Below are 53906 nucleotides of genomic sequence, written 5' to 3'. Positions count from 1 at the left end.
GGGGTGCCTGTGGGAGCTGGCTTGCCAGCGAAGGGAGCACTACGGTCTCAGCGGGTGCTGGCGGCCAGAATCAGTTGCTTCATCTCGCTCACCGCACCTTTGAAGCCCACGAACAACGCATGCGCCACCAGCGCATGGCCGATGTTCAGCTCGTTGATACCCTTGATCGCCGCCACCGCTTCGACGTTGTGGTAATGCAGGCCATGCCCGGCATTCACGATCAGCCCCTGGGCCAGGCCAAACGCCACGCCATCGGCTACACGCTTGAGCTCTTCGGCCACCTCGGCCGGGGTCTGCGCATCGGCATAGCGCCCGGTGTGCAGCTCGATTGCCGGCGCGCCAACCCGGCGCGAGGCCTCGATCTGGCGCTCGTCGGCATCGATGAACAGCGACACTTCAGACCCCAATCGCGACAGGCGCTCCACCGCCGCCTTGATCCGCGCCTCCTGCCCCGCCACGTCCAGACCACCTTCGGTGGTCAGCTCCTGACGTGTCTCGGGCACCAGGCAGATGTGCGCCGGACGAATGCGCTCGGCAAACAGCATCATCTCTTCGGTCACGCCCATCTCGAAGTTCATGCGCGTCTGCAGCACGTCCTTGAGCACCAGCACGTCGCGTTCCTGAATATGCCGGCGGTCTTCGCGCAGGTGCACGGTAATGCCGTCGGCACCCGCCTCTTCGGCGTCCAGCGCGGCCTTGACCGGGTCGGGGTAGCGCGTGCCGCGGGCCTGGCGCAAGGTCGCCACGTGGTCGATGTTCACGCCGAGGAGGATGCGGTTGCTGGTGGTCACGAAAAGACTCTCCTGAAAATTGAGCCTCACAGCATACGTCGTGATCAAGGCTTGCGAAACAGTTCCCGACTGACCAGCGGGCGACCGCCCAGGTGTACCGCCAATGCCTGGCGCATCAGCGCTTGGCGGCCCCCAGTGCACCCGGCACCGACCACTCGGCGTCGGCCATGGCCAGCAGTTGTGCGCCGCTGAACAGCCCCGGCTGCACCAGGTACACCCGCTCCAGGCCGGCATCGACCTGCAGCCGGTACAAGGCGTGCGCCTGCAGTGGCTCGCCATTGATGTCGTGGTCCAGCGCAAAGCCGTAACCCAGTTCGTCCAGCAGGCGCCATTCGAACGCTCGCAGCAAGGGTTCCAGGGGCCGCCCGGCGCCCAGCGCCTGCAAGGTCGCGGCGTACTGTTCGAACATGACCGGGTGCGGGTCTTCAGCCTGCAACAGGCGGATCAGCAACTCATTGAGGTAGAGCCCGCTGAACAGCGCATCGCCATTGAGCCACACCGCCACCCCGGCACTGTCCATGCGCCCGACGTTCTTGAGCTCGCCGCGCCCGTGGAACTGCACGTCCAGCGGCACAAACGGGCGGGCCAGGCTGCCGGCCTTGCCACGCGCACGGCGCAGTACGGCGCGCAGGCGACCTTGCGGGGTAAGGAAGTCGACCAGCGCACTGGTTTCACGGTAGGCCCGGCTGTGCAGCACGAAGGCCGGTTGGCCGTCTGGCAAGTCCATGATCAGTGCTTCGCAGAAGAAGAAGGCCCGCCACCGGACGGTGGCAGGCAGGGGCAATCAGAGGTCGCCGTAGCCCAGCGAACGCAGGGCGCGCTCGTCGTCGGACCAGCCACCCTTGACCTTGACCCACAGGTTGAGCATGACCTTGGCGTCGAACAGCAGCTCCATGTCCTTGCGCGCCTCGGTGCCGATACGCTTGATGCGCTCGCCCTTGTCGCCAATGATGATCTTCTTCTGGCCATCACGTTCGACCAGGATCAGCGCATGGATATGCAGGACCTTGCCCTGCTGCTTGAACTCTTCGATCTCTACGGTGATCTGGTACGGCAGCTCGGCACCCAGCTGACGCATGATCTTTTCGCGTACCAGTTCGGCGGCCAGGAAGCGGCTGCTGCGGTCGGTGATCTGGTCTTCCGGGAAGAAGTGCTCGTTCTCCGGCAGGTGCTTGGCGATCAGCGCTTCGAGAGCATCGAGGTTGTGCCCATGCTGGGCCGAGACCGGCACGATCTCGGCGTTTGGCAGCTGTTGCTGCAACCATTGCAGGTGCGGCATCAGCTCGGCCTTGTCCTCGATGCGGTCGGTCTTGTTGATGGCCAGGATCACCGGGCCCTGCACGTACTGCACACGCTCCAGCACCAATTGGTCTTCGTCGGTCCACTTGGTGCGGTCGACCACGAAGATCACCACGTCGACGTCTTTCAACGCCGCCGAGGCGGTACGGTTCATGTAGCGGTTGAGCGCCTTCTCGTTGCCCTTGTGCATGCCGGGGGTGTCGACATAGACCGCCTGCACGTCACCTTCGGTCTTGATCCCGAGCATGTTGTGACGGGTGGTCTGCGGCTTGCGCGAGGTGATCGCGAGCTTCTGCCCCAGGATGTGGTTGAGCAGCGTCGACTTGCCCACGTTGGGGCGGCCGACGATGGCGACGTAGCCGCAACGGGTAGTGTTCTGTTCAGTCATTGCCATTCTCCACGCCCAGGGCGATCAGTGCTGCGGCGGCCGCGACCTGCTCGGCGATACGCCGGCTCACGCCCTGCCCTCGGCTTTTTTCAGTCAAAAGGGTCACTTCGCATTCGACGAAAAACGTCCGGCAATGGGGTTCACCTTGAATATCCACCACTTCGTAGCGGGGCAGTTCGCACGCACGCGACTGCAAGAACTCCTGCAGGCGGGTTTTCGGGTCCTTGTTGGTATCGACCAGGGTCAGGCTCTCGAACTCGCCGGCCAACCACGCCAGCACCCGGTCACGCGCGGTGTGCATGTCCGAGTCCAGGTAGATCGCACCAATCAGGGCCTCAAGGGCGTCGGCCAGGATCGATTCACGTCGGAACCCGCCGCTCTTGAGCTCGCCCGAGCCCAGGCGCAGGTACTCGCCCAGGTCGAAACCACGGGCCAGCACGGCCAGCGTCTCGCCCTTGACCAGGCGCGCACGCAAACGCGACAGCTGGCCTTCGCGGGCCTGCGGGAAACGCTCGAACAGCGCCTCACCGGCGACGAAGTTGAGGATCGCATCGCCCAGGAACTCCAGCCGTTCGTTGTTGCGCCCGGCAAAGCTGCGGTGCGTGAGGGCCAGCAGCATCAGCTCCTGGTTCTGGAAGGTGTAGCCGAGCTGGCGCTCGAGGCGGCTCAAGGAAACGCTCACAGTGTACCCACGCGCTGTTCGTGGTCGATTTTCAGCAGCGACGCCGTAGCGCCGGGCTCACACAGTTCAATCGGGCTCAGGGCCTTCGGGGTTAACGCGTTGTTCAAATGCAAATCCTGAAAGACGGTTTGGTTCATGCCTGACGTGCGGCCGGGCGCGTCTTGTGGACGCCCTTGTACAGCCTATGCCAGAAAAGCATTCGGCGCTGTCCCAAGGACAGCGCCGCTGTGGTGTTACTTGATCAGACCTACCCGCGAAAGGCTCGGGAAATGGCTGAGCTTAGGCTCCGGCCAGCTCATCCAGATGGCGAAGGCCTTGCCGACGATGTTCTTGTCCGGGACCATGCCCAGCAGCTCCTTGGGAATGCTTGGGTCATCCCAGTAGCGGCTGTCGTTGGAGTTGTCACGGTTGTCGCCCATCATGAAGTAATGCCCGGCAGGCACTACCCACTGCTGATCCGGCGGCATGCGGTAGCGGCTCATCTCCTTGCGGATAAGGTGCTCGGCCTCGCCCAGTTTTTCCTTGTACAGCTCGGCGCTGCCCAGGGTACCCGGCTCGCTGCCGACCAGTTGCTCGGCAATCGGCTGACCGTTGACGAACAAGCGCTTGTCGCTGGTGTAGCGTACCTGGTCGCCCGGCAGGCCGACCACGCGCTTGATGTAGTTGACGTTCGGGTCGCTCGGGTAGCGGAACACCATCACATCGCCACGCTGCGGGTCACCCACCTCGATGACCTTCTGGTCGATCACCGGCAGGCGAATACCATAGGAGAACTTGTTCACCAGGATGAAATCGCCCACTTCCAGCGTCGGCTTCATCGAACCCGAAGGGATCTGGAACGGCTCGACCAGAAACGAGCGCAGCACCAGCACGATGAACAGCACCGGAAAGAACGACTTGCCGTACTCGACCAGCAACGGCTCCTTGTTCAACTGCTCCAGCACCCGCATCTCGGGCTGCTCGACGCTGTCCTGATAGGACGCGATCGCAGTGCGCCGACGCGGTGCCAGAAACACCAGATCGACCAGAGCCAGCAGCCCACAGATGGCAACGGCGATGACTAGCAACAGCGGGAAATTTAGTGACATAGGACCTAACTATCCAACCTGAGCACGGCGAGGAAGGCTTCTTGTGGAATTTCCACGTTGCCGACCTGTTTCATGCGTTTTTTACCGGCCTTCTGCTTTTCCAACAGCTTGCGCTTACGGCTTACGTCACCACCGTAGCATTTGGCCAGTACGTTCTTTCTGAGCGCCTTGACAGTGGTACGCGCCACAATCTGCCCGCCAATGGCGGCCTGGATTGCCACGTCGAACATCTGCCGCGGGATCAGTTCCTTCATCTTCTCGGTCAACGCGCGGCCTTTGTAGTGCGCGTTGTCACGGTGCACGATCAACGCCAGGGCGTCGACCTTGTCGCCGTTGATCAGTACATCGAGCTTGACCAGGTTGGCCGACTGATACCGATCGAAATGGTAGTCCAGCGACGCGTAGCCGCGGCTGGTGGATTTGAGGCGGTCGAAGAAGTCCAGCACCACTTCGTTCATCGGCAGGTCGTAGCGCACCTGCACCTGGGAACCGAGGAACTGCATGTCGCGCTGTACGCCGCGCTTCTCGATGCACAGGGTGATGACGTTGCCCAGGTGCTCTTGCGGCACGAGGATGGTGGCGGCGACGATCGGCTCGCGGAAATCCTCGACCGACGACACATCCGGCAGGCGCGACGGGTTGTCAACGTAGATGGTTTCGCCGGTCTTGAGCTTGACCTCGAAGATCACGCTTGGCGCGGTGGTGATCAGGTCCAGGTCGTATTCGCGCTCCAGGCGCTCCTGGATGATCTCCATGTGCAGCATGCCGAGGAAGCCGCAACGGAAGCCGAAGCCCAGCGCGTCGGAGCTCTCTGGCAGGTACTGCAGCGACGAGTCGTTCAGCGTCAGTTTTTGCAGGGCGTCACGAAAATCCTCGAAATCTTCGGAGCTGACCGGGAACAGGCCGGCATATACCTGCGGCTGGATGCGTTTGAAGCCCGGCAGCACTTCGACGTCCGGGGTGCTGCTCAAGGTCAGGGTGTCACCTACCGGTGCACCGTGGATGTCCTTGATGCTGGCGATGATGAAGCCCACTTCGCCGGCCTTGAGGTCGGCGGTGGCGGTGTGCTTGGGGTTGAACACACCCACGCTGTCGACCAGGTGAATCTTGCCAGTGGACTTGACCAGGATCTTGTCGCCTTTCTTGACCCGCCCATGGCGTACGCGTACCAGGGACACGACGCCCAGGTAGTTGTCGAACCAGGAGTCGATGATCAGCGCCTGCAGCGGCGCCTCGATGTCACCGGTTGGCGCCGGGATGGTCTGCACCAGGCGCTCGAGTACCTCGTCCACGCCCATGCCGCTCTTGGCACTGCAGGCCACGGCGTCGGTGGCGTCGATGCCGATGATCTTCTCGATCTCGTCCTTGACGCGGTCCGGATCGGCCTGTGGCAGGTCCATCTTGTTCAGTACCGGCATGACCTCAAGGCCCTGCTCGATGGCGGTATAGCAGTTGGCGACCGACTGCGCCTCTACGCCCTGGCCGGCATCGACCACCAGCAGCGCGCCTTCGCAGGCGGCCAGCGAGCGGCTGACTTCATAGGTGAAGTCGACGTGGCCCGGGGTATCGATGAAGTTCAGCTGGTAGGTGACGCCATCGTTCGCCTTGTAATAAAGGGTAACGCTGTGGGCCTTGATGGTGATCCCGCGCTCGCGCTCGAGGTCCATGGAATCGAGTACCTGCGCTTCCATCTCGCGCGCAGTGAGGCCACCGCACATCTGAATGAAACGGTCGGCCAGGGTCGACTTGCCATGGTCAATGTGGGCGATGATGGAGAAATTGCGGATATGACTCAAATCACTCACGGGTCAACACTCAAAAAGGCTGCGGGGCGAACGCCCGCCGAAAAATAGCCGGGAATTGTACCTTATGCACGGGCCAGCCGCCACGCCCGCCCGCCGCAGTTTCATCCAGCCTGATATTTATGCCAGTAGCCCGCAGGGCGAGCGGGCCGTAACGTCAAGGGCCGTCATGGAGGAAACATCATGAAAAAACATCAGCAGGATGGCCCCGGAAGCCTCGACCCGACGTTTGGCGAGGATGGCCTGATAGCGCTGCCGGTCTTTGCCGACCAGGACCGTTTCGTCACCGGCCTGCAAGCCTACGAAGACCACATGCTGGTCAGCGCCATGACCACCGAAAACCTGGAAGCTCGCTATGCAATGGCCCGTTTCCTGGAGAACAGCCAGCTTGACCCGAGCTTCGGCGCCGCAGGGTTGGTCTTCGGCACCTTTCGCCCGCAGGCGGTTTCCGGTACCGAGACCATCGCCATCGCGCCCGACGGCAGCCTGTGGGTGGTGGGCTGGATGCAAAGCGCGGACAAACCGTTCACCCCACTGCTGGCGCACTTCCTGGAGGATGGCAGCCCGGACAATCACTACAACGCGCCCTACTGCTACCAGTCCCTCGACATGCCCGCCGGGCACAATCTGCTACTGCATGCCAGCACGCTGCACGCCGGCACCGATCATGTGCTGATCAGTGTCAACACCCAGGCACCGTGCGGGCGAAACCATGCCCGCCTCTATCGCCTGGGCCTGCAGGGCGAACCGGGCTTCGCCAGCGCTGCCTGGATCGATATCGCGCATGGTGCGGACGAAGTTTTCGTCACCTCGGTCATCCAGCAGGACCGCACCTTCCTGGTCGCCGGCACGCTGAAAACCGACGAGCAACGCTCTCAAGGCTTCATTGCGCGCTTCCATGATGACGGCACCCCCGACCTGAGCTTTGGTGAGCAGGATGCGTTCCAGGTCTACAGCGCACCGGGGCTGGACCGCGATATTGCCTTCAATCAGTTGCTGCAGCGGCCCGATGGCCGATTGACGGTCGTCGGGCATCTGCCCCATGCCCAGCCAGAGCACGCCAATGCGATGGTCTGGCAGTTCATCGGCGACGGTACGATTGACGCTACGTTCAACGCCGGCAATCCGGCCGTGGTGACCTTCAGTGTCGACTCGAGGGATGAATGGCAGGCAGCCACTTTGCACGCCGATGGCAAGCTGGTCGTTGCCGGCCACGCCTCACGCTACGCTGTACACCTTGCACGCTACACCACCGACGGGCGCCTGGACCAGGCATTTGGCGAGGATGGGCTTACCCACCTCGACATCGCAAACGACCGCAGCATGGCCATCAGCGCGTTATCACCCTCTGCCACGCTGCTGGCGTTCAACGGCAGGGGGCCAGGAGGTTTCGTCGGGCTGCTGGCAAAATTTCGCAACTGAGCCATCGCCCATGAAAAAGCCCGACGCACTGGCGTCGGGCTTTTTCATCGCTGCTTACTCAGCCAGCTTGAAGGTAATGAAGCTGGCACGTCCCTGACGCAGCACGCGCATCGACACCGAACGGTTCTTCGGCAGCTCCTTGGCGATTTCGGTAAAGCTCTTGGCCGACAGGATGGCCTGGTTGTTCAGGTGGCTGATGACGTCGCCCGGACGCAGCCCGATCAGCGCCGCAGGACCGTCCTGCACTTCCTTGATGACCACGCCGCCCTTGAGTTCCAGGGCCTTTTTCTGCTCGGCGGTCAGGTCGGCGACCGATACGCCCAGGCGGTTGCTGCTGCGCTCGACACCGCCGTTGGCACCGGTGGTCACTTCCTGATCTTCATCAGGCAGTGCGCCGATGGTCACGTCCAGGTTCTGGCGCTTGCCGTTGCGGATGATGTCCAGCTTGGCCTTGGCGCCATCTTTCAGGCCACCGACCAGGTGCGGCAGGTCGGCCGACATGACGATCGGTTGACCATTCATGCTCAGGATCACGTCACCCACCTGCAGGCCACCCTTGGCTGCCGGGCCGTCTTCAAGCACCTGGGCCACCAGCGCACCGGCCGGCTTGTCGAGGCCGAACGATTCGGCCAGGTCCTTGTTGACCTCCTGGATCACCACGCCCAGCCAGCCGCGGCTGACCTTGCCGTCTTTCTTCAACTGGTTGGAAACATCCAGTGCCACATCGATCGGGATGGCGAACGACAGGCCCATGAAGCCACCGGAGCGGGTGAAGATCTGCGAGTTGATGCCGACCACTTCGCCATTCATGTTGAACAGCGGGCCACCGGAGTTGCCGGGGTTGATCGCCACGTCGGTCTGGATGAACGGAACGTAGGTATCGTTGGGCAGCGTACGGCCCTTGGCACTGACAATACCTTTGGTCACCGAGTGGTCGAATCCAAATGGCGAACCGATGGCCAGCACCCACTCACCCACCTTGAGTTTCGCCGAGTCGCCCAACTTGACGATCGGCAGGTCCTTGCCTTCGACCTTCAGCAGCGCCACATCGGTACGCGGGTCGGTGCCAACCAGCTTGGCCTGCAGCTCGCTGCGATCGGACAGGCGCACGATGATTTCGTCGGCATCGGCCACCACGTGGTTGTTGGTGAGGATATAGCCGTCGGCAGAAATGATGAAACCCGAACCCAGCGACTGTGCCTCACGTTGGCGGTCGCCACGCGGCGAGCGCGGGGTTTGCGGCATGTTGCGCTCGAAGAACTCGCGGAACATCGGCGGCAAGCCTTCCAGGTCAGGCATCTGGCCCGCGGCGTACTTGCGATCCGGCAGTTTCTGCTTGGTACTGATATTCACCACCGCCGGCGAGGCCTGCTCGACCAACGTGGTGAAATCAGGCAAGGCTTCGGCCTGGGCGTCAAGCACCTGACCGAGCATGAGCACGGCGGCGAACACCGACAGATAGGATTTCAAGCGAGGTATTGACATACGGCTCCCGTCACAACGAGCGTGGTTAAGCAGTAGGGACCTGCCAACGCACAAAGCCCGGAGACACCCGGTGAAGGATGAGACCAGGCTCGGTGGATCGGCATTCTTGATGCTGCAACAGCAGTAAAGGCCAGCCCCCGAAAGGACTGACCTATAGATAATTCTGAGTGATTTTGCAAACTCGAAGGCTTACGAATCATGTCTATGCCTTGACGGCCGATTCCTCATCCACGCCTCAGCGATGGTTCATCATTGACTGGCCTGGGCATCTTGGGCACGCATCGACAGGGCGACCCGTTCGGCTGTACCAATCGGTATTTCACCGACCACCGTGACCACTACATCGCCCTTGGGCGTGGTCAACCGGCGCGAAACTGCCACCGTGGGGCCCAGTTGGGTGCGGGTGTCGGTAACATCGCTGCCGGCCAGCGGCTCCAGGAACACCGAGAAGCGCGCCAGACCATCGTCATACATCAGGCTGCTGACCGTGCTCTTGTTCTGCGGGTCTTTGCGCACCGAGCTGTTGACCAGTTCGAACCCTGGCGGCAACCAGTCCGAACGCCACCCTGCCGCCGCTTCGGTTACCCGCTCAGCCGCCTGGACAACCGGCTTGCAATTGCCGCTGGCCTGCAGTTGGGCATCGTCAGGGGCGTCGGCGGTGTCCAGCCGGGTGAACTGGAAGCGCTCGAGCAGTTGCTCCTTGTCGTTGAGCAACAACGACTTGAGCGGCAAGCCGGTCTCGCGATCCAGGTGCAATTCGAAGGCGTAGCGGTGCTGGTCACGCGGCCGGAGGGTGATGATCACCACTTCGCGGCCGGCAACACGGGAGCGCCCCGCCACACTCAGGTCGTACCAGTTCATCAGTTTCAAAGGATCGAGCACACGCGCCGATGATTGCGCCGCGTTGCCTACCCCTGGCGCCAGGTCCCGCTTACGCACTGGGTATGCCCATCGACCCGCACGACTTCCTGGGCCGGGCCGTCGAGCTGCAACAACCGCTCGCGGACTTTGCCAGCCTGCACCCGATGCCAGATATCGTGGGTAGAGAAGCTACCGTTACGCTCGTAAACGAAAGTACCCTGATAACTCTGCTGCTGCTCGGCCTTGGCCAGACGGTTCAACCAGTCTGCAGCGTCGGTCGAGGAGTTGGCGGCCAGCACTGGCACCGACAAGCATCCACCGAGCAAAAGCGGTAGTAGAGGTAGCGCTCGCATGATCCTCCTTACTTAGCGATTTTCCAGGCTGGCCGCACGGGCATAAGGCAGAGCGCTTTCAGTCCCTTTCACTGCCGCTTCCTGGGCATGTTGACGCAGGTAGCCTGGCAGACGCTGGTCTTGCCAGCCGCTCTGGCCTTGCAGCACGCCGTTGGCCATCGGGCCAGTGGCTTGCTCGGTACTGTCTTCACTATAGCCTGCCAATACGGCCGGGCCCTGCACCTGTGGTGTCAGGCCGTGCTGCGCAGGCTGCTGCGCGGCCAGTTGGGCGCCGCTGATCTCATCCTGGTTGTACAGGCGTACACCGGCCAGTACGGCCACGGTGACAGAGGCAGCGACGGCCAGACGACCCAGGCTGCGCCATGGACCGCGGGCAACCTTGACCGGGGTAGCTTCGTCGGCCAGTGCGGCGCTGACGGCTGCAGCGATGTCCAGCTGCGGCAGCAGCAGTTCCTTGTGCATTGCTGCGCGAGCAACCTGGTAACGCGACCAGGTAGCACGTGTTTCATTGTCGTCGACGGCACTCAGTACCCGACGCAACTCCAGTTCGTCCGCTTCGTTATCCATCACCGCGGACAGCGATTCCTGCAAAGCTTCACGACTCATGGCGGTTCCTCTCTTGGCTGTCGCCGCTGTCTCAGGTTTCCTGCAACAACGGCTGCAGGGCTTTATCAATGGCCTCCCGAGCGCGGAAGATTCGAGAGCGCACGGTACCCACCGGACACTGCATGACGCTCGCAATGTCTTCGTAACTCAGACCATCGAATTCACGTAAAGTTAACGCCGTACGCAAATCTTCTGGCAGCTGCTGGATGGTTCGGTGGACGGTGCCCTCGATTTCATCCCGTAACAGCGCGCGCTCTGGAGACTCGAGATCCTTGAGCCCATGATCGCCATCATAGAATTCCGCATCCTCGGAACTCACATCGCTGTCTGGCGGCCGACGACCGCGTGACACCAGATAGTTCTTCGCCGTGTTGATCGCAATGCGGTACAGCCAGGTATAAAACGCACTGTCACCACGAAAATTGCCAAGCGCACGGTAAGCCTTGATGAACGCTTCCTGTGCCACGTCCTGGGCTTCATGGGTGTCGTGCACAAAACGCACGATCAACCCGAGAATCTTGTGCTGATACTTCAGCACCAACAGATCGAACGCTCGCCTGTCGCCACGCTGTACGCGCTCGACAAGCTGCTGATCCTCTTCCTGGGTTAGCATGAACACTCCTCGGTAAGCCTGGAGGAGCGCTGCATTGGCCATCGTTCAGGCTTGCAACCATAGACTCGGGCTTTTCGCAAAAGTTCTCCCCTCCAAGCAAGTTTCCTGCGGCCCTTGGTCGGCCCGCACGAAAAACGCAGCGCGGACACGGCCGGCTGCGTCAATAGTCTGATCATCGTGTCAGTGGGCAGTGCCGATAACGGCCCCTCGCCTACCGTGGCCACGCCGCCCCTGGCGTGCAGACAACCTTCTATGGATACGTGGCGTTCCAGGAAAGTTCCCACACCTGAACAAACAGGGCATCACGTACGCCATGGATATCAGGGCCTTGAGGCTGCTATAAAGGCAACCCACCCAGATTCACGATAGTTTCACAATGCCATAAACGCCTGACTATTGTGCCGATACCCCCGTCCTTATACTAGTGGTCGCCTCGCTCGGATATCCCTGACATGAGCCAACAATTCCAACATGATGTTCTGGTGATCGGTAGCGGTGCCGCCGGCCTCAGCCTGGCCCTGAACCTGCCCGCGCACCTGCGCATTGCCGTACTGAGCAAGGGCGACCTGGCCAACGGCTCGACGTTCTGGGCCCAGGGTGGCGTCGCCGCCGTACTCGACGACACCGACACCGTGCAGTCCCACGTCGAAGACACCCTCAATGCCGGTGGCGGGCTGTGCCATGAAGACGCAGTGCGCTACACCGTGGAGCACAGCCGCGAAGCCATCCAGTGGCTGATTGACCAGGGCGTACCGTTCACCCGTGACGAGCACGCAGGCGTGGACGAGCGCAGTTTCGAGTTTCACCTGACCCGCGAAGGCGGTCACAGCCACCGACGCATCATCCATGCTGCCGATGCAACAGGCGCAGCGATCTTCACCACGCTGCTGGAACAAGCCCGCCAACGCCCCAATATCGAACTGCTGGAGCAGCGCGTAGCCGTCGACCTGATCACCCAACGACGCCTGGGCCAGGCGGGCGAGCGCTGCCTGGGCGCCTACGTGCTCAACCGCGCCAGCGGCGAGGTCGACACCTTTGGCGCACGCTTTACCGTGCTGGCCACCGGCGGCGCAGCCAAGGTGTACCTCTATACCAGCAATCCCGACGGTGCCTGCGGAGACGGCATTGCCATGGCCTGGCGTGCAGGCTGCCGGGTGGCCAACCTGGAGTTCAACCAGTTCCATCCCACCTGTCTGTACCACCCGCAGGCCAAGAGTTTCCTGATCACCGAGGCCCTGCGCGGCGAGGGCGCCCTGCTCAAGCTGCCCAACGGCGAGCGCTTCATGCCGCGTTTCGATCCGCGCGCCGAACTGGCCCCGCGCGACATCGTGGCCCGCGCCATCGACCACGAAATGAAGCGCCTGGGCGCCGACTGCGTGTACCTGGACATCAGCCACAAGCCCGCCGAGTTCATCAAAGGCCATTTCCCCACCGTCTATGAACGCTGCCTGACCTTCGGCATCGACATCACCACCCAACCGATCCCGGTGGTGCCGGCGGCGCACTACACCTGCGGCGGGGTGATGGTCGATGACCACGGGCTGACCGACGTGCCAGGCCTCTATGCGATCGGCGAAACCAGCTTCACCGGCCTGCACGGCGCCAACCGCATGGCCAGCAATTCGTTGCTCGAATGCTTCGTGTATGGCCGCTCGGCCGCCACCGACATCCTCGCCAAGCTGTCCAGCGTGGACATGCCCGAAGCGCTGCCATGCTGGGACGCAAGCCAGGTCACCGATTCGGACGAAGACGTGATCATCGCGCACAACTGGGATGAGTTGCGCCGCTTCATGTGGGACTACGTGGGTATTGTGCGCACCAGCAAGCGCCTGCAACGGGCCGAGCACCGGGTGCGCCTGCTGCTGGACGAGATCGACGAGTTCTACAGCAATTACAAGGTCAGCCGCGACCTGATCGAACTGCGCAACCTGGCCCAGGTAGCCGAACTGATGATTCGCTCGGCGATGCAGCGCAAGGAATCTCGGGGTCTGCACTACACCCTGGACTACCCGGACATGCTGCCCGTGGCGCACGACACTATCCTGCAGCCACCCACCTACGCCGACTGAACTTGAGCCGCACACGCAGACGCCGGTGCTGCACTGGCTCCAGCGCATCAGCGCCGATGCACAGGCTGCGACTGAACCACTGCCCTGGCTGGCGATAGCGCACGATCACCAGCCCCGGCAGGGCCAGGCTGTCACGGCACAGCTGCACTGCCTGCCAGCCTCCCGCCACGCTGAACAGCTGCCAGCCGAACGGGTCGCGACGCAGGCCGGTGACGGCGCGCGGGTGATTCAACAGGATATGCCGCGGCAACACCCAGCAACCATGTGCTGCGCACGCGCTCAGCCCAAGCAGGGCCAACGACAGGGGGATCGCCAGCAGGCTCAATGCAACCAGCGCCAGCACCTGGCACACGAGGTAGGCCACCAGCAAGGCCCGAGAGCCCCGCCAGTGGCACGCGAACTGCTCACTTGGGCTGGACACGGTCCAGGATCATGCGAACCATGCGCTGCAGCTCCGGGTCGTCGGACTCGCTGCGCTCCATGAACCAGCCGAACATGTCCTGGTCTTCACAGCTCAGCAACCGCACATAAAGCTCGCGGTCGGTTTCACTCAGGGTGGCGTACACCTCCTGGGTAAACGGCACCAGCAATACGTCCAGCTCCAGCATGCCGCGGCGGCTATGCCAGAAGAGCCGGTTGAGTTCAGTTTGTTCGACCATGGAGCCCTCCTCAAATTGGCCGCCAGTATACAGGCCGCGCGCGGCCACCGTACAAGGCGTTGGTCTAGCCCAGCTACCTATTTTGCCGACAGCACTCTATGATGGCCCTCAGTCTTGATTACCTGCGATGACCCATGGCCGACTCCGCATTTTTCTGCCCCCTGTCTTACGAGGGCGTCCTCGCCGTCCGCGGCTCTGACGCCGGCAAGTTTCTGCAAGGTCAACTGACCTGCAATATCAACTACCTCAACGAGCACACCGCCAGCCTCGGCGCCCGTTGCATGGTCAAGGGCCGCATGCAGTCGAGCTTTCGCATCGTGCAGCACGCCGACGGCTACCTGCTGGCCATGGCCAGCGGGCTGCTCGAGGCGCAACTGGCAGACCTGAAGAAGTACGCGGTGTTCTCCAAGGCCAAGCTCACCGACGACAGCGCCGAGTGGGTACGCTTTGGCCTGTACCAGGGCGACCCGGCGTTGCGCACACTCGGCCTGGAGCCACCGGCACAGACCGACGCAGTGGCCCGCCACGCCGACCTGCTGGCCATCGCGGTATCGCCTGCACGGGTCGAGCTGTGGGTACCGGCCGCACAGGCCGAGGCCGTACAGGCGCACCTGCAGGCACAGCTGCCCACCGCGGAGCTCGACGACTGGCTGCTGGGGCAGATACGTGCCGGCATCGGCCAGGTGATGGCGCCGACCCGCGAACTATTCATTCCGCAGATGATCAATTTGCAGGCAGTAGGTGGCGTGAGCTTCAAGAAAGGCTGCTATACCGGCCAGGAAATCGTCGCGCGCATGCAGTACCTGGGCAAGCTCAAGCGTCGCCTGTATCGCCTGGCACTGGCCGACACGCCAGCACCGGCGCCCGGCAGCGAAATCTTCTCGCCCACCCACGCCTCGTCGGTAGGCGAGGTGGTACTGGCAGCCCGTGCACCGTCAGGCAGCGAGCTGCTGGCGGTGCTGAGCGCCGACGCCGTGGCAGATGACAACCTGCACCTGGGCAGTCCCGATGGCCCGCGCCTGGCACTGCTGACACTGCCTTACGAACTGGACCGCGATCGCGAAATCCAGCGCTGAGCCAACCTGCCCCGCCGCGCCATTGCGGTGGAGCCCACCCTGAATGCGCTAGAGAATCAACGATGAACACGCTGGCCCAGAGGGTTGAAGCACAATTGCTCACCGCCATCGACAACGATGATCTGGTGCTGCCAACCTTGCCGGAAGTCGCCCTGAGCATCCGCGAGGCGGCCGAAGACAGCGAGATCAGCGTCAGCACCCTGAGCAAGGTGATCGGGCGCGATGCCGCGCTGTCGGCGCGCCTGATCAAGGTGGTCAACAGCCCGCTGCTGCGCGCCGCCACAGAGGTCACCGACCTGCAGACGGCCATCACGCGCATGGGCATCAACTACAGCTGCAACCTTGCCATCGGCCTGGTGATCGAGCAGATCTTCCACGCACGCTCTGAAGTGGTTGAGCAGAAAATGCGCGAAATCTGGGCAAAAAGCCTTGAAGTCGCAGGCATCAGCTATGAATTATGCTTGCGCTTCACCCAGCTCAAACCCGATCAGGGCGCGCTTGCCGGGCTTGTCCACCAGATCGGTGCGCTGCCGGTGCTGACCTATGCCGAAGAACACAACGAGTTGCTCTCCGACCCGGTCTGCCTCAACCATGTGATCGACCTGATACACCCCGTACTGGGCGACAAGATTCTCAGTGTGTGGGAGTTTCCCGAGCAACTGGCGGCCCTGCCGAGCAAGGCCCAGGACCTGGAGCGCTGCACCGACAAGGTCGATTACGTCGACATCGTGCAGATCGCCCGCGCACTCAGCGATGGCAACGAGCACGCGCTGAGCCGCCTGCCGGCGCTGCGCCACCTGAACCTGCCGGCCAACACCCAGCTGCAGTTGAGCGAGCTGATGGGCGCCAAGCACATGTTCCGCGGCTGATCAGGCCACCGGGCTGAAGCTGACGCGCACCTTCAGCCCACCACCTTCGCCGTCATGCAGGCTGATCAGTGCCAGGTGCGCGCGGCAGATCTCGCCGACGATCGCCAGGCCCAGGCCAGTGCCCTGCGCACTGCGCCGATAGAACCGCTCGAACACCCGCTCACGCTCATCGACGGGAATCCCTGGCCCATCGTCTTCGACCTCCAGCACCCCAGGCGCGCTGACGCGCAAGATCACGTTGCCGTTGATCGGCGTGTGCGCCAGGGCATTGTCCACCAGGTTGCTCAACAACTCGTTGAGCAGGGTTGGCTCACCACGCACCCACACGGGCGCTTCGGCCTCCAATGCCAGCGCCACGCCCCGCGCATGAGCCAGCGGAGCCATGGCCATGCCCAGCTCACGCGCCAGTTGGCTGAGGTCGAGCAACTGTGCGCCGCCTTCGGCGATTGCACGCGCGCCGTTTTCGACCCGCGCCAGCGACAACAGCTGATTGGCCAGGTGGGTAAGCTTGTCGGTGCCCAGTGCCGCCGACTCCAGGGTCTGGCGCCATACCTGCGGCTCCTTGGCACGCAAGCCCAGCTCGACGCGTGCCTTGAGCGCCGCCAGTGGCGTGCGCAGCTCATGGGCCGCATCGGCGATAAACTGCGCCTGGCGTTCGAACTGGCCACGCAGGCGTTCGGTAAAGTGGTTCAACGCATGCACCAGCGGCCCCAGCTCGCGCTGCACCTGCACCACCGGCAGCGGCCGCAGGTCGTCGGGCTGGCGCTCTTCCACGGCCCCGCGCAGCCGCTCCAGCGGACGCAACGCCGCGCTGACCGCAAACCACACCAGCAACAGCGCACCCAGCGCCAGCATGCCCAGGCGCAGCAGCGTATCGGCCATCAGGCTGCGCGCCATGCGCACCCGCGCCTCTTCGGTTTCGGCCACGCGGATTTCCGCCATGCCGTTCATGTTCGGCTCGCTCACCGCCTTCAACAGGCTGACCACGCGCACGTCCTGGCCCAGGTAGCGCGCATCGTAAAAGCGTGCCAACGCGGGATAATCGTCGGTGCGTGGGGTATTGGGCGGCGGTGGCGGCAGGTTCTCGTAGCCGGAGATCAGGCGCTGATGGATATCGTTGACCTGGTAGTAGATGCGCCCCGCACTGTCGTAGGCGAAGGTGTCCAGCGCCACATACGGCACATCCGCACTGAGCGTGCCGTCACGTTGCGACAGGCCCGCGGCGATGGTGCGCGCCGACGCCAGCAGGGTTCGGTCGTAGGCTGTGTCGGCGGCCTCGCGCCCGTTCCAGTAGGCACTCAGGCCGCTGGCCAGCATCAACACCACCAGCAGCAGCGCGAGGTTCCACAGCAGCCGCCCGCGCAGGCTGCCAGCGTCACGCATCACGGTGCTCAAGCAGGTAGCCGAGCCCGCGGAAGGTGACAATGGCCACGGCCTGGCCATCGAGCTTCTTGCGCAGCCGGTGCACATAGATTTCGATGGCGTCGGCACTGGCTTCCTCATCCAGGCCAAACACCTGCGCCGCCAGTTGCTCCTTGCTCATCACCCGGCCCGGACGCGCAATCAGCGCCTCCAGCACGGCTTGCTCGCGGGACGTCAGCGTCAGCAGTTCCTCACCCAGGGTAAAGCGCCGGGTATCCAGGTCGTACACCAGCGGGCCGCAAGCCTGCTGCGCTCGCCGCCCAGCACGCTGCGGCGCAGCAAGGCCTTGACCCGCGCTTCCAGCTCAGTCAGTTCGAACGGCTTGGCCAGGTAATCGTCGGCGCCCAGGTTCAGGCCGTGAACGCGGTCCTTGACGTCACTGCGTGCGGTCAGCATCAACACCGGCAGCGTCTTGCCGCGGGCGCGCAGGCGCGCCAGCACCTCGAAACCGTCCATGCGCGGCAGGCCCACGTCAAGCACCGCCACGGCGTACTCCTCGCTGGCCAACGCGAGGTCGGCGGCCACGCCATCGTGCAGCACATCCACCGTGAGGCCGGTGCTCTTGAGGGCCTGAGCCACGCTTTCGGCCAGTTGCAGATGGTCTTCGACGAGCAGTACCCGCATCGATTTCTCCCGGTCTTGTCGCATTCAGTGGCGCGGAGTTTACCGCGCGACGGGCGCCTGTGAAGTCACCGCGCGATTGAAAGACCACTGAAAGGTTAGCGAAAGGTTGAGCCCCTAGCATCGCCCTACGGCCTGTTGCGCATGCCGTTGATCGAACCGAAGTGTTCGACCCCAAATAAGAACAATAACGGAGTTACTCCACGATGCTGTCCACCCAGCCTCAGGCGCCTGCGCCTATCCGTCGTCTGCACACCCGCCCCTCTGCCATTGCCAGTGCCCTCGCCCTTGCCGGCGTTGCCCCGCTGAGCCAGGCCGCGTTCATCGAAGACAGCACTGCCACCTTCGAAACCCGCAACATGTACTTCAACCGCGACTTCCACAATGAACCCAGCACCTCCCAGTCCAAGCGCGAGGAATGGGCCCAGGGCTTCATGCTCAACCTGGAGTCTGGCTACACCGAGGGCACCGTCGGTTTTGCGTCGACGCCCTGGGCATGCTCGGGGTCAAGCTCGACTCGGGCCGGGGCCGCACCGGCACCGGCCTGCTGCCGACCCACGATGACGGGCGCGCCGCCGACGAGTACGCCAAGCTCGGCCTGACCGGCAAGGTCAAGGTCTCGGCCACCGAACTCAAGGTCGGCACGCTGATCCCGGAAACGCCGACCCTGCAGCCCAACGACGGGCGCATCCTGCCGCAAACCTTCGAGGGCGGGCTGCTGACTTCGCAGGAGATCAAGCACCTGACCTTCACCGGCGGGCGCCTGGAAAAGACCAAGGACCGCAACGACACCAACAAGGAAGACATTGCCCTCAACAACAAGAACAGCCGCTTTCTGGGCACCGTTGAAGGCAACCATTTCGACATGGCCGGCGTGGACTACAAGTTCACCGACCGCATCACCGGCAGCTACCACTTCGCACAGCTCGACGACGTGTACCGCCAGCACTTCGTCGGCCTGCTCGCGACCCAGCCCTGGGGCCCGGGCACCGTCGGCGCGGACGTGCGCCTGGCGTTCAGCGACGACCAGGGCCAGGCCCGCGGCGGCAAGATCGACAACACCTCGCTCAGCAGCCTGTTCAGCTACGCCCTCAACGGCCACAAGCTGAGCGCCGGCTACCAGCAGATGTCGGGCGACAGCGCGTTCCCGTATGTCGATGGCGCCGACCCGTACCTGGTCAACTTCGTGCAGATCAACGACTTTGCCCAGGCCGACGAACGCTCGTGGCAGGCGCGCTACGACTATGACTTCGGCAAGCTCGGCGTCCCCGGCCTGAGCTTCATGAGCCGCTACCTCAGTGGCGACAACGTCAGCCGCGCGGCCGGTGGCGAAGGCAAGGAATGGGAACGCGACACCGAGTTCAAATACGTAGTACAAAGCGGCGCCCTGAAAAACGTCGCCGTGCGCCTGCGTAACGCCACCTTCCGCTCCAACTTCTCCCGCGACGCCGACGAAGTCCGGCTGCTGGTGAGTTACAGCGTGGCGCTTTGGTAATCCGCTTATAACAACAATGTTCACGGAGACTGACGATGACTTTTTCACTGCGTACCCTGGCCCTTGCCACCGGCTGCCTGCTGTTGGCCGGCAACGTCCTGGCCGCTGAACCCAAGCGCCCCGAGTGCATTGCCCCGGCATCCCCCGGCGGCGGCTTCGACCTGACCTGCAAACTGGTGCAGAGCGCCCTGCTCAACGAGAAGATCCTGAGCAAGCCGATGCGCGTGACCTATATGCCCGGCGGTGTCGGGGCGGTGGCCTACAACGCCGTGGTAGCCCAGCGCCGGCCGATGCCGGGACCCTGGTGGCGTGGTCCAGCGGTTCGCTGCTGAACCTGGCCCAGGGCAAGTTCGGCCGCTTCGACGAGAACGCGGTGCGCTGGCTGGCAGCGGTAGGCACCAGCTACGGGGCCATCGCGGTGAAGAAGGACTCGCCCTACAAGACCCTCGACGACCTGGTCGCGGCACTGAAAAAGGACCCGAGCAAGGTAGTGATCGGCTCGGGCGGCACCGTCGGCAGCCAGGACTGGATGCAGACCGCACTGATTGCCAAGCGGCCGGGATCGACCCGCGCGACCTGCGCTATGTGGCCCTGGAAGGTGGCGGTGAAATCGCCACGGCGCTGCTGGGCGGGCATATCCAGGTGGGCAGTACCGACATTTCCGACTCCATGCCGCACATCCAGAGCGGCGACATGCGTCTGCTCGCGGTGTTCTCTGCCGAGCGCCTGGACGAACCGGAGATGAAGGATATCCCTACCGCCAAGGAACAGGGCTACGACATCGTCTGGCCGGTGGTGCGCGGGTTCTACCTGGGGCCGAAGGTGAGCGACGAAGACTACGCCTGGTGGAAGGCATCGTTCGACACGCTGCTGGCCTCCGAAGAGTTTGCCAAGCTGCGCGACCAGCGCGAGCTGTTTCCGTTCGCGATGACCGGTGAAGAACTGGATGGATACGTGAAGAAGCAGGTGGCGGATTACAAGGCATTGGCCAAGGAATTCGGGCTGATCCAGTAACCCCAGAAGCTTCGCCGGCAAGCCGGCTCCCCCAGGGGCACCGCCGTCCTTGTGGGCGCTGGCTTGCCAGCGAATGGCCGCACCGCCATTTTTCACCTTGAGGATTACTCTATGATCCTGCAACGCCTCTTCGCCCTGACCCTGCTGGCAGCCTGTGTGGCCCTGGCGATCATGGCCTGGCCCTACCAGGCCGCGTTTTCCTACGAACCGGTCGGCCCGCGTGCCTACCCCCTGCTGATGCTCGGCCTGATGGGCCTGGCGCTGCTGTACATGGCCATCCGCCCGGCCCCCATCGTGCGCAAGGACGATGAACCGGAACTGGACCGCGAAACCCTGACCAAGATCGGCCTGTGTATCGGCCTGCTGCTGGTGTTCGCCGCCACGTTCGAACCGCTCGGCTTCATTCTCAGCAGCACCCTGATCGGCATCCCGATGGCGCGCCTGTACGGCGGCCGCTGGCTACCCAGCACGGTGATCGTCGGGCTGATGAGCATCGCCCTGTACCTGCTGTTCGACCGCGCCATGGATGTGCCCCTGCCCCTGGGCCTGCTCGACGTTCTGGAGAATTGACATGGATACTTTCAGCTACCTCGGCCAGGGCTTCGGCGTCGCCCTGAGCCCCTACAACCTGGTCACCGCCCTGTGCGGCACGCTGATCGGCACCGTGGTCGGCCTGCTGCCGGGCCTGGGCCCGATCAACGGCGTGGCGCTGCTGATCCCCATCGCCTTCGCCCTGGGCCTGCCGCCGGAGTCGGCACTGATCCTGCTGGCCGCGGTGTACCTGGGCTGCGAGTACGGCGGGCGCATCAGCTCGATCCTGCTCAACATTCCGGGTGAAGCCTCTACCGTAATGACCACTCTGGACGGCTACCCGATGGCGCGCAAGGGCCTGGCGGGCGTGGCCCTGTCGCTGTCGGCATGGAGCTCGTTCATCGGCGCCTTCATCGCCACCTGCGGCATGGTGCTGTTCGCGCCCTTGCTGGCCAAGTGGGCGATCGCCTTCGGCCCGGCAGAGTACTTCGTGCTGATGGTGTTCGCCATCGTCGCCCTGGGCGGCATGGCCGGCGACAAACCGCTCAAGACCTTCATCGCGGCATTGATCGGGCTGTTTCTCTCGGCCGTGGGCATCGATGCCAACAGCGGCGTGTACCGCTTCACCGGGGACAGCATTCACCTGACCGACGGCATCCAGTTCGTGGTGCTGGTACTGGGCCTGTTCTCCATCAGCGAGATCCTCCTGCTGCTGGAGAAGACCCACCACGGCCACAAGGCCGTGGAAGCCACCGGACGCATGCTGTTCAACTTCAAGGAAGCGGCCTCGGTGTTCGTGGTGAACATCCGCTGCGGCCTGCTGGGCTTCTTCATGGGGGTATTGCCGGGCGCCGGCGCAACCCTGGCCAGTGCCGTGGCCTACATGACCGAAAAACGCCTGGCGGGCGCCAGCGCACCTTCGGCCAAGGTGACAAGCGCGGCCTGGCCGCCCCGGAAACCGCCATCGGCGCCTCCTGCTGCGGCGCCCTGGTGCCGATGCTGACCCTGGGTGTACCGGGCTCGGGCACCACCGCCGTGATGATCGGCGCATTGAGCCTGTACAACATCACCCCCGGCCCGATGCTGTTCGAACAGCAGCCGGACATCGTCTGGGGCCTGATCGCCTCGCTGTTCATCGCCAACATCATGCTGGTGATCCTGAATATCCCGATGGTACGCCTGTTCACCCGCATCCTCGCGGTGCCGAACTGGGCGCTGGTGCCGGTGATCGCGATCATTACCGCCATCGGCGTGTACGCGGTGCACGCCACCACCTTCGACCTGTTCCTGATGATCGGCATCGGTATCTTCGGCTACATCCTGCGCAAGCTGGACTTCCCGCTGTCACCGCTGCTGCTGGGCTTCATTCTCGGCGGCCTGATGGAGCAGAACCTGCGCCGTGCGCTGTCGATTTCCAACGGCGCGCTGGAGATCCTCTGGGCCAGCCCGATCAGCATGGGTGTGTGGGCACTGGTGGCGCTGATGCTGACCTTGCCGCTGCTGCGTATCTGGCGTCGCCGCAGTGCCCAGCGTCGTGCCCTGGCCGATGTCTGACACCACCTTAAAACAGTGGTGGGCTACACCGCTGGTCGGCCTGGCCGGCGGGTACCTGGCCAGCCTGGTGGGCTGCCGTTGCCGTGGATGGTCGGCGCGTTGCTGGCGATCATCCTGGTACGCTGCCTGACCCCGTGGCAGATCGCAGAAATCCCCAACGGACGCAAATGCGGCCAGTGGATCATCGGCATCGGCATCGGCCTGCACTTTACCCCCCAGGTCATCGAGCAGGTCGCCAGCCATTTCGGCCTGATCTTCTTTGGCGCGCTGTTCACCAGTGTGTCCAGCGTGATCGGCGTGTGGCTGCTGCTGCGTACCGGTGAAGACCGCGCAACGGCGTTCTTCTCAAGCATGCCGGGCGGTTCGGGCGAGATGGTCAACCTGGGCGCGCGCAATGGCGCAGTGCTCAGCCGGGTCGCGGCCGGGCAAAGCTTGCGGGTACTGGCGGTGGTGCTGTGCGTACCGGCAGCGTTCAAGTTTGTGCTGGGTGACGGCGTGCCCTTGAGCCATGCCGGGGCGGTAGACTGGCACTGGCTGGCATTGATCGCGCCGCTGGGGGTACTGGCGGCGCTGCTCTGGCAGCGTCTCAAGCAACCCAACCCCTGGCTGTTCGGGCCGTTGCTGGTAGCCTCGGTAGCGAGCCTTGGCGCCGACCTGCACACCGGCCTGCCCGACGTGCCAGCCAGGTCGGCCAGTGGCTGATCGGCAGTGGCCTGGGTTGCCATTTCAACCGGGCGTTCTTCCGGCGTGCACCGTCGTTCCTGGGCCGCACCCTGATCGCCACGGCGCTGACCATGCTGCTGGCGGGCCTGGCGGCGTGGGCCCTGAGCGTGCTGACCCAGCTCGACCTGCGCTCGCTGACCCTGGGCATGATGCCCGGTGGCATCGCCGAGATGAGCCTGACCGCCGAAACCCTGCAGCTTTCGGTACCGCTGGTGACCGCACTGCAAGTGATGCGCCTGCTGTTTGTGCTGTTTCTGGCCGAGCCGTTGTTCCGGCACTGGACCGCCGAACGCACGTCCACTTCACCCTGAAAAAAAAGGAAGCCGAGGCTTCCTTCTTTCATGGTGGGCTGCTTAGAAACGGTAGCTGGCACCGAGGCTGAAGCTGTAAGGCATCTCGATGTTCTTGCCGTTCATGTAGCCTGCTTCGCTGTATACCTGGAAGTCCTTGGCGACAGTCCAGGCAACCCCTGCGCCCAGCTCGGCACGCGAACCGGACAGGTCGTTGTTGAACACGTTGTTGTTCACCTGCACCTGGTTGCGCTGAGCGAACTCGTGGGCGAAGGCAGCCTTAACGTAGGGCTGGATCATGCTGTCGCCGCCCAGCGAAATCGTCTTGCCGACCGTGGTGCCGACCTTGCCCAGCAGCGAGCGGCTGACATCGCCATTGGCCTTGAAGCCGTTGTCCAGGGTGAAGTCCTTGCCGGCAATGGCGGCAGTGGCCACCTGCGCAAACGGTTCGATGAAGTAACCGTCATTGAGCTTGATGTGCCGGCCAGCTTCGACAGAGGCGCTCAGGCCATGGGTATCGTAGTCACCCTTGGTACGGGTACCGTCGCTCAGGCCGATCTTGGCATTGTTCTGGTAGCGGTTGTATTTAAGCACGCTGTCCACGTAGTAGCCGCTTTCCCGGTCCATCCAGGTGGCGTAACCACCCACATAGTAGCTGTCGATGCTGCCGGACGTGCCGTAGTTCAGGTTCAGGTCGGAACGGCTATGGCCGGCCAGCACCCCCACCAGCCAGTCGCTTTCACCCAGGCGGGTATCGGCACCGAAGGTAAGGCCACGCTGGTTCTGCTGGTAGCCCACACCCGAGGAGGCATCGGCAATGTTGTGCTGGTTGCCGTAGGTAAGCATCCACACACCGGTGTGCTTGCCTTCGTTGTCGTGCACTGCACCCATGCGGCTGCGCAACGACCACAGTTCGCCGTACGACACGGTGATCGCGGTGTTGAACAAGGCCATCACCGAGCGGGTCATCGGGCTGATGGTGCGGGTCTCATGGTCCAGGTACCAGTCCTGGTCGTCCTTTTGCACCAGCTTGTAGGAATAGGCCCCCAGGTCCACCTGCTGGCCGGCGTTGAGCAAGCCGAATTGCGCATTGCCCGCGCCCACATGCACGACTTTCAGGCTGGGCAAGGACGGCTCGGCGCCGTTGGAGCCGATCAGCAGGCCATGGTTGCCGCTGGCGTTGCCGGTGACATTGAGGAAGTCGGTGTTGCCGTTGGAGAAATCCGACGCCATGACGAAGGTGCCGTTACCGGACAGGTTGTCCACGTTCAGGCGATAGAACGTGGCGTTGTCGCCAAAGCTCACCTGGCCGCCGTTCATGGCCAGGTTGCCGACCGTGTTGTCGGCATTGAGCGTCCAGTTGGAGTTGCTGTTGATATTGACCTGCTGGACGTTGTCCAGGCGGCCGGTGAGCTGCGAGCTGTTGTTCAGGCTCAGGGTAGCCGTGCCGCCCGCCGCCACGATGACGTCGCCGGTGTGGCTGGACCGATCAAAGCCCAGTACGGCGCCGCTGTCTGCCGCCACCTGCACGCGGCCCCACAAGATCCGAGCGTCTGACCTGTACAGTGGAAGCGCCCCCCCCCCCAGCTCGAGTATCACGCCATTGCCGCCCGTGAGTGTTGTACCGTTGCTCAGCACAATGCTCGCACCCGAGGCAGAAGTCACCCGGACGGCCGAACCGGTGCCGCTTTCGACATGGGTATTGTCCAGCTGCAATTGCGGTACCGCAGGATGGGTCACGCTTTCGCGCAACAACCACACACCATTCTCTTCACCACGGATCTGCCCGCCACTGGCGTTGAGTGTGCCACCGAGCAAGCGCGCCCCTGAACTGTTCGCACCCGTGCCGGTCAGCATTGAGTTTCGCAGGGACAGTTCGCTGTAGGCGGTCACCTGAGCCCCATACGTCCCCCCCCTGACAACGCTGTCGGTCACGCTTGCAGTGGAGCCGGTAGTGAGGCTGGTGGTACGCACCAGAGTCATCCCGCCACCTTGAGTACTGACGATTTGCGCGTTACGGACCGTCGCCTGGCTGTTGACCAGACGCAACCCACTGACTGCAGTGGTGGCAATGCCACCACCGGTGAAGTTGACCGTGGAATTTGACGCTTCGATCTCCGCGGTCTGCGCACCTTGCGCATTGAGCACCGAACCGTTGATCAACTGGTAGCTGTCCGCTGGCGTGCTGCTGGTGATAGCACGGGTCTCGGCGTCCAGAAACTCGACAGCCACAGCAGGCGTGGCAAGCATTACTGGCAACACGGCCATCATTCGGAGCGAAACTGCCAACGGGCTCAAAAGAGCGGTAGATTTCGAGGAGCCGGCCGAAGAGCAAGCGATCCTGTCAGTACTGGTGCGATTCACTAATTGCTTCATGGCCTCAGGCCTCCTGAAATAACGACGCGCAGCATACAAACCGTAACTGATCAGGGCTGTAGGAATATTCCGGCTTTGATAGGAGATTTAAATACAGTTCCTGATATCCATCACCCAAACAAAAACACCGAAAGCAGTAACCTGCTTCCGGTATTTTTGCTAACCCGCTGCGCGACCGGTCAATTGACCGGCCAGCAGTAACCATTGCCGTTTTTCAAGGTGTAGTTAACACGAACGGTTTCGGACGTGCCGGTGGCCGCACCCTGTGCTTTGACAATCCGCCAGAAGAACGCACAATGGCCAACGCGCTTGGTAAAGTCCATGTTCGGGTAGTAGGGAATATCGAAATCAAGGAACGCCGCACCCGCAGGAACCTTACGCGTGAAAACACCTTTGGTTGAGGGTACTTCGGCACCGCTGGGCACGTTATTGATGACGTAGTTATCAAACATGACCCAATGCAGTTCCACATCATCGTTGGCTTTCAAGTTATTCACATCACGTACCTGCACACGCAAGCCTTCCCACGGTTTACGCGCACAGTTGATGATTGTCGCGCCCGCCGCAGCCCCCACAAATGCGGGCTTGGTCATATTTTCGACCGTCGACACCGACACATCGACCAGCGTCGTTTCAGATTGCTGATAGTTCGTCGCAGCGCTGTTTTTAAAGATGCGGTAAAACACTGGAATCTTGCCATTGCCCACTTGATTGATATTGGCCCATGGAATGGAAAGTACTTTTTCCTCGTCGGCCACATCACCCGGTTGTACGGTGTACTCCACAACAGGGTTGGGCAAGCCACCGTAATAAACCCGCACAATCTCACCTTCTTTAAGCGGGTCGTAGAAATTGAATTTGGCGTCGGCCGGTTGACCTTTGTCTCGTGGCTCCAGGATGTCCAATGTATTGGACACCGCACCGAACACGCGGGGCTTGTCCAGCAGCGGGTTGACCGGATCCGGCTCATTGGGGTTCACCGGCCCGGCCGTCGACAGATCGACCACTACCGGCGTTGACGGTGATACACGTGGCTGGCCGCTGCCGCGTGTGACCGTGTAGTAGACATTGACACTGTACTCATCGCCCCGGGCGGCCAATTCCGCATAGCTCAAGCGTGTGGTGAGTGTCGGGAAGTAGATGGTTTTCAACAGAACAGGGTTGGAGCCATCGGCCTCACTCGCATACACATCGATCTTGTCGTCACGCAGCGGGTTCGTATACTCGGGCACATTGATATCCACGCCCGCACGCGCATCAGCCTGGTCGATCACAGGGTTGGCCGCTGGCACCAACGGCGCCTTCAAGTCGGCAGGTTGCGGTGTCAGCACGACCCGCACTTCGGCCAGTGACGCCAATTTCGACTCGTTGCCTGCACGGTCGAACAACCAGTAGCTGATTTCCTGTACACCTTCGCCCAAGCTCCGGATATCCGCCGCGCTGATCGTGACCTCCTGAGGGGTAGCGCCAATATCGCCGTTGATGTCCGACAGCGGAACCTTGCCATACTTCAATACATAGCGGTCGCCGCCCTGCTCGTCGAAGTAACCGGGGATCGACACGGTCAGCCCACCATTGGCGGTCAGGTACGCCTCATCCACTTCGCCGCTGGGCAAGGTGGGCAGTGTCACTGCAATCGGTGTATTGCCGACATTCGGGTCGGTCAGGTCAACCGTGAAGACGGCGCCATCGGATGACTCTTCGTTCTGGCTGAAGTCATTCTCGACCACGAAGGTAATCAAGCGCTCGCCAATCCCGAGTTGGTCGCGTGGAATATTGAACGTGGCCGGAACGGAGGCAGGATCAACCGGGTAATCGAATCGATATTCCGTTTTTATTTTCTGCCCATTGATGTAGAAACTGATGACGTCCTGGCTGGCATCTGGCAAGCCCTCGGTGTCATCCCATGTAATGCCGGAAAGTTCAAGCCCCATGAACCATTGCTCTTTGCTGAGCAGATTGATCTGAAGATCAACACCGTTCGGCAGTACATTGTCCGGAATGGGAGCGGGAAACCTCGCTGCGCGCTTCGCATCTTCAGCGAGCAGCCGGACATTGGACGTTCTTGCCTCGATCGGCGAGCTTTGGATAAAGCTGCGCACGGAAGACGCTGACGCACTACTGGAAATACCGCGTTCTGCAGAAGTATATTGTTGCTTTGCACTGGTAGGATCTTTCTCTTGCGATGACATGGTGATGCTCCCTGGCAATTTAATTAGCAAACCGGTAAGACCGGTACAGGTACAGCAGAAGGTAAAGCGCCATTGCATTACAAAGTGAACCGCAACTTTATTTAACCAACTATTTAAATCGTGTACACCTGACAAAGTTATCAGCCAGTGCCACCCCAAGCCTGATTTCATCCGGTAATATCAACGCCCGGTACAGGGTTTGCTGGCGCCCGGTCGAGTAAGAGAAATACTCACGTAGGTTTGCGGCGCAATACCAAAGCGCCCGTCCACCAGTTGCAGGGTGTACCCAACTTGCGCGGAGCCGTCGGGGTTGTTTGGACGGGGCTGGCCCGCCGGCCATAACGGCAGTACCAGCGTATCGAAGGGCTCGACTCGTATCTCGATACTTTCCCCACGTAAATCCTGCGCGTTCAGGGTTTTGTTGAACGTCTTCAGCGCACCGGGCATCGGAATCTCACCATTGGTTTGACGGCATAGTTGCCACGTCAGCGAAACCTGGTCCCCCGGCGACATACGCACATCAACCGGCACATGCACACGGATGCCATCCCAGGGACGGCTGTTGCAATTGATCCAGCCAAACAAGGTGGCATCTGGAAAGGTCACCGGCCCAAGTTCGGTGAGTACTGGAATCTGCACACGCACTCGGGTTGCGGGCGAACGTTGACGATTGACGTCGTTGAACGTCCAGTAATGAACCGCCACGTTGCCGCTGCCAGTCGTCTCTATCACTGCCCAGGGGACCGGCGAAAACGTAACCCAATCGCCGGCACGATCCTGCGCCTTGACCCGATAAGTCGCCACGACCTGAGTCTCGTTCCCCCAATGCAACTGCAGCAGATCGCCCGCCTGCGGCTGATCGAACAGCAGTACACGCACCTCGGCATCACGCTCGTAATCGTCGAGTGTGAGCACGTTGTCACCGGTGAGCCCTTTGACCACCACAGGCTTGAGCCATGGATTGATCGGGTCCGGTCCGACCGGGTCGGGGCCAGCCACGGTCAGATCGACGAAAAAGGCGACAGAGGGTGCGTTGAGTGGTGGCTGGGTACCCCGGCTGCCCTCATACCTCACCACACAAGGCACAACTGAGGCAAAGCCATCGGCACTGACCACCTCCCAACTCACTGGCAGACGCAATGGCCATGCCTGGTTGGCTGCCACGAAAAAGGGGGCCAGGGGGCGGTTGTTCCAGTAGGCCTGGATACGGTCACCCGCCAGCGCCTCGGCAATGAACGGGATATGCACCTCCACACCGCGACGCGCGTCCTCCAGATCGATCAATCGATCAAACTCGGCAAGAGGTACCACCGGAGCAGGCAGCATAATCGGGCCGCGCAACTGCACGTTCAGGTACTCGGCACGTGAACGAGGGTTTTGGTTGCCTGCACGGTCAGTCAGGAAATAAAACACGTAGCGGTAGCCATTGCCCGAAGCCGCCAGCACCTCCTGCGGATAGAACACCTCTACCGCAGCGCCGGCAACATGCTCAGGTCCACCCGCAGGCTACCGCCACGCAGCACGCTGGGGTGGGAAGGGTCGGCAGAGACACCGACAAAGTATTCGACCAGATCGCCTTCGCGAATGTCCGACCAGCGCGGCACGATCGCCGGCAAACGGCCCCGGTTGAGTTCCAGGTAAGCGTCGGTGACGCCCTGCTCGATGACCTGATCGTCGAACCCGAGCCGTTCGCCCCGGTTGTTGTGATTGGGCGCTTCGCGATCGATATTGATCAGGATCTCGTCCGAAAAAGCCTCATTCTCTGACCAAAGCATCACCTCATACTTGAGGCGATGAATGCCTGGAGCAGTCAGAAACTCGCGAGGCACGAATGCCGTGAACGGAAAAACCTGATCGGGATCGAATGGCCAGGTGAAGACGTAGGGAGCGCCAACCGTTGCATTGTCCCAATACAACTGAAGCATGCTCTGCGTGCCAGGTGGATCATCCGCATCCACTGGCCACGACGTGGCGATCAGCACGCGTAACGGAGCGTCCTGGGTGGCTCGGTCGATGAGGTAGGCGCCGCCATCGTCAGCAAGCAGCTCCAACGCGTCGGGCACCTGCGGCAACACTACCTGAAAGGTTCCTGAGTTCCTGGCTGTGGGCATTTCAATTCTCCAGATCGAAATGAGGCCAAAGCGCACTGGGTATGTCCAGGACCAGGCCACGACCACCATTTAACGGTGATCGAGAGCCGTGCGAAACTGACAAAAATACTAGGTAGCGACGTTCATGCAGAAGGCAGTGCCCACTCGATCGGCGCCAGCCCGTGCTGTTCCAGAAACTTGTTGGCCCGGCTGAAATGCCCGCAGCCAATGAAGCCGCGATAGGCCGACAACGGCGAAGGGTGCACCGACTTGAGCACCAGATGCCTGGTACCGTCGATCAGTGTGGCCTTGCCCTGGGCGTGCTTGCCCCACAACAGGAACACGACACTGGGCTGCTGTTCGCTGACCCGCTGGATGACACGATCGGTAAACGACTCCCAGCCTTTTTTGGCATGCGACGCCGCAATCGCCCGCTCCACGGTCATGGTGGTATTGAGCAACAGCACGCCCTGCTCGGCCCAGCTCTGCAGGTACCCGTGGTTGGGGATGGGGATGTTCAGGTCGCGCTGCAGTTCCTTGTAGATATTCACCAGCGAAGGTGGCGCTGCCACGCCTGGCTGCACCGAAAAACACAGACCATGGGCCTGGCCCGGGCCGTGGTAGGGGTCCTGACCGAGGATGACCACTTTTACCTGGTCCAGCGGGGTCGAATTGAGGGCGTTGAATATCAGTGGGCCCGGCGGATAGATTTCCTTGCCGGCCGCATACTCCTGGCGCAGGAATTCACGCAGCTGTTGCATGTAGGGCTGTTCGAATTCGGCGCGCAGCGCCTCTTTCCAACTAGGTTCGAGCTTGATGCGGTCATCGGTGGTCATGGGCGCTCCCGTAGGCAATGGGTGCGGACACTAGGAAAGCCACCCGTGCTTGTCAATCGATCCGACCGGCGACATGCATGATCGCTGACAGTGGCCATACTTGTCGGGATAACCGGATCGAGGTAACCCATGGCCGTAGCCTTCGAAGTACTCACCGGCGTCGACGGCGCCCGCATAGGTGTTGCCAGCCTGGATGCGCCACAGTCACTCAATGCCCTGTCACTGTCGATGATCGAGCAGTTGAGCAGCCACCTGCAAACCTGGGCAAACGACAACGCTATCATCTGCGTGTTGCTGCGCGGCATGGGTCCCAAGGCGTTCTGCGCAGGCGGTGATGTGCGCAGCCTGGTGCAGGCCTGCCGCGCCCACCCTGGCGAAGTGCCGGCGTTGGCCGCGCAATTCTTCGCCGCTGAGTACCGCCTCGATTACAACCTGCATCACTATCCCAAACCCCTGCTGTGCTGGGGCCACGGGCATGTTCTGGGGGGCGGCATGGGCCTGCTGCAAGGCAGCAACGTGCGCATCGTGGCACCGAGCAGCCGCCTGGCAATGCCGGAAATCAGCATCGGCCTGTACCCGGATGTGGCAGCCAGCTGGTTTCTCAGCCGCCTGCCAGGACGCCTTGGCCTGTTCCTCGGGCTGACCGGTGCGCCGATCAATGCACGTGACGCACTGGACCTGGGGCTGGCGGACCGCTTCATGGGTGAAGAACAACAAGAGGCTTTGCTGGAAGGGTTGTTGCAACTGAACTGGCAGGAACAGACTGCCATGCAGCTCAACAGCCTGCTCAAGGCGCTGGAGCAGCAAGCACTGGCGCAGTTGCCGCCGGCCCAATGGCTGCCACGCCGTGCGCAGATTGACGCAATGCTTGATGTCAGCGACCCGGCCTGTGCCTGGAGGGCCATTGCACAATGGCGCACCCATGACGACCCGCTGCTGGCCAAGGCGGCGCAGACCCTCGTCGAAGGCTGCCCACTGACAGTACACCTGGTGTGGCAGCAGATCGCGCGGGCTCGCTACATGTCACTGGGGCAGGTGTTGCAAATGGAATATGCAATGAGCCTGAATTGCTGCCGATACCCGGAATTCAGTGAAGGGGTACGCGCACGGCTGCTGGACAAGGACCAAGCGCCGCGTTGGCACTGGCCAGAGGTGGCGCAGGTGCCACAAGCTGTGGTCAACGCCCATTTCGGCAAGGCCTGGGAGGGGCGGCATCCGCTGGCGGACCTGGTCTGAGGTCGGACGCCTTTGGTTCGCCGACCTCGGTGGCGCCCACCACTGATGGCACGTAGCGTGCGCTCTCGCGAACGGGCAGGCAGTGTGCCAACTGGTATTTTTGTCAGTTACCACACACGCGCTAGTAGCGTTCAATAGGCCAAGACCCTTTGCCGGAACGTGAACATGCCAGAGATGACCATCCTTGAAGATGTGCAGGCAGCCCGACAACAGCTGCAACCGGTCCCACGCCCGCGGCCTTGCGTGGTTTTGCTGCACGTGGAGCATTGCCCTCCCTGCAAACAGTTGCACCCGGAGGTTGAACGGGTCGCCAGAGTGACCCCTGATGTCGATTTTTTTTCGTTTCAGGCCGAGGGGCAGGATGCCTTGTGCGAAGAACTGGGTGTCGTGGGGTTTCCCGCGCAGGTCTTTACTGACTGCCAAGGCAACCAGAACGCGGTGGTTGGTACGAACTGGACCCGCATCAACAGCGCATTGGACAAACTTCTGCCTGAGCACCTGCGATTGAAGCCCCGTAGTCCATGAGAAAGAGGCCGCTTGCGGCAATCAACGGCGCGAGCGGCGATCACCCCAACCGTTGTCATGACGACCATGGCCACGCTCGCGCCCATGATCGTTGTCCCGGTCATGGCGCCACTGTGGCTGCTGGCCCGGCCCCTGACGATAGCGCGAGTCATGGTAGTAGCGCCCCGGCGCCGGACGCGCGCCGTGGTAGCCAGGCCCAGGGTAAGGCCGATACTGCGGCACCGGTACCGGCCGGTAATAACGGGGCGCCGGCGCGTAATAGCGCGGCTGCTGCGGTACCACGTAATAGCCACGGTTGTAGGGATAGGCACGGTCATAGCCGCGGTAATCATAGCGATCGACACTGTACACTTCGCTTCGGTAGTAGCCCGGCCCCGCGTAATAAGGCGCGCACGCGGTAGTCAGCACACCCAGCAATACAATCAGCAAAAGTCGGCGATACATGGCGGCCTCCCGGACCGCTGAACTGCACATCCCAGCGGCGCTGGTCGGCGTCGATCGGCAAGCGTTCATCGACACAGGTTAAGACAACCGATTCGACGTGCCGTGCGATTTGCGCAATAAATTGTAACAACGCTGATAGCCTTAAAAATCGTCCAGTTATTTTTTGCGCGCACCTCTAGAATGGGCGCATCGGTACCCGCCTCGGAAATGCCATGCCGCTTCGTTCCGCCCTGTTCTCGCAACGTTCGTTGATGTTGGCATTGCTGTTACTGCTGGGCTGCGGCTTTCTCGCCACCTCGCTGCTCAGCTACTTCGCCTCGCGCAGCGAGATCCGCGACAACATCATCAATACCGAACTGCCGCTGACCTCGGACACCGTCTACTCGGAAATCCAGAAGGACCTGGTGCGTCCCGTGGTGGTCGCGTCGATGATGGCCCAGGACACTTTCTTGCGTGACTGGGCGATTGGCGGCCAATCGGACACCGCCCCCATCACCCGCTATCTCAATGAAGTGGTCGCACACCAGAACGCCTACACGGCGTTTTTCGTGTCCGAGGCAACCAGCACCTACTACCAGGCCAAGGGTGTGCTCAAGCGCATTGACCCGACCACACAACGCGATCGCTGGTACGCCAGGGTCAAGGCGATGCGCACCCCGTACGAGATCAATGTCGACCTGGACATGGCCAACCAGGACAGGCCCACCGTGTTCATCAACTACAAGGTGCTCGACTACCGCAACCGCTTCATCGGTGCTGCAGGCGTAGGCCTGACCGTAGAAGCCGTGATCCAGCGCCTGGACAACTATCAACAGCGCTACCAGCGGGCGGTCTACTTCGTCGACGCCACGGGCACAATCGTGCTCACAGGTTCGGCTGGCGGGCCGGACGGGGTGCGCAGCGGCCGTCTGCTCAAGGAGGTGCCGGCCCTGGCCGAACTGCTGCAGAAAATGCCCACGCCCCTCGGTGGCAACCACGAATACACCCACGACGGGCATAGTCACTTTCTCAATGTGCGCCTGATTCCGGAGCTGAACTGGTACCTGTTCGTCGACAAGCGCGACGATGTGGCCCTGGACAGCGCGCGCCAGTCGCTCTACATGAACCTGGTGATCTGCGCCATGATCACCCTGGTGGTGCTGTCGCTGCTCAATGCGATGATCCGCCGTCACCAGGACAACATCCAGTCGCTGGCTACCCTCGACAGCCTGACCGGGCTGCCCAACCGCCGCGCCTTCGACCTGCTGGCCGCCCAGGCCATACAGGAAGCCGCCCGCGAACCGATGCCGCTGGTGGCCTTGCTGATCGACCTGGATCACTTCAAGGTGCTCAACGACACCCACGGCCATCTGGCCGGCGACGAGGTACTGCGTCAGTTCGCACGGATACTGGAAAGCTGCCTGCGTCAGACCGACATCATCTGCCGCTGGGGCGGTGAAGAGTTCATCGTGCTGCTCAAGAACACCGAGGGCGATGCCGCGCTGGCCGTGGCCGAAAAAGTGCGTCAGCGTACCGAGCAACTGGCGTTCAGCTATGCCGACACGGTGCTCAAGGTGACCATCAGCATTGGCTTGAGCGCGCGCCAGAGCGACGATACCCTGCATACCCTGATTGCCCGTACCGACCACGCGCTGTACCGGGCCAAGCAGAACGGGCGCAACCGCGTGTGCTGCGAGCGGCCCAGTGTGATGACGACCAGAGCTGACGATGAGCGCCCCGCGCATGAATGACACCCGCCATTGCCCCGCCTGCGGCGCCAGCAACCAGTGCAGCCTCGCCGACCCGCGCAGTGCGACACAGGCGTGCTGGTGCTACAGCGTGCAGATCGACCCCAAGGTGATCGAGGCGTTGCCTGCCGAGTTGCGCAACAGCGCCTGCCTGTGCCCGCGCTGCGCCCAGGTCGAAGCGCAATTGCAGGCAGCCAAGTTGGCGCCGAACCGCTAGACTGCGCGCCCCTCCCTGCCCGCCCTGCCGTCATGCGCATTGATCGTTTCCTGAGCAACCTGCCCTGTTTCAACCGCCAGCAGGTACGCCTGTTGCTGGTGCAACAGCGCGTGCGCGTGGACGACGTGGCGGTCAGCGACGGGCATTATCCGGTCAGCGTGTTCAGCCGGATCGAGGTTGACCAGCAGCTCCTGCAGGCCGGCCAGGCCGCTCGCTACTTCATGTTGCACAAGCCGGTCGGCTGCGTCAGTGCCACGCTCGACCCGGTGCATCGTACCGTGCTCGACCTGCTCGACGAGCCGGACAAGCACACGCTGCACATCGCCGGGCGCCTGGACTTCAACACCACCGGCCTGCTGGTACTGACCAATGACGGCAGTGGTCGCGACGCCTGACCCAGCCAGCCACGAAACTGCCCAAGACCTATTACGTCGAAACCGAGCAGCCGATTACCGACGCCTACATCGCAAAATTCCGCGAGGGGTGCTACTTCGCTTTCGAGAACCTCACCACCCTGCCCGCCGAGCTGACCCTGCTCGGCAGCCACAGCGCCCGCCTGAGCATCGTCGAAGGACGCTACCATCAGGTCAAGCGCATGTTCGGCTACTTCGACAACAAGGTCACGCGCCTGCACCGCGAGCGCATGGGGCCACTGCAACTGGACCCCCAACTGGCCCCCGGCCAATACCGGGCCTTGCGCGCCGACGAAATACGGCCCATCTGAAGTCACGACCGCTCGGCAGAAAATAATCGCGGATTTGCCCAACGGCACTTGCGGGTTGCGCAGGCGCCTGCTTGAATCCAATCGTCAGTCTGCATGTGACCCAACGGTCACGCACGCAGTTCAAGACACCTTTTTGCTGGCGACCGGCACCTCGAAGTGCTGGAGTCCGGCAAATTGCCCACCTAACAACAATACCCGTCGACCAGGCTGCAGCGGATCGACACCGGGCCCCTCGCTTCACTTCAAGGCGTATGCCTACCTGTCATAAAGAACGGGCAAGCTAGCTTGCACGGATACCCTTTTTGCGCCAGGAGTCGATGACATGAGGCCAGAAATTGCTGTGCTGGATATACAAGGTCAGTACCGGGTTTACACGGAGTTCTATCGCGCAGACGCCGCAGAGAAGACGATCATCCTGATCAACGGCTCGCTCGCCACCACAGCGTCTTTCGCCCAGACGGTGCGCAACCTGCACCCACAATTCAACGTGGTGCTCTACGACCAGCCCTACTCGGGCAAATCGAGGGCGCACAACGTCAACGATCACCTGCTGACCAAGGAAGTCGAAGGCCAGATCCTGCTGGAACTGATCGACCACTTTGGCGCAGACCATGTGATGTCGTTTTCCTGGGGCGGTGCCTGCACCTTGCTTGCACTGGCGCACCAGCCGCGGCGCATCAAGAAAGCCGTGGTGAGTTCGTTTTCCCCCGTCATCAACGAACCGATGCGCGACTACCTGGAACGCGGCTCGCGCTATTTGCGCGAGTGCGACCGCTTTCAGGTCGGCAACCTGGTCAACGACACCATCGGCAAGTACCTGCCGTCCTTGTTCAAGCGCTTCAACTATCGGCATGTGAGCAGCTTGCACAGTCACGAGTACGCGCAGATGCACTTTCATATCCACCAGGTGCTCGACCACGATCTGGAGCGCGCCTTGCGCGCGGCACAGGCCATCGACATTCCGGTACTGTTCGTCAATGGCGAGTGGGACGAGTACACCACCGCCAACGATGCCCGACAGTTTGCCCGGCATGTACGCAACAGCCACTTCAGCCCGATCCGCAGTGCCGGGCATTTTCTGGACATGGAAAACAAGGCGGTCTGCCGCGATACACGTGACGTGCTGCTGGGCTTCCTGCAGCCGCAGGCGCGGGAACCGCGCGCGCGCAATCATTACGCGCAGGGCCAGCATGCGCTGGCCATTTGAACAGCTCGAGCACCTGTAGCGCAGTCCGCGGCATCATCAGCCCCGCCGGGCACAAGCACGATGCACGCCCTCGCGCTGCAGGTCGCACGCACGTCGTGAGAAGAAAGGCTTCAAATCGTCGCGCAGTTCTGGTACAAAGTGCGCCTGCAAGCGGGTGTCGTATAATGGCATTACTCCAGCTTCCCAAGCTGATAACGAGGGTTCGATTCCCTTCACCCGCTCCAGCTTCCCTTTCTCGGCATCTGCCCGCCAGGAACCACCAAGGTTCCTGAATAGAACCCCGCCTGTCCCCGCCTTCAGAGCAAGCGCCTAGCCTTGATCCAGCATCGCCCGTACCTGCTCGACCGTCACTTTTGGAATCAGCGAACGCGGAATTCTCGACGCCTGCGACACGTTGTAGACGGCAAATCTTTCGCCCATCACCCGCTTGGCCATCAACTTCATCGACGGCAGGATGCGGCGCTCGTAATGCTGGTCCAGGCCGCATGGCGACTTGATCGCGTGGTTGTGCTCATAAAATCGCCCTACAGACTGATTCAGGTCAACACCCACCAGGAAGACCTTGGTAAAACCCACATGGTAGGCAACCTGCAGCGCCAGGTAGGCGACCGTACGCGCGTCGAAGTAACCGTGCTGCATATCCTTGCTGAAGCCGATCGAGCGGGCACGCTTGTTCCACAGCGCCCAGCTTCTGGCATGGTGAGGTTCGCGCTTGAATATCGAACCGAGCAATGGCAGATCGTTGGCCTTCTTGAGCAGGTACATTTCGCCCGCCGCAGGTTCGACCTCGGCCTGCCACAGCGCTACCCGCTTGCTGCGCCGCATGGCCAGCGCATACAACGCGGGCTGCTGTACACTGAAATGGGTGTCCGAACAGACGTAGAAATAGGGATCGATATCAGTATCGGCAAACATCGAAATGGCGCCGTTCATGGTGATCATGGGCACATCGGCGAACTGCTCGATGGGGAAATCCCTGGCGGAACTCCCCGACGCAACAATGATGACCGGCCCCTGTGCGATATTGCGGCATGACGCAAAATTTTTGACCGAGCCGTGAAGGCCCGGGCCATCAGAAAGTACAGCTTCCATTGGCATCCAAGGGGTCTGAAGTCGATGAGCGTTCAGTATAAACCCATGGCGATAATTCCTAAAACTGCGTAATTCTACTCAACACAAATGCGCTATTGCGCTGCAGTCCTGTCTGAAACATTACAAGGATCGGTTCATGTTTCTTTCCCGCTGGCTCCCCGGCCTCGCCAACCTGCTGCACTACCGCGCAGAATGGTTTCGTCCCGACCTGCAGGCCGGCTTGTCGGTTGCCGCCATCCAGATCCCCATCGCCATCGCCTATGCGCAGATTGTCGGCCTGCCGCCGCAGGTTGGGCTGTATGCGTGCATCCTGCCGATGATCGTGTACGCGCTGATCGGCAGCTCGCGCCAACTGATGGTGGGGCCGGACGCCGCGACCTGCGCCATGGTCGCCGGCGCCGTGGCCCCCCTGGCCATGGGCGACCCCGAACGCGTGGCGCAGTTGTCGGTGATCGTCACGGTACTGGTGGGGATGATGCTGATCGCCGCCGGCCTGGCCAGGGCCGGCTTCATTGCCAGCTTCTTCTCGCGCCCGATCCTGATCGGTTACCTCAACGGCATCGGCTTGAGCCTGCTGGCCGGGCAACTGGGTAAGGTGGTGGGGTTCAAGATCGAGGGCAACGGCTTCGTACTGAGCGTGATCAACCTGCTGCAGCGCCTGGGCGAAATCCACTGGCTCACCCTGTTCATCGGCCTGGCCGGCCTCGCACTGCTGATCTGGCTGCCACGGCGTTACCCCAAGTTGCCCGCCGCACTGGTGACCGTGGCGATTGCCACGGCGCTGGCCGGCCTGTTCGGCCTGGACCGTTTCGGCGTGGCGGTGCTCGGCCCAGTGCCGGCCGGCATGCCGACGCTGGCCTGGCCGCAGACCAACCTCGAAGAAATGAAAAGCCTGCTGCGTGACGCCCTGGGTATCGCCACCGTGAGTTTTTGCAGCGCCATGCTCACGGCCCGCAGCTTTGCCGCGCGCCATGGCTATGCGATCAACGCCAACCACGAATTCCTCGCCCTTGGCGTGTCCAACCTCGCCGCCGGCGCCTCGCAGGGTTTTGCGATCAGCGGCGCAGACTCGCGCACGGCCGTCAACGACATGGTGGGTGGCAAAAGCCAACTGGTGGGGATCATCGCCGCCGTGGTGATTGCACTGTGCCTGCTGCTGTTCACCGTGCCGATGGCGTGGATCCCGCAGGCGGCGCTGGGTGCCGTGCTGCTGATGGCAGGCTGGGGGCTGATCGACGTGCAGTCGCTGCGCAAGATCTACACCCTCAGCCGCTTCGAGTTCTGGCTGTGCATTCTGACCACGGTGGGGGTGCTGGGGGTTGGCGTGTTGCCGGGCATCATCATTGCCGTGACCCTGGCGATCCTGCGCCTGCTCTACAGCATCTACCAGCCCACCGATGCGGTACTCGGCTGGGCGCCAGGCATCGAGGGCCAGGTGGACATCCGCCGGCACAAGGACGCGCGCACCGTACCCGGGCTGGTGGTGTACCGCTTCGACGACGCGATCCTGTTCTTCAATGCCGACTACTTCAAGATGCGCCTGCTCGACGCCGTGCAACAGGAAGCCACGCCGCGGGCGGTGCTGTTCGATGCCGAAGCGGTCAGTTCAATCGACGTGAGCGGCATTGCGGCGCTGCGCGAAGTGCGTGAAACCCTCATGGCCCAGGGCATCTTGATGGGCATCGCACGGGCCCGCGGGAGCTTCCTGCGCATGCTGGTACGCTCCGGGCTGGCACGCGAGATAGGCAGCGAGTTGCTGTATGGCTCGGTACGCGCGGGGATCCGCGCGTACCGGTTGTGGCGCAACAAGATGATCCGCCTGGAACAGGAGCAAGCCTGACGCGGCGTGGCCAGCCCTCAATACCCCAAACAGATGCCTGCCATCCATTGTCTGATCATTCTTCAGCCTCTTGGTATGGCCGGCATCGTCAGCGCCGCTGAATGCCCCGCGGTGGCGTGCTACAGTCGCGACCTGCCACTGTGCACATACATCCCAACGAGACCCGCATGCCCCACCCCGACCTAGACGCCAGCCTGACGGCCTGGCCACCGCTCAATGCCGCCCACCCCTGCACCGGCCTGCTGCTGGGCAATGGCGCGAGCCGCGCGGTGTGGCGCCCGTTCGCCTATTTTTCGCTGTTCGAACTGGCCCAGCGTGTGCGGCACAAGCCACTCGGGTTGAGCGACCAGGCCTTGTTCAAATCCATGCACAGCGAGCTGTTCGCGCCGGTACTCAGTGCGCTGAACACCACTGTGCAGGTGAATGCGGCGCTGGCCATCAGCTCGTCGGCACCGCTCAATCGCTACTACGCGATCAAGGAAGCGCTGATCCATGCCGTGCGTAGCGTGCACATCCCGTGGAAGCTGCTGCCCGCCACGCACCTGGCGGCAATCAATGCCGAACTGCGCCGTTATCGCAGCGTGTATTCCAGCAACTACGACCTGCTTTGCCACTGGGCCATCAGCCAGGCACCGCAGGGTTTTCAACAGGTATTCGACGACGAGGGCGACTTCGACGTCAGTTGCACCCAGGGGCCAGGCACCCGCGTGCACTACCTGCACGGCGGTCTGCACCTGCTCAAGACCCAGCACGGCACTACGCGCCAGCGCGCCGCCAGTGGCAGCCAGTTGCTCGACGGCTTTGCCATCAACACACCGGGCGATGTGCCGCTGTTCGTCAACGAAGACAGCAGCGACAACAAGCTGCGCGCGATCCGCAGCTCGGACTACCTGACCTGGTGCCATGCCGCCCTGGCCAACCAGCGCGAGGGCCTGTGCGTGTTCGGTCATCACCTGGACCGGGCCGACCGTCACCTGGTGCAAGCGATCAAGCAGGCGCAACCTGCGTACCTGGCAATCTCGATACTGCCGGTGAGCGATGCGGCGATCGTGAGCCAGAAGCAGCACTACGCGCGGGTATTCGAAGACTGCCCGGCACTGACGCTGCATTTTTTCGATGCGACGACGCACCCCCTGGGCGCGCTGGAGACGATTGCGGCACCGCCCCCCAAGGCCGTGGGGCGACGCCGGCACTAGACGGCGCCTGGGTAAACTGTATGGATACCTTTGTTGCCAACTGTAACAAGATTCCCTCGCGGGCCTGTGGCTCAATGAGCGGCCACTCCCGCCCTCGGCCCCCCTCATGTCTACCCGCGAAAACACCGGCCTGGCCCTCGGCCTGCTTGGCGTGCTCATCTTCAGCCTGACCTTGCCCATGACCCGCATTGTGGTTCAGGAAATCCACCCGCTGCTCAATGGCCTCGGTCGCGCGCTGGTTGCGGCAGTTCCGGCGGCGGCGCTGCTGCTGTGGCGCCGCGAAAAATGGCCCACCTGGCAGCAGATCAAGGGCTTGAGCCTGGTGGCCCTGGGGGTGATTCTTGGTTTCCCGGTGCTCTCGGCCTGGGCCATGCAGAGCGTGCCCGCCTCCCATGGTGCCTTGGTCAACGGGCTGCAGCCCTTGTGCGTGGCCGTGTATGCCGCGTGGTTGTCGCACGAGCGGCCGTCGCGGGCCTTCTGGGCGTGCGCCGCACTGGGCAGCGCACTGGTGCTGAGCTACGCAATGATCATGGGCGCCGGGCAGATTCAGGCGGGTGACCTGCTGATGCTGGCGGCGATTGCGGTGGGCGGCCTGGGGTATGCCGAAGGCGGGCGCCTGGCACGCGAGATGGGTGGCTGGCAGGTGATCTGCTGGGCGCTGGTGTTGTCCAGCCCGTTGTTGCTCGGGCCGGTGCTGTACCTGGCGTGGCAGCATGAGGGCGGCATCAGCCCGCGCACCTGGTGGGCGTTCGGCTACGTGTCGTTGTTCTCGCAGTTCATTGGATTTTTTGCCTGGTACGCCGGCCTGGCGCTGGGAGGGATTGCGCGGGTGAGCCAGGTACAGTTGCTGCAGATCTTCTTCACCATTGCGCTGTCGGCGATGTTTTTTGGCGAAGCGGTCGAGCCGATCACCTGGCTGTTTGCAGGGGGTGTGATCCTGACGGTGGTGCTGGGGCGCAAGACGCGGGTGCACCCGGCGCCGGTCAAGACCTGAGGTGCCGCCATCGCGGCAGTGAGATTCAGGCCGGAATCAAGCCATCCGCCCGCAACAACGTCTCCAGGCAATGCTCCTTGACCGCATAGAAGTCTTTGAGCGCCTGGATCTTCTCCAGCAACGCACCCGGCGCCGGCGCCTCGCGCCGCTTGGTGGCAAGGATCATCTTGTTCTTGTTGGTGTGCTCCAGCGAAATGAACTCGAACACCTTGGTCTCGTAACCACAGGCCTCCAGGTACAACGCGCGCAAGCTGTCGGTAAGCATCTCGGCCTGCTGCCCCAGGTGCAACCCATACTGCAGCATCGGCTTGAGCAGGCCCGGGCTGTTCAGTTGCGGGCGGATCTGCTTGTGGCAGCAAGGCGAGCACATGATGATCGCCGCACCACAACGGATACCGGTATGGATCGCATAATCGGTGGCAATATCGCACGCATGCAACGCGATCATCACCTCGATGGCACTGGGCACCACGCTGCGCACGTCACCGCATTCAAAATGCAGCCCCGGATGCTCCAGGCGCGCCGCCGCCGCATTGCACAACTCGACCATGTCCGGCCGCAGTTCCACGCCCGTGACCTGCGCCTCGCGCTGCAGCGTGTTACGCAAGTAGTCGTGGATGGCAAAGGTCAGGTAGCCCTTGCCCGAACCGAAGTCTGCCACACGTACCGGGTGGTCTGCGGCGATCGGCGCACTGGCGAAGGCGTGCGAGAACACTTCGATGAACTTGTTGATCTGCTTCCACTTGCGCGACATCGCCGGGATCAGCGCCTGCTGCCTGTCGGTCACGCCCAGGTCATGCAGGAACGGCCGGCTCAGTTCCAGGTAGCGTTTCTTCTCGCGATCATGCTCGCCGGTCACCGTCTCGCGCACCTGTTGCAGCGCATTGCGATGCAGCATCGGCTTGCCCTTCTTGGTGAACTCCAACTGCACCTCGTCGCTCAGGCTCAGCAGGTGTGCATTGCGAAAATCACCCGGCAACAGCGTGTCGATCAGCCCGAGCGCCTCGTCCAGCGCCAGGTTGCGGGTGATGTCGCGGGTCTTGTAGCGGTACACGAACGACAGGCTGGGCTGCCCCTTGACCGTCAGCGGCTTGGCCGTGACCCGCTGCAGGTCGACCTCGCTGCCGACATGGCGGGCCAGCACCAGCTTGATGAAGGTGTGCTGTTGCAGGCTGGTGGCGAGCAGTGCCATGAACTGCGCGCGCGCGTCCGGCGCGGCCTGGGCGATGGGGGTAGCGGACATTTGCAGTGGGTGCCTCGGGTTGCGGAAGGCGCCCGCAGGCGCACAATGGCGCGCATTTTACGTGGATGCCGGCGCCAGGCACAGCGTTTGTCGATCAGCGCACGCGCTCTGCGTGAATGCCCGTAACACCCCGCACTTGAGGCATAATCCGACGCCGCCGCTGGATCGAAATGGCTCAATCGGCTAAAAGATGCCCCAGCAAACTACAACAATAGCCGCTCCCCCAACTTCGGCTGGACAGTCTTGACCGTGACGACTGTCGTAGCCCTGAGAACAGAATTCATGAACAAGCTGTGTTTGCTGGGCCTTCTCGTCAGCCTTGCCAGTCAGTCGGCGTTGGCCGATACCCCTGCCGCCGCGCTGCAGGACAAACAGGCGTTCATCGCCAACCTGCTCCAGCAGATGACCGTCGAGGAAAAGATCGGCCAGTTGCGCCTGATCAGCATCGGCCCGGAAATGCCGCGCGAAATGATCCGCAAGGAAATCGCCGCCGGGCGTATCGGCGGCACCTTCAACTCGATCACCCGCGACGAAAACCGGCCGATGCAGGACGCCGCCATGCGCGGGCGCCTGAAGATCCCGATGTTCTTCGCCTACGACGTGATCCACGGCCACCGCACGATCTTCCCGATCAGCCTGGGCCTGGCCGCCAGCTGGGACATGGACGCGATCGCCAGGGTGGGCCGCACCTCGGCCATCGAAGCCGCTGCCGACAGCATCGATATGACCTTCGCACCGATGGTCGACATTGCCCGCGACCCACGCTGGGGCCGCACCAGTGAAGGCTTTGGCGAGGACACCTACCTGGTATCGCGTATCTCCAAGGTGATGGTCGAGTCGTTCCAGGGCCACAGCCCGGCCAATGCCGACAGCATCATGGCCAGCGTCAAGCACTTCGCCCTGTATGGCGCGGTGGAAGGCGGGCGCGACTACAACACGGTCGATATGAGCCCGAACAAGATGTACAACGATTACCTGCCGCCCTACCGCGCCGCCATCGATGCCGGCGCGGGCGGCGTGATGGTCGCGCTCAACTCGATCAACGGCGTGCCCGCCACCTCCAACACCTGGCTGATGAACGACCTGCTGCGCCGCGACTGGGGCTTCAAGGGCGTGACCGTCAGCGACCATGGCGCGATCACCGAGCTGGTGCGCCACGGCGTCGCCGCCGATGGCCGTGAAGCTGCACAGCTGGCGATCAAGGCCGGCATCGACATGAGCATGAACGACACCCTGTACGGCCAGGAGCTGCCAGGGCTGCTCAAGTCGGGTGCGGTCAAGCAGGCCGAACTGGACAACGCCGTGCGTGAAATCCTCGGCGCCAAGTACGACATGGGCCTGTTCGCCGACCCGTACCGCCGCATCGGCCAGGCCAAGGACGATCCGGCCGACACCTACGCCGACGCGCGTCTGCACCGTGACGCCGCACGCGACGTGGCGCGCCGCAGCCTGGTGCTGCTGGAAAACCGTGCCCAGACCCTGCCCCTGAAGAAAAGCGGCACCATCGCCCTGGTCGGGCCGCTGGCCGACGCGCCGATCGACATGATGGGCAGCTGGGCCGCCGCCGGCCGCCCGCACCAGTCGGTGACCGTGCGTGAAGGCCTGCGCCGCGCGCTGAGCGACCAGGCCAAGGTGATCTACGCCAAAGGCTCCAACGTGACCGGCGACAAGGCCGTGCTCGACTACCTGAACTTCCTCAACTTCGACGCCCCGGAAATCGTCGACGACCCGCGCCCTGCCGCCGTGCTCATCGACGAGGCGGTCAAGGCCGCCCGCCAGTCCGACGTGGTGGTGGCGGTGGTCGGCGAGTCGCGCGGCATGTCCCATGAGTCGTCCAGCCGTACCACCCTGGAAATCCCGGCGGTGCAACGCGAGCTGATCAAGGCCCTGAAGGCCACCGGCAAACCGCTGGTGCTGGTGTTGATGAACGGCCGCCCACTGTCGCTGGCGTGGGAGCGCGAGCAGGCCGATGCCATGCTGGAAACCTGGTTCAGCGGCACCGAAGGCGGCAACGCCATCGCCGACGTGCTGCTCGGCGACTACAACCCCTCGGGCAAGCTGGCCATCACCTTCCCGCGTTCGGTCGGGCAGATCCCGATGTACTACAACCATATGCGTATCGGCCGCCCATTCACCCCGGGCAAACCGGGCAACTACACCTCGCAGTACTTCGAGGAGCCCAACGGCCCGCTGTACCCGTTCGGCTACGGCCTGAGCTACAGCGACTTCAGCGTCTCGGCGCCAAGCCTGTCAGCCACCAGCATCAAGCAAGGCCAGAGCCTGCAAGCCAGCGTACGCGTGAAGAACACCGGCACGCGTGATGGCGAGACCGTGGTGCAACTGTACCTGCAGGACGTCGCGGCCTCGGTGAGCCGCCCGGTCAAGGAGCTGAAGAACTTCCAGAAGGTCATGCTCAAGGCCGGCGAAGAACGCACCTTGCGCTTCACCATCAGCCCGGACGACCTGAAGTTCTACAACAACCAGCTGCAATGGGTGGCAGAACCGGGGGAGTTCAACGTCCAGGTCGGCCTGGACTCACAGACGGTGCAACAGCAGAGCTTCAAGCTGCTGTAAGCCGCTGTCATGCTCACGGGGAAGCGCCTGCCGGCCTTCCCCCCTGCCGGGGTACTGCTTGCCATGCCTTCAACCCTACGTGCCGTGCGCCTGGGCCTGATTCTGCTGCTGATCACTGCCGGCACGCTGCTTGCCGCCGGCTGGGCCATGCACCAGGCCAAGCGCCAGGCGATGCTCGACGACACCCAGCGTGCCAGCCAGCAACTGGGCCTGTACGCCAATTCGCTGCACACCCTGATCGAACGCTACCGCGCGCTGCCTGCGGTGCTGGCGCTGGACAGCGAACTGATCACGGCCCTCAGTGGCCCGGTCGATGACGCGACCCGGGACGCCATGAACCTCAAGCTTGAACGCATCAATGGCGCCGCCCGGTCTTCGACCCTGGAACTGCTCGATCACACCGGCCTGGCGGTTGCAGCCAGCAACTGGCGCCTGCCCAACAGCTATGTCGGGCAGAACTATGGTTTTCGGCCCTATTTCAAGCAGACCCGCACCCAGGGCAGCGGCCGCTTCTACGCGGTGGGTGTGACCAGCGGCATTCCCGGCTATTTCCTGTCCAGTGCGGTGCTGGGCGACGGCGGGCGTTTTCTTGGCGCCATGGTGGTCAAGCTGGAGTTCCCCGAGCTTGAGCGCGAATGGCGCCAGGGCAGTGACGTGCTGCTGGTCAGCGATGCACGCGGGATCATTTTCATCGCCAATCAGGACGACTGGCGCTATCGCGAGCTCAACCCGCTGTCGGCGGCTGACTTCAACGAGCTCGATGCCACCCGCCAATACGACAAACAGGCGCTGCTGCCCCTGCAGCGCCAGGTGCTGACGCGCTTCGACGACAACAGCCATCTGGTGCGCGTGCAGCGCCCCGAGGGCAGTACCGACTACCTGTGGGAAAGCCTGCCCCTGGAAGCCGAGGGCTGGACCCTGCACTTGCTGCGCAAACCCCAGGCCGGCGATGAAGGACGCAATGCCGGCCTGGCCGCCGCCGCCCTCTGGCTGACGCTGGTGTTCGCGGTGCTGTTCGTCAGCCAGCGCCTGCGCCTGGCGCGCTTGCGCAAGCGCAGCCGCGACGAACTCAAGCGCCTGGTCGAGGAGCGCACCCGTGAACTGCGCACCGCCCAGGAAGGCCTGGTGCAATCGACCAAGCTGGCGGCCCTGGGACAGATGTCCGCCGCCCTCGCACATGAGCTGAACCAGCCGCTGACCACCCAACGCATGCAACTGGCGACCCTGCGCCTGCTGCTCGACGGCGAACGCCTGGACGAAGCGCGCCAGGCCCTGCAACCGCTGGAGCAGATGCTCACGCGCATGGCAGCATTGACCGGGCACCTCAAGACCTTCGCGCGCAACAGCCCCAGCGGCTTGCGCGAACGCCTGGACCTGGCCACGGTGGTTGACCAGGCGCTGCAGTTGCTCGACCCACGCATTCGCGCCGAGGGCGTCAGCACCGCGCTCTACCTGGCTCGCCCCGCGTGGGTCCGCGGCGATCCGATCCGCCTTGAACAGGTGCTGATCAATCTGCTGCGCAATGCCCTGGATGCCATGGCCGACAAGACCTGGAAACGCCTTGAGATACGCATCGAGAACAAGCACGAGCACTGGCACCTGAGCGTGCTCGACAGCGGTGGCGGCATCAAGGAGGAGCACCTGGGCAGCGTGTTCGACCCGTTCTTTACCACCAAACCGGTGGGCGAAGGCCTGGGGCTTGGCCTGGCGATTTCCTATGGCATCATCCATGAAGCCGGCGGGCGCCTGCAGGCAGACAACCAGCCTGGCGGTGCACGCTTGAGCTTCATCCTGCCCTGCGACCCGGAGCCCGTATGCTCAACGCCGTAATGATCGTCGACGACGAAGCCAGCATTCGCACGGCCGTGCAGCAGTGGCTGAGCCTGGCCGGGTTCCAGGTGCAGGTATTCGAACGCGCCGAAGCGTGCCTGGCACAGCTGCCCGAGCATTTCGCCGGGGTGATCCTGAGCGATGTGCGCATGCCCGGCATGGGCGGCCTGCAGCTGCTGGAGCAGTTGCAGGTACGCGATACCGACCTGCCAGTGATCCTGCTCACCGGCCACGGCGATGTGCCGATGGCGGTGCAAGCCATGCGCAACGGTGCCTACGACTTTCTCGAAAAGCCCTTCAGCCCCGACAGCCTGCTCGGCAGCTTGCGCCGCGCGCTGGAGAAGCGCCAGTTGGTGCTGGAGAACCGTCGCCTGCATGAACAGGCCGACCTCAAGGCGCGCCTGGAAACCACCCTGCTGGGCATGTCCCAGGGGTTGCAGCAGCTGCGTCGCCAGGTGCTCGACCTGGCCGGGCTGCCGGTCAACGTGCTGATCCGCGGCGAAACCGGCAGCGGCAAGGAGCGCGTGGCGCGTTGCCTGCACGATTTCGGCCCGCGCGCCGCCAAGCCGTTCGTGGCGCTCAACTGTGCGGCCATCCCCGAGCAACTGTTCGAAGCCGAATTGTTCGGGCATGAAAGCGGTGCCTTCACCGGCGCCCAGGGCAAGCGCGTCGGCAAGCTCGAATACGCCAACGGCGGCACGGTGTTCCTCGACGAGATCGAAAGCATGCCGCTGGCCCAGCAGGCCAAACTGCTGCGCGTGATTCAGGAGCACACACTGGAGCGCCTGGGCGCCAACCAGAGCATCAGTGTGGACCTGCGCATCATCGCCGCGACCAAGCCCGACCTGCTGTTCGAAGCGCGTGCCGGTCGTTTTCGCGAAGACCTGGCATACCGTCTCAACGTGGCGGAACTGCACCTGGCGCCCCTGCGCGAGCGGCGTGAAGATATTCCGCTGCTGTTCGAACACTTTGCCCGCGATGCCGCTGAGCGCCTCGGCCGCAGCCCGCCACCGCTGAGCGGGGTGCAACTGGGCCGGCTGCTCAGCCATGACTGGCCAGGCAACGTGCGTGAGTTGGCCAACGCCGCCGAGCGCCATGCCCTCGGCCTGGGTGAGCCCGAGCCAATGGCGCCAGGTGCCGGCCAGTCGCTGGCCGCGCAGCAGGAAGCCTTCGAGGCCCAGTGCCTGCGCGCCGCACTGAGCCGTCATCACGGCGATATCAAGGCGGTGCTCGAAGAACTGCAACTGCCGCGTCGCACCTTCAACGAGAAAATGCAGCGCCACGGCTTGCTGCGCGAGGACTTCCTCGAACGCCCGCAGCCGTAGGCGGAATCTTGCCGACAGCCCGCCGCGCAATGAGCGGATTTCCGCTCACCAATACGTGCAAACCCTTCTAGAACGGCCCTTACAGGCCTGGCACAAGTCCTGCTATAGCCGTATCAGGCTGCGTTTCGGCGCGCTCCACAAAAACAACTAGAAGGATCCTTCAATGGATAACTCCACTTCATTGCCTGCTGGGGCGGCGGCCGCACCCGCTGACAAAACCACCTCCAGCCGTCTCAAGTCGATTTTCTCCGGCTCCATCGGCAACATGGTCGAATGGTACGACTGGTACGTCTACGCCGCGTTCTCGCTGTACTTCGCCAAGGCCTTCTTCCCGGCTGGCAACACCACCACGCAATTGCTCAACACCGCTGCGATCTTTGCCGTGGGCTTCCTGATGCGCCCGATCGGCGGCTGGCTGATGGGTATCTATGCCGACCGCAAGGGGCGCAAGGCCGCGCTGATGGCCTCGGTGCTGCTGATGTGTGCAGGCTCGCTGGTCATCGCCCTGACCCCGAGCTACGAAACCATCGGCGTTGCAGCGCCAGTGCTGCTGGTGATCGCACGCCTGATGCAGGGCCTGTCGGTGGGCGGTGAATACGGCACCTCGGCCACCTACCTGAGCGAGATGGCAACCAAGGAGCGTCGTGGCTTCTTCTCCAGCTTCCAGTACGTGACGCTGATCTCCGGCCAGCTCATCGCGCTGGCGGTGCTGATCATCCTGCAGCAGACCCTGACCACCGAGCAGCTGTACTCGTGGGGCTGGCGTGTACCGTTCGTGATCGGTGCACTGTGTGCGGTGGTGGCGCTGTATCTGCGTCGCGGCATGGAAGAAACCGCCTCGTTCACCAAGCAGGAAAAGCCGAAAGAGAGCTCGATGCGCACCCTGCTGCGTCACCCCAAGGAGCTGGCGACCGTGGTCGGCCTGACCATGGGCGGCACCCTGGCGTTCTACACCTACACCACCTACATGCAGAAGTACCTGGTGAACACGGTGGGCATGAGCATCAGCGACTCGACGATGATCTCGGCGGCCACGCTGTTCCTGTTCATGTGCCTGCAGCCGGTGATCGGCAGCCTCTCGGACAAGATCGGCCGCCGTCCGATCCTGATCGCCTTCGGTGTGCTGGGCACGCTCTTTACCGTACCGATCCTGACCACCCTGCACACCATCCAGAGCTGGTGGGGCGCGTTCTTCCTGATCATGGCAGCACTGATCATCGTCAGCGGCTACACCTCGATCAACGCAGTGGTAAAGGCCGAGCTGTTCCCCACCGAGATCCGTGCGCTGGGCGTGGGCCTGCCCTACGCACTGACCGTGTCGATCTTTGGCGGTACCGCGAATACGTGGCGCTGTGGTTCAAGAGCGTCAACATGGAAACCGGTTACTACTGGTATGTCACCGGGTGCATTGCCGTTTCGCTACTGGTGTATGTGTTCATGAAGGACACCCGCACCCACTCGCGGATCGAAACCGACTGATCGCCGTCAGGCGTTAGCAAAAGGGGGCCTCCAGTGATGGAGGCCCCCTTTTTCATGGCCTTAATCGGGCATTAATGCGGCTGCGCGATGCTGTGCTCACTCAAAACCGAGTCGTCTGCTTCGCCGGCAAAACCGGCCCTACCGGTGTACGTAAACCTGTAGGAGCCGGCCTTGCCGGCAAAAGGGTCAGCCCATATATATCGATTAATTAAATATTAATAGGCTATTTTTTGCGCTTTTTAATCGATTCTATCGGCGTAACATCAACCCCACAGCAGCAAACAACCCCATTACCCGGAGCACTGACCCATGAAAACCAAACTGATCCTGACCCTGACCCTTTCCATACTGGCTGCCAACGCCTTCGCCGCAGATGGCTTCGACCGCACCAAGGCGCACAACTTCGCCACTGAAAACGCACAGCCCGCCAAGGTGGCAGAAGACGGTTTTGATCGCACCAACGCGCACAAGTTTGCCGAAGACGGCTTCGATCGCACCAATGCGCACAAATTTGCCGCAGATGGCTTCGACCGCACCAAGGCTCACCGCGTCAGCTGAGTCGCATTGCAGCGCACAGCCCGGCTTCGGCCGGGCTTAGTCGTGTTCAGGGGCGGTGAGTCTTGGCACACTAGGCGCACCCTCCGTCCACAAGGCCCGATGATGTACTACTACGAACCCGCAAAAGGCCACGGCCTGCCCCACGACCCGTTCAACGCCATCGTCGGCCCACGCCCGATCGGCTGGATTTCCTCACACGACCGTGAAGGGCATCTGAACCTGGCGCCCTACAGCTTTTTCAACGCCTTCAACTACATCCCACCGATCATCGGTTTCTGCAGCGTCGGGCGCAAAGACAGCCTGAACAACATCGAGCAGACCGGCGAGTTCGCCTGGAACCTGGCCACCCGCCCGCTGGCCGAGGCGATGAACCAGAGCTGCGCGGCCGTGCGCCGCAGGTCGACGAGTTCGCCCTGAGTCAATTGACCCCGGTCGCCTCGAAGGTGATCGCCGTACCGCGGGTACAGCAAAGCCCGGTGTCGTTCGAATGCAAGGTGACCCAGATCGTGCAACTGCAACGTGCCGATCAGGCCCTGGTACCCAGTTGGCTGATCCTGGGCGAAGTGGTGGCCGTGCATATCGCCGAACACCTGCTCAAGGACGGCATCTACGATACCGCCGCGGCCGAGCCGATCTTGCGCGGCGGTGGCCCGGCCGACTATTTCGAGCTGGGCAACCTGTTCAAGATGGCCCGTCCACAGGGGTGACTACCAGATCAGTTCGGCGTCGGCGCTGACGCCGTTCAGGCGCGCCAGCTCGCCGACGGCGGCGTCGTCGGCCTCCAGCGCGGTGCTGAAGGTCTGGCCTGGCAGCACCTTGTGAAACCGCGGTGCGCCACCGGCCCCCAGGGCCTTGACCGCGATTGCAGCGCGGTAGCCGCCCTCGCCCGGGACCACTGCCGAGACTGCTTCGAAGGCGTCGAATTGTTTACGTGCCATTGCCACTCATCCACATCGGTTACAGGAAAGCCGCCATTCTAACCTGTCACCTGCTCGGTGAAGGTATGCAGGTCGAGGCTGTCGACTACCCGCGCCTGTACCAGCTCACCAAACAGCTGCAGGCTGGGCGAGGCGAAATAATCGTGCAGCGCCGAGGTGTCGGCCCACACCCCGTTGAGCAGCCACAGGTCGCTGTCGCAGGTCGAGCGTTGCACGCTGAAATGCAGGCACCCCGGGGTCTGCCGCGAGGGTTCCAGCAACTGTTGCAGACGTGTACCCAGTTCGGCCGAACGGCCCGCGCTGGCACGCACGAAGGAAAGGTGGCTGACCGGTTGCGATGACGTCATGTGCAGTGCTCCTTGAAGCGGCCAGGTAGATAGACCAGGCTGCCAAGGCTACGAGGCACCGCGCCAGACGCGTTAGGCGATTCCTGTCAACGGCTTGCCTGATTCTGCACCCGCAGCAGGATCGTGCAAGAACTGCGCAGCATCCAGCTAGCATCCGCGCTTGCACCTACCTATGCTGCGCCCACCGGCAGAGGAATCGCACATGTCAGTCCCTGAACTCACCTCCCCTTCACTGGACCCGGCCCTGGAGCTGCTGCGCCTGGAGCTGGCCGGGCTGATCAGCCGCCATTGCACGCCCCACGGCGGCGCCCCCTCGGCCATCGCCGACCTGCACCTGACCCGCTACGAGCAAAGCAGCCGCTCGATGCCAAGCCTGGCGCAGCCGGCCCTGTGCATCCTGGCCCAGGGCCGCAAGGAGATCTGCCTGGGCGACGAGAGCTATGTCTACGACCCCTTGCACTACATGGTGGTGTCGGTGGCCATGCCAATCAGCGGTGCCCTGCTTGAAGCCAGCCCGCAGAACCCCAGCCTGGGCATTCGCCTGGACATCGACCCGGCTGAAATCAACGCGCTGATCGCCGAGGCCGGGCCCATGGGCGTGCCCTCGCAGCCGTCGGAACGCGGGCTGTTCATCGAGCGTCTGGACAGCCAGCTGCTGGATGCACTGCTGCGCCTGATCCGCCTGCTCGACACGCCCAAGGACATCGGCGTGCTGGCGCCACTGATCCGCCGCGAGATCCTCTACCGGCTGTTGCGCGGACAGCAAGGCGCGCGGCTGTACGAGATCGCCATGGCCAATACCCAGACCCACCGGGTGTGCCAGGCAATCCAGTGGCTCAATGACCATTTCCATCGCCCGTTGCGCATCGACGACCTGGCACGCGAGGTCAACCTGAGCGCCTCGACCCTGCATCACCGCTTCAAGGCGGTGACGTCGATGAGCCCGCTGCAGTACCAGAAGCAGTTGCGCCTGCAGGAGGCCCGTCGGTTGATGCTCAACGACGGGCTGGAAGCCGCGGTGGCGGGGTATCGGGTGGGGTATGAAAGCCCGTCGCAGTTCAGCCGCGAGTACAGCCGGCTGTATGGGGCACCGCCCTTGCGGGACATGGCCCGATTGCGCAGCGCCCTCTAGTGCGCCTTCGCTGGCAAGCCAGCTCCCACAGGTACAGTGCCACCCTTGAATACGGCGCGGTCCTTGTGGGT

Annotated in this window: 40 protein-coding genes, 1 tRNA gene and 10 pseudogenes; 26 read left to right on the top strand and 25 right to left on the bottom strand. The window is 62.8% G+C overall.

Translation table 11 applies throughout. The features are described 5' to 3' along the window. Positions 1–47: 47 nt before the first annotated feature. The 7 genes and pseudogenes from pdxJ to lepA form a co-directional block, all read right to left on the bottom strand. Positions 48–791, bottom strand: coding sequence for a pyridoxine 5'-phosphate synthase (gene pdxJ, locus G3436_RS03130; protein ID WP_163941173.1), 744 nt, complete (start codon positions 789–791; stop codon positions 48–50). 44 nt (positions 792–835) lie between these two features. After that, positions 836–1518 (bottom strand): annotated as a pseudogene (gene recO, locus G3436_RS03125) (DNA repair protein RecO). Positions 1519–1575: 57 nt separating this feature from the next. Next, a complete protein-coding gene (gene era, locus G3436_RS03120; protein WP_163941170.1) occupies positions 1576–2478 on the bottom strand; it encodes a GTPase Era in 903 nt (300 codons plus the stop codon). Continuing rightward, positions 2471–3160 (bottom strand): ribonuclease III, encoded by a 690-nt coding sequence (rnc, locus tag G3436_RS03115; protein WP_163941167.1) that lies wholly within the window; start codon positions 3158–3160, stop codon positions 2471–2473. The genes era and rnc overlap by 8 nt, the downstream gene beginning before the upstream one ends. Then, complete coding sequence (locus tag G3436_RS03110; RefSeq protein ID WP_163941165.1) at positions 3157–3297, bottom strand: hypothetical protein; 141 nt, start codon at positions 3295–3297, stop codon at positions 3157–3159. The genes rnc and G3436_RS03110 overlap by 4 nt, the downstream gene beginning before the upstream one ends. A 96-nt stretch (positions 3298–3393) precedes the next feature. Then, positions 3394–4248 carry a signal peptidase I gene (gene lepB / locus G3436_RS03105; protein WP_163941162.1) on the bottom strand — a complete coding sequence of 285 codons (855 nt, stop codon included), beginning with the start codon at positions 4246–4248 and terminating at the stop codon, positions 3394–3396. Positions 4249–4253: 5 nt separating this feature from the next. Beyond that, a complete protein-coding gene (lepA, locus tag G3436_RS03100; protein ID WP_163941160.1) occupies positions 4254–6053 on the bottom strand; it encodes a translation elongation factor 4 in 1800 nt (599 codons plus the stop codon). 180 nt (positions 6054–6233) lie between these two features. On the opposite strand from lepA, the gene G3436_RS03095 reads away from it, so the two are divergent. Then, the gene (locus G3436_RS03095) at positions 6234–7472 is read left to right on the top strand and encodes an NHL repeat-containing protein (protein WP_163941157.1); all 1239 of its coding nucleotides are present in this window, start codon (positions 6234–6236) and stop codon (positions 7470–7472) included. Between the two features lie 54 nt (positions 7473–7526). Here G3436_RS03095 and G3436_RS03090 read toward each other — a convergent pair whose 3' ends face one another. From G3436_RS03090 to rpoE, 4 genes and pseudogenes are all read right to left on the bottom strand, one after another. Further along, positions 7527–8906 carry a DegQ family serine endoprotease gene (locus G3436_RS03090; RefSeq protein WP_420801168.1) on the bottom strand — a complete coding sequence of 460 codons (1380 nt, stop codon included), beginning with the start codon at positions 8904–8906 and terminating at the stop codon, positions 7527–7529. Positions 8907–9206: 300 nt separating this feature from the next. Then, a pseudogene (locus G3436_RS03085) lies at positions 9207–10171 on the bottom strand (MucB/RseB C-terminal domain-containing protein). 12 nt (positions 10172–10183) lie between these two features. Then, positions 10184–10777 (bottom strand): sigma-E factor negative regulatory protein, encoded by a 594-nt coding sequence (locus G3436_RS03080; protein ID WP_163941151.1) that lies wholly within the window; start codon positions 10775–10777, stop codon positions 10184–10186. Positions 10778–10808: 31 nt separating this feature from the next. Next, a complete protein-coding gene (gene rpoE, locus G3436_RS03075) occupies positions 10809–11390 on the bottom strand; it encodes an RNA polymerase sigma factor RpoE/AlgU (RefSeq protein WP_010220971.1) in 582 nt (193 codons plus the stop codon). Positions 11391–11842: 452 nt separating this feature from the next. Between rpoE and nadB the strand changes: the two genes are divergently transcribed. Continuing rightward, positions 11843–13459 (top strand): L-aspartate oxidase, encoded by a 1617-nt coding sequence (gene nadB / locus G3436_RS03070; protein ID WP_163941149.1) that lies wholly within the window; start codon positions 11843–11845, stop codon positions 13457–13459. Here nadB and G3436_RS03065 read toward each other — a convergent pair. Both G3436_RS03065 and G3436_RS03060 read right to left on the bottom strand, forming a co-directional pair. Next, positions 13428–13880, bottom strand: a complete 453-nt coding sequence (locus G3436_RS03065; protein ID WP_163941145.1) for a protein YgfX — start codon at positions 13878–13880, stop codon at positions 13428–13430. The two genes, nadB and G3436_RS03065, sit on opposite strands and share 32 nt — an antisense overlap. Next, a complete protein-coding gene (locus G3436_RS03060; RefSeq protein WP_163941142.1) occupies positions 13864–14118 on the bottom strand; it encodes an FAD assembly factor SdhE in 255 nt (84 codons plus the stop codon). The genes G3436_RS03065 and G3436_RS03060 overlap by 17 nt, the downstream gene beginning before the upstream one ends. 134 nt (positions 14119–14252) lie before the next feature. On the opposite strand from G3436_RS03060, the gene ygfZ reads away from it, so the two are divergent. Both ygfZ and G3436_RS03050 read left to right on the top strand, forming a co-directional pair. Then, positions 14253–15194 (top strand): CAF17-like 4Fe-4S cluster assembly/insertion protein YgfZ, encoded by a 942-nt coding sequence (ygfZ, locus tag G3436_RS03055; protein ID WP_163941138.1) that lies wholly within the window; start codon positions 14253–14255, stop codon positions 15192–15194. A 62-nt stretch (positions 15195–15256) separates the two neighbouring features. Continuing rightward, positions 15257–16063 (top strand): HDOD domain-containing protein, encoded by an 807-nt coding sequence (locus G3436_RS03050; protein WP_163941135.1) that lies wholly within the window; start codon positions 15257–15259, stop codon positions 16061–16063. Here G3436_RS03050 and G3436_RS03045 read toward each other — a convergent pair whose 3' ends face one another. Together G3436_RS03045 and G3436_RS03040 are read right to left on the bottom strand one after the other, a co-directional pair. Next, the gene (locus tag G3436_RS03045; protein WP_163941133.1) at positions 16064–17446 is read right to left on the bottom strand and encodes a sensor histidine kinase; all 1383 of its coding nucleotides are present in this window, start codon (positions 17444–17446) and stop codon (positions 16064–16066) included. After that, positions 17439–18109, bottom strand: a pseudogene (locus G3436_RS03040) (response regulator). Before G3436_RS03040 ends, G3436_RS03045 begins: the two are co-directional and overlap by 8 nt. Before the next feature lie 203 nt (positions 18110–18312). On the opposite strand from G3436_RS03040, the pseudogene G3436_RS03035 reads away from it, so the two are divergent. The 5 genes and pseudogenes from G3436_RS03035 (at position 18313) to G3436_RS28715 (ending at position 23734) form a co-directional block, all read left to right on the top strand. Continuing rightward, positions 18313–19601, top strand: a pseudogene (locus G3436_RS03035) (OprD family porin). Between the two features lie 35 nt (positions 19602–19636). Beyond that, positions 19637–20615 (top strand): annotated as a pseudogene (locus G3436_RS03030) (Bug family tripartite tricarboxylate transporter substrate binding protein). A 111-nt stretch (positions 20616–20726) separates the two neighbouring features. Further along, positions 20727–21185, top strand: coding sequence for a tripartite tricarboxylate transporter TctB family protein (locus tag G3436_RS03025; RefSeq protein WP_163941129.1), 459 nt, complete (start codon positions 20727–20729; stop codon positions 21183–21185). 1 nt (position 21186) lies between these two features. Beyond that, positions 21187–22700, top strand: a pseudogene (locus G3436_RS03020) (tripartite tricarboxylate transporter permease). After that, a pseudogene (locus G3436_RS28715) lies at positions 22693–23734 on the top strand (AbrB family transcriptional regulator). Before G3436_RS03020 ends, G3436_RS28715 begins: the two co-directional pseudogenes overlap by 8 nt. A gap of 42 nt (positions 23735–23776) precedes the next feature. On the opposite strand, the gene G3436_RS03010 reads toward G3436_RS28715, so the two are convergent. The 5 genes from G3436_RS03010 to ung all read right to left on the bottom strand — a co-directional run bounded on the left by G3436_RS03010 (position 23777) and on the right by ung (position 31207). Then, positions 23777–25963 (bottom strand): autotransporter outer membrane beta-barrel domain-containing protein, encoded by a 2187-nt coding sequence (locus G3436_RS03010; RefSeq protein WP_243666996.1) that lies wholly within the window; start codon positions 25961–25963, stop codon positions 23777–23779. Between the two features lie 305 nt (positions 25964–26268). Beyond that, positions 26269–28281 carry a hypothetical protein gene (locus G3436_RS03005; protein WP_163941123.1) on the bottom strand — a complete coding sequence of 671 codons (2013 nt, stop codon included), beginning with the start codon at positions 28279–28281 and terminating at the stop codon, positions 26269–26271. Between the two features lie 180 nt (positions 28282–28461). After that, a complete protein-coding gene (locus G3436_RS03000; RefSeq protein WP_163941120.1) occupies positions 28462–29745 on the bottom strand; it encodes a hypothetical protein in 1284 nt (427 codons plus the stop codon). Positions 29746–29747: 2 nt separating this feature from the next. Next, entirely contained in the window at positions 29748–30428 is a 681-nt protein-coding gene (locus G3436_RS02995) for a hypothetical protein (RefSeq protein ID WP_163941117.1), read from the bottom strand. A gap of 86 nt (positions 30429–30514) precedes the next feature. Next, complete coding sequence (gene ung / locus G3436_RS02990; RefSeq protein WP_163941114.1) at positions 30515–31207, bottom strand: uracil-DNA glycosylase; 693 nt, start codon at positions 31205–31207, stop codon at positions 30515–30517. Between the two features lie 129 nt (positions 31208–31336). Between ung and G3436_RS02985 the strand changes: the two genes are divergently transcribed. Then, a complete protein-coding gene (locus tag G3436_RS02985; protein WP_163941111.1) occupies positions 31337–32443 on the top strand; it encodes an enoyl-CoA hydratase/isomerase family protein in 1107 nt (368 codons plus the stop codon). Positions 32444–32608: 165 nt separating this feature from the next. Continuing rightward, a complete protein-coding gene (locus G3436_RS02980; RefSeq protein ID WP_163941109.1) occupies positions 32609–32968 on the top strand; it encodes a thioredoxin family protein in 360 nt (119 codons plus the stop codon). 21 nt (positions 32969–32989) lie between these two features. Here the strand turns inward: G3436_RS02980 and G3436_RS02975 are convergent, their stop codons facing one another. Further along, positions 32990–33412: a hypothetical protein gene (locus G3436_RS02975; RefSeq protein ID WP_163941106.1), complete on the bottom strand. Its 423-nt coding sequence runs from the start codon at positions 33410–33412 to the stop codon at positions 32990–32992. A 212-nt stretch (positions 33413–33624) separates the two neighbouring features. On the opposite strand from G3436_RS02975, the gene G3436_RS02970 reads away from it, so the two are divergent. From G3436_RS02970 to G3436_RS02950, 5 genes and pseudogenes are all read left to right on the top strand, one after another. Continuing rightward, positions 33625–35142 carry a sensor domain-containing diguanylate cyclase gene (locus tag G3436_RS02970; RefSeq protein ID WP_163941103.1) on the top strand — a complete coding sequence of 506 codons (1518 nt, stop codon included), beginning with the start codon at positions 33625–33627 and terminating at the stop codon, positions 35140–35142. Next, positions 35135–35356, top strand: coding sequence for a cysteine-rich CWC family protein (locus tag G3436_RS02965; protein ID WP_163941100.1), 222 nt, complete (start codon positions 35135–35137; stop codon positions 35354–35356). The genes G3436_RS02970 and G3436_RS02965 overlap by 8 nt, the downstream gene beginning before the upstream one ends. Positions 35357–35388: 32 nt before the next feature. Beyond that, positions 35389–36080: pseudogene (locus tag G3436_RS02960) on the top strand (pseudouridine synthase). 322 nt (positions 36081–36402) lie between these two features. Further along, positions 36403–37287 (top strand): alpha/beta fold hydrolase, encoded by an 885-nt coding sequence (locus G3436_RS02955; RefSeq protein ID WP_163941097.1) that lies wholly within the window; start codon positions 36403–36405, stop codon positions 37285–37287. 150 nt (positions 37288–37437) lie between these two features. After that, a tRNA-Gly gene (locus G3436_RS02950) sits at positions 37438–37511 on the top strand. Positions 37512–37596: 85 nt separating this feature from the next. On the opposite strand, the gene G3436_RS02945 is transcribed toward G3436_RS02950, so the two are convergent. After that, positions 37597–38379, bottom strand: coding sequence for a lipopolysaccharide biosynthesis protein (locus G3436_RS02945; protein ID WP_163941094.1), 783 nt, complete (start codon positions 38377–38379; stop codon positions 37597–37599). 136 nt (positions 38380–38515) lie between these two features. Here G3436_RS02945 and G3436_RS02940 point away from each other — a divergent pair, with 136 nt between their 5' ends. The 3 genes from G3436_RS02940 (at position 38516) to G3436_RS02930 (ending at position 42409) form a co-directional block, all read left to right on the top strand. Next, positions 38516–40219, top strand: coding sequence for a SulP family inorganic anion transporter (locus G3436_RS02940; protein WP_163941092.1), 1704 nt, complete (start codon positions 38516–38518; stop codon positions 40217–40219). Between the two features lie 167 nt (positions 40220–40386). Beyond that, entirely contained in the window at positions 40387–41415 is a 1029-nt protein-coding gene (locus G3436_RS02935; RefSeq protein ID WP_163941089.1) for a DUF4917 family protein, read from the top strand. 106 nt (positions 41416–41521) lie between these two features. Then, the gene (locus G3436_RS02930; protein ID WP_163941086.1) at positions 41522–42409 is read left to right on the top strand and encodes a DMT family transporter; all 888 of its coding nucleotides are present in this window, start codon (positions 41522–41524) and stop codon (positions 42407–42409) included. Between the two features lie 25 nt (positions 42410–42434). On the opposite strand, the gene G3436_RS02925 is transcribed toward G3436_RS02930, so the two are convergent. Further along, entirely contained in the window at positions 42435–43652 is a 1218-nt protein-coding gene (locus tag G3436_RS02925) for a class I SAM-dependent methyltransferase (protein ID WP_163941083.1), read from the bottom strand. Between the two features lie 282 nt (positions 43653–43934). Here G3436_RS02925 and bglX point away from each other — a divergent pair, with 282 nt between their 5' ends. From bglX to G3436_RS02895, 6 genes and pseudogenes are all read left to right on the top strand, one after another. Then, on the top strand, positions 43935–46226 hold the full coding sequence (bglX, locus tag G3436_RS02920) for a beta-glucosidase BglX (RefSeq protein ID WP_163941082.1): 2292 nt from the start codon (positions 43935–43937) through the stop codon (positions 46224–46226). Positions 46227–46289: 63 nt separating this feature from the next. Next, positions 46290–48056, top strand: coding sequence for a sensor histidine kinase (locus G3436_RS02915; protein WP_163941175.1), 1767 nt, complete (start codon positions 46290–46292; stop codon positions 48054–48056). Then, a complete protein-coding gene (locus G3436_RS02910; RefSeq protein WP_163941080.1) occupies positions 48041–49381 on the top strand; it encodes a sigma-54-dependent transcriptional regulator in 1341 nt (446 codons plus the stop codon). Before G3436_RS02915 ends, G3436_RS02910 begins: the two co-directional genes overlap by 16 nt. Before the next feature lie 163 nt (positions 49382–49544). Next, positions 49545–50860, top strand: a pseudogene (locus G3436_RS02905) (MFS transporter). A 309-nt stretch (positions 50861–51169) separates the two neighbouring features. Then, positions 51170–51418: a heme utilization protein gene (locus tag G3436_RS02900; RefSeq protein ID WP_163941077.1), complete on the top strand. Its 249-nt coding sequence runs from the start codon at positions 51170–51172 to the stop codon at positions 51416–51418. A gap of 102 nt (positions 51419–51520) precedes the next feature. Next, positions 51521–52125, top strand: a pseudogene (locus G3436_RS02895) (flavin reductase family protein). On the opposite strand, the gene G3436_RS02890 reads toward G3436_RS02895, so the two are convergent. Both G3436_RS02890 and G3436_RS02885 read right to left on the bottom strand, forming a co-directional pair. Then, complete coding sequence (locus tag G3436_RS02890; protein WP_163941074.1) at positions 52126–52356, bottom strand: hypothetical protein; 231 nt, start codon at positions 52354–52356, stop codon at positions 52126–52128. It abuts the pseudogene before it with no gap. A 38-nt stretch (positions 52357–52394) separates the two neighbouring features. Further along, a complete protein-coding gene (locus G3436_RS02885) occupies positions 52395–52703 on the bottom strand; it encodes a putative quinol monooxygenase (RefSeq protein WP_163941071.1) in 309 nt (102 codons plus the stop codon). Between the two features lie 202 nt (positions 52704–52905). On the opposite strand from G3436_RS02885, the gene G3436_RS02880 reads away from it, so the two are divergent. After that, complete coding sequence (locus G3436_RS02880; protein WP_163941068.1) at positions 52906–53835, top strand: AraC family transcriptional regulator; 930 nt, start codon at positions 52906–52908, stop codon at positions 53833–53835. Positions 53836–53906 lie beyond the last annotated feature (71 nt).

This window comes from Pseudomonas brassicae (genome assembly GCF_010671725.1).
Classification (GTDB): domain Bacteria; phylum Pseudomonadota; class Gammaproteobacteria; order Pseudomonadales; family Pseudomonadaceae; genus Aquipseudomonas; species Aquipseudomonas brassicae.
The sequence above is the reverse complement of the archived record's forward strand: the minus strand, read 5'-3'. Positions and strand labels throughout refer to the sequence as shown.

Bases quoted from the DNA above. Each gene is read 5' to 3' on its own strand.
- G3436_RS02925 (WP_163941083.1), bottom strand. From the start codon at position 43,652: ATGTCCGCTACCCCCATCGCCCAGGCCGCGCCGGACGCGCGCGCGCAG.
- G3436_RS02945 (WP_163941094.1), bottom strand. From the start codon at position 38,379: ATGGAAGCTGTACTTTCTGATGGCCCGGGCCTTCACGGCTCGGTCAAA.
- G3436_RS03050 (WP_163941135.1), top strand. From the start codon at position 15,257: ATGAACACGCTGGCCCAGAGGGTTGAAGCACAATTGCTCACCGCCATC.
- G3436_RS02970 (WP_163941103.1), top strand. From the start codon at position 33,625: ATGCCGCTTCGTTCCGCCCTGTTCTCGCAACGTTCGTTGATGTTGGCA.
- G3436_RS02910 (WP_163941080.1), top strand. From the start codon at position 48,041: ATGCTCAACGCCGTAATGATCGTCGACGACGAAGCCAGCATTCGCACG.
- G3436_RS03025 (WP_163941129.1), top strand. From the start codon at position 20,727: ATGATCCTGCAACGCCTCTTCGCCCTGACCCTGCTGGCAGCCTGTGTG.
- lepB (WP_163941162.1), bottom strand. From the start codon at position 4,248: ATGTCACTAAATTTCCCGCTGTTGCTAGTCATCGCCGTTGCCATCTGT.
- G3436_RS03005 (WP_163941123.1), bottom strand. From the start codon at position 28,281: ATGTCATCGCAAGAGAAAGATCCTACCAGTGCAAAGCAACAATATACT.
- G3436_RS02985 (WP_163941111.1), top strand. From the start codon at position 31,337: ATGGCCGTAGCCTTCGAAGTACTCACCGGCGTCGACGGCGCCCGCATA.
- G3436_RS03090 (WP_420801168.1), bottom strand. From the start codon at position 8,906: ATGCTCGGTCAGGTGCTTGACGCCCAGGCCGAAGCCTTGCCTGATTTC.
- G3436_RS02890 (WP_163941074.1), bottom strand. From the start codon at position 52,356: ATGGCACGTAAACAATTCGACGCCTTCGAAGCAGTCTCGGCAGTGGTC.
- era (WP_163941170.1), bottom strand. From the start codon at position 2,478: ATGACTGAACAGAACACTACCCGTTGCGGCTACGTCGCCATCGTCGGC.
- G3436_RS03045 (WP_163941133.1), bottom strand. From the start codon at position 17,446: ATGCGTGACGCTGGCAGCCTGCGCGGGCGGCTGCTGTGGAACCTCGCG.
- G3436_RS03080 (WP_163941151.1), bottom strand. From the start codon at position 10,777: ATGAGTCGTGAAGCTTTGCAGGAATCGCTGTCCGCGGTGATGGATAAC.
- G3436_RS02940 (WP_163941092.1), top strand. From the start codon at position 38,516: ATGTTTCTTTCCCGCTGGCTCCCCGGCCTCGCCAACCTGCTGCACTAC.
- G3436_RS03010 (WP_243666996.1), bottom strand. From the start codon at position 25,963: ATGCTTGCCACGCCTGCTGTGGCTGTCGAGTTTCTGGACGCCGAGACC.
- G3436_RS03095 (WP_163941157.1), top strand. From the start codon at position 6,234: ATGAAAAAACATCAGCAGGATGGCCCCGGAAGCCTCGACCCGACGTTT.
- G3436_RS02900 (WP_163941077.1), top strand. From the start codon at position 51,170: ATGAAAACCAAACTGATCCTGACCCTGACCCTTTCCATACTGGCTGCC.
- G3436_RS02955 (WP_163941097.1), top strand. From the start codon at position 36,403: ATGAGGCCAGAAATTGCTGTGCTGGATATACAAGGTCAGTACCGGGTT.
- G3436_RS02965 (WP_163941100.1), top strand. From the start codon at position 35,135: ATGAATGACACCCGCCATTGCCCCGCCTGCGGCGCCAGCAACCAGTGC.
- G3436_RS02930 (WP_163941086.1), top strand. From the start codon at position 41,522: ATGTCTACCCGCGAAAACACCGGCCTGGCCCTCGGCCTGCTTGGCGTG.
- G3436_RS02880 (WP_163941068.1), top strand. From the start codon at position 52,906: ATGTCAGTCCCTGAACTCACCTCCCCTTCACTGGACCCGGCCCTGGAG.
- G3436_RS02935 (WP_163941089.1), top strand. From the start codon at position 40,387: ATGCCCCACCCCGACCTAGACGCCAGCCTGACGGCCTGGCCACCGCTC.
- G3436_RS02915 (WP_163941175.1), top strand. From the start codon at position 46,290: ATGCCTTCAACCCTACGTGCCGTGCGCCTGGGCCTGATTCTGCTGCTG.
- G3436_RS03110 (WP_163941165.1), bottom strand. From the start codon at position 3,297: ATGAACCAAACCGTCTTTCAGGATTTGCATTTGAACAACGCGTTAACC.
- G3436_RS02980 (WP_163941109.1), top strand. From the start codon at position 32,609: ATGCCAGAGATGACCATCCTTGAAGATGTGCAGGCAGCCCGACAACAG.
- ung (WP_163941114.1), bottom strand. From the start codon at position 31,207: ATGACCACCGATGACCGCATCAAGCTCGAACCTAGTTGGAAAGAGGCG.
- G3436_RS03060 (WP_163941142.1), bottom strand. From the start codon at position 14,118: ATGGTCGAACAAACTGAACTCAACCGGCTCTTCTGGCATAGCCGCCGC.
- bglX (WP_163941082.1), top strand. From the start codon at position 43,935: ATGAACAAGCTGTGTTTGCTGGGCCTTCTCGTCAGCCTTGCCAGTCAG.
- G3436_RS02975 (WP_163941106.1), bottom strand. From the start codon at position 33,412: ATGTATCGCCGACTTTTGCTGATTGTATTGCTGGGTGTGCTGACTACC.
- ygfZ (WP_163941138.1), top strand. From the start codon at position 14,253: ATGGCCGACTCCGCATTTTTCTGCCCCCTGTCTTACGAGGGCGTCCTC.
- rpoE (WP_010220971.1), bottom strand. From the start codon at position 11,390: ATGCTAACCCAGGAAGAGGATCAGCAGCTTGTCGAGCGCGTACAGCGT.
- nadB (WP_163941149.1), top strand. From the start codon at position 11,843: ATGAGCCAACAATTCCAACATGATGTTCTGGTGATCGGTAGCGGTGCC.
- G3436_RS02885 (WP_163941071.1), bottom strand. From the start codon at position 52,703: ATGACGTCATCGCAACCGGTCAGCCACCTTTCCTTCGTGCGTGCCAGC.